This is a genomic window from Naasia sp. SYSU D00057, assembly GCF_017916505.1.
Lineage (GTDB): Bacteria > Actinomycetota > Actinomycetes > Actinomycetales > Microbacteriaceae > Naasia.
In genome coordinates, this window is record NZ_JAFMSZ010000001.1 from 902,304 (window position 1) to 959,181 (window position 56,878).

Annotated in this window: 52 protein-coding genes (2 of these 52 only partly in view); 14 read left to right on the plus strand and 38 right to left on the minus strand. The window is 72.0% G+C overall.

Annotated elements, in window-relative coordinates; all coding sequences use genetic code 11:
• From J3P36_RS04255 to J3P36_RS04315, 14 genes are all read right to left on the minus strand, one after another.
• Positions 1 to 22, minus strand: partial view of a D-isomer specific 2-hydroxyacid dehydrogenase family protein gene (locus J3P36_RS04255; RefSeq protein WP_246854134.1) — the 5' portion only. 977 nt of this gene lie to the left of the window's left edge; 22 of the gene's 999 nt are visible here — the first part of the coding sequence; it begins with the start codon at positions 20 to 22; its stop codon lies beyond the left edge, outside the window.
• Complete coding sequence (locus J3P36_RS04260) at positions 19 to 876, minus strand: ATP-binding cassette domain-containing protein (RefSeq protein WP_210505992.1); 858 nt, start codon at positions 874 to 876, stop codon at positions 19 to 21. The genes J3P36_RS04255 and J3P36_RS04260 overlap by 4 nt, the downstream gene beginning before the upstream one ends.
• A 33-nt stretch (positions 877 to 909) precedes the next feature.
• Entirely contained in the window at positions 910 to 2,589 is a 1,680-nt protein-coding gene (locus tag J3P36_RS04265) for an ABC transporter ATP-binding protein (RefSeq protein WP_210505993.1), read from the minus strand.
• Positions 2,586 to 3,617 (minus strand): ABC transporter permease, encoded by a 1,032-nt coding sequence (locus J3P36_RS04270; protein ID WP_210505994.1) that lies wholly within the window; start codon positions 3,615 to 3,617, stop codon positions 2,586 to 2,588. Before J3P36_RS04270 ends, J3P36_RS04265 begins: the two co-directional genes overlap by 4 nt.
• Entirely contained in the window at positions 3,617 to 4,717 is a 1,101-nt protein-coding gene (locus J3P36_RS04275) for an ABC transporter permease (RefSeq protein ID WP_210505995.1), read from the minus strand. Before J3P36_RS04275 ends, J3P36_RS04270 begins: the two co-directional genes overlap by 1 nt.
• Before the next feature lie 73 nt (positions 4,718 to 4,790).
• A complete protein-coding gene (locus tag J3P36_RS04280; RefSeq protein WP_210505996.1) occupies positions 4,791 to 6,437 on the minus strand; it encodes an ABC transporter substrate-binding protein in 1,647 nt (548 codons plus the stop codon).
• A 188-nt stretch (positions 6,438 to 6,625) separates the two neighbouring features.
• Positions 6,626 to 8,653 carry a DNA primase gene (dnaG, locus tag J3P36_RS04285; RefSeq protein ID WP_210505997.1) on the minus strand — a complete coding sequence of 676 codons (2,028 nt, stop codon included), beginning with the start codon at positions 8,651 to 8,653 and terminating at the stop codon, positions 6,626 to 6,628.
• Positions 8,654 to 8,663: 10 nt separating this feature from the next.
• Positions 8,664 to 9,488: an oxygenase MpaB family protein gene (locus J3P36_RS04290; protein ID WP_210505998.1), complete on the minus strand. Its 825-nt coding sequence runs from the start codon at positions 9,486 to 9,488 to the stop codon at positions 8,664 to 8,666.
• Positions 9,464 to 10,720 carry a deoxyguanosinetriphosphate triphosphohydrolase gene (locus tag J3P36_RS04295; RefSeq protein WP_307806944.1) on the minus strand — a complete coding sequence of 419 codons (1,257 nt, stop codon included), beginning with the start codon at positions 10,718 to 10,720 and terminating at the stop codon, positions 9,464 to 9,466. Before J3P36_RS04295 ends, J3P36_RS04290 begins: the two co-directional genes overlap by 25 nt.
• Complete coding sequence (gene dusB, locus J3P36_RS16215) at positions 10,710 to 11,864, minus strand: tRNA dihydrouridine synthase DusB (protein ID WP_246854135.1); 1,155 nt, start codon at positions 11,862 to 11,864, stop codon at positions 10,710 to 10,712. Before dusB ends, J3P36_RS04295 begins: the two co-directional genes overlap by 11 nt.
• 120 nt (positions 11,865 to 11,984) lie before the next feature.
• Positions 11,985 to 13,433, minus strand: a complete 1,449-nt coding sequence (locus tag J3P36_RS04300; protein ID WP_246854136.1) for a UDP-glucose/GDP-mannose dehydrogenase family protein — start codon at positions 13,431 to 13,433, stop codon at positions 11,985 to 11,987.
• 46 nt (positions 13,434 to 13,479) lie between these two features.
• A complete protein-coding gene (locus tag J3P36_RS04305; protein ID WP_210506000.1) occupies positions 13,480 to 14,526 on the minus strand; it encodes a right-handed parallel beta-helix repeat-containing protein in 1,047 nt (348 codons plus the stop codon).
• Positions 14,523 to 16,349: a right-handed parallel beta-helix repeat-containing protein gene (locus J3P36_RS04310; RefSeq protein ID WP_210506001.1), complete on the minus strand. Its 1,827-nt coding sequence runs from the start codon at positions 16,347 to 16,349 to the stop codon at positions 14,523 to 14,525. Before J3P36_RS04310 ends, J3P36_RS04305 begins: the two co-directional genes overlap by 4 nt.
• Complete coding sequence (locus J3P36_RS04315; protein ID WP_210506002.1) at positions 16,346 to 17,644, minus strand: glycosyltransferase; 1,299 nt, start codon at positions 17,642 to 17,644, stop codon at positions 16,346 to 16,348. The genes J3P36_RS04310 and J3P36_RS04315 overlap by 4 nt, the downstream gene beginning before the upstream one ends.
• A 374-nt stretch (positions 17,645 to 18,018) precedes the next feature.
• On the opposite strand from J3P36_RS04315, the gene J3P36_RS04320 reads away from it, so the two are divergent.
• Positions 18,019 to 18,483 (plus strand): aminoacyl-tRNA deacylase, encoded by a 465-nt coding sequence (locus J3P36_RS04320; protein ID WP_210506003.1) that lies wholly within the window; start codon positions 18,019 to 18,021, stop codon positions 18,481 to 18,483.
• A 112-nt stretch (positions 18,484 to 18,595) separates the two neighbouring features.
• Positions 18,596 to 20,641, plus strand: coding sequence for a PhoX family phosphatase (locus J3P36_RS04325; protein ID WP_210506004.1), 2,046 nt, complete (start codon positions 18,596 to 18,598; stop codon positions 20,639 to 20,641).
• Between the two features lie 86 nt (positions 20,642 to 20,727).
• Here the strand turns inward: J3P36_RS04325 and J3P36_RS04330 are convergent, their stop codons facing one another.
• The 5 genes from J3P36_RS04330 to J3P36_RS04350 form a co-directional block, all read right to left on the minus strand.
• Entirely contained in the window at positions 20,728 to 21,807 is a 1,080-nt protein-coding gene (locus J3P36_RS04330) for a hypothetical protein (RefSeq protein ID WP_210506005.1), read from the minus strand.
• Positions 21,808 to 21,869: 62 nt separating this feature from the next.
• Entirely contained in the window at positions 21,870 to 22,043 is a 174-nt protein-coding gene (locus J3P36_RS04335; RefSeq protein ID WP_210506006.1) for a hypothetical protein, read from the minus strand.
• The gene (locus J3P36_RS04340; protein ID WP_210506007.1) at positions 22,040 to 22,690 is read right to left on the minus strand and encodes a DsbA family protein; all 651 of its coding nucleotides are present in this window, start codon (positions 22,688 to 22,690) and stop codon (positions 22,040 to 22,042) included. The genes J3P36_RS04335 and J3P36_RS04340 overlap by 4 nt, the downstream gene beginning before the upstream one ends.
• 206 nt (positions 22,691 to 22,896) lie before the next feature.
• Positions 22,897 to 24,279, minus strand: a complete 1,383-nt coding sequence (locus J3P36_RS04345; protein WP_210506008.1) for a glycine--tRNA ligase — start codon at positions 24,277 to 24,279, stop codon at positions 22,897 to 22,899.
• Between the two features lie 176 nt (positions 24,280 to 24,455).
• A complete protein-coding gene (locus tag J3P36_RS04350; RefSeq protein ID WP_210506009.1) occupies positions 24,456 to 25,055 on the minus strand; it encodes a YdeI family protein in 600 nt (199 codons plus the stop codon).
• 85 nt (positions 25,056 to 25,140) lie between these two features.
• On the opposite strand from J3P36_RS04350, the gene J3P36_RS04355 reads away from it, so the two are divergent.
• A complete protein-coding gene (locus tag J3P36_RS04355; protein ID WP_210506010.1) occupies positions 25,141 to 25,707 on the plus strand; it encodes an AAA family ATPase in 567 nt (188 codons plus the stop codon).
• 82 nt (positions 25,708 to 25,789) lie between these two features.
• On the opposite strand, the gene J3P36_RS04360 is transcribed toward J3P36_RS04355, so the two are convergent.
• From J3P36_RS04360 to J3P36_RS04370, 3 genes are all read right to left on the minus strand, one after another.
• Positions 25,790 to 26,596 carry an isoprenyl transferase gene (locus J3P36_RS04360; RefSeq protein ID WP_210506608.1) on the minus strand — a complete coding sequence of 269 codons (807 nt, stop codon included), beginning with the start codon at positions 26,594 to 26,596 and terminating at the stop codon, positions 25,790 to 25,792.
• Positions 26,593 to 27,339 (minus strand): DNA repair protein RecO, encoded by a 747-nt coding sequence (gene recO / locus J3P36_RS04365; protein WP_210506011.1) that lies wholly within the window; start codon positions 27,337 to 27,339, stop codon positions 26,593 to 26,595. Before recO ends, J3P36_RS04360 begins: the two co-directional genes overlap by 4 nt.
• Positions 27,340 to 27,428: 89 nt before the next feature.
• Complete coding sequence (locus J3P36_RS04370) at positions 27,429 to 27,797, minus strand: nuclear transport factor 2 family protein (protein WP_210506012.1); 369 nt, start codon at positions 27,795 to 27,797, stop codon at positions 27,429 to 27,431.
• Between the two features lie 116 nt (positions 27,798 to 27,913).
• Here J3P36_RS04370 and J3P36_RS04375 point away from each other — a divergent pair, with 116 nt between their 5' ends.
• Complete coding sequence (locus tag J3P36_RS04375; RefSeq protein WP_210506013.1) at positions 27,914 to 28,561, plus strand: trimeric intracellular cation channel family protein; 648 nt, start codon at positions 27,914 to 27,916, stop codon at positions 28,559 to 28,561.
• Positions 28,562 to 28,667: 106 nt separating this feature from the next.
• Here the strand turns inward: J3P36_RS04375 and leuA are convergent, their stop codons facing one another.
• Complete coding sequence (gene leuA, locus J3P36_RS04380; RefSeq protein ID WP_210506014.1) at positions 28,668 to 30,431, minus strand: 2-isopropylmalate synthase; 1,764 nt, start codon at positions 30,429 to 30,431, stop codon at positions 28,668 to 28,670.
• Between the two features lie 245 nt (positions 30,432 to 30,676).
• On the opposite strand from leuA, the gene J3P36_RS04385 reads away from it, so the two are divergent.
• The 6 genes from J3P36_RS04385 (at position 30,677) to J3P36_RS04410 (ending at position 39,244) form a co-directional block, all read left to right on the plus strand.
• Positions 30,677 to 31,669, plus strand: a complete 993-nt coding sequence (locus tag J3P36_RS04385; RefSeq protein WP_210506015.1) for a LacI family DNA-binding transcriptional regulator — start codon at positions 30,677 to 30,679, stop codon at positions 31,667 to 31,669.
• 94 nt (positions 31,670 to 31,763) lie between these two features.
• Positions 31,764 to 33,905 carry a beta-galactosidase gene (locus J3P36_RS04390; RefSeq protein ID WP_246854137.1) on the plus strand — a complete coding sequence of 714 codons (2,142 nt, stop codon included), beginning with the start codon at positions 31,764 to 31,766 and terminating at the stop codon, positions 33,903 to 33,905.
• Complete coding sequence (locus tag J3P36_RS04395; protein WP_210506016.1) at positions 33,902 to 35,254, plus strand: ABC transporter substrate-binding protein; 1,353 nt, start codon at positions 33,902 to 33,904, stop codon at positions 35,252 to 35,254. The genes J3P36_RS04390 and J3P36_RS04395 overlap by 4 nt, the downstream gene beginning before the upstream one ends.
• 122 nt (positions 35,255 to 35,376) lie before the next feature.
• A complete protein-coding gene (locus J3P36_RS04400; protein WP_307806945.1) occupies positions 35,377 to 36,333 on the plus strand; it encodes a sugar ABC transporter permease in 957 nt (318 codons plus the stop codon).
• Positions 36,330 to 37,256 carry a carbohydrate ABC transporter permease gene (locus tag J3P36_RS04405; protein WP_210506017.1) on the plus strand — a complete coding sequence of 309 codons (927 nt, stop codon included), beginning with the start codon at positions 36,330 to 36,332 and terminating at the stop codon, positions 37,254 to 37,256. The genes J3P36_RS04400 and J3P36_RS04405 overlap by 4 nt, the downstream gene beginning before the upstream one ends.
• Positions 37,257 to 37,294: 38 nt before the next feature.
• The gene (locus tag J3P36_RS04410) at positions 37,295 to 39,244 is read left to right on the plus strand and encodes a beta-galactosidase (protein WP_210506018.1); all 1,950 of its coding nucleotides are present in this window, start codon (positions 37,295 to 37,297) and stop codon (positions 39,242 to 39,244) included.
• Positions 39,245 to 39,318: 74 nt separating this feature from the next.
• Here the strand turns inward: J3P36_RS04410 and J3P36_RS04415 are convergent, their stop codons facing one another.
• From J3P36_RS04415 to hrcA, 13 genes are all read right to left on the minus strand, one after another.
• Positions 39,319 to 41,820, minus strand: a complete 2,502-nt coding sequence (locus J3P36_RS04415; RefSeq protein ID WP_210506019.1) for a bifunctional lysylphosphatidylglycerol flippase/synthetase MprF — start codon at positions 41,818 to 41,820, stop codon at positions 39,319 to 39,321.
• Positions 41,817 to 43,118, minus strand: a complete 1,302-nt coding sequence (locus J3P36_RS04420; RefSeq protein WP_210506020.1) for an esterase family protein — start codon at positions 43,116 to 43,118, stop codon at positions 41,817 to 41,819. Before J3P36_RS04420 ends, J3P36_RS04415 begins: the two co-directional genes overlap by 4 nt.
• A 67-nt stretch (positions 43,119 to 43,185) precedes the next feature.
• Positions 43,186 to 43,851, minus strand: a complete 666-nt coding sequence (locus J3P36_RS04425; protein WP_210506021.1) for a response regulator transcription factor — start codon at positions 43,849 to 43,851, stop codon at positions 43,186 to 43,188.
• On the minus strand, positions 43,848 to 43,970 hold the full coding sequence (locus tag J3P36_RS16525) for a hypothetical protein (protein WP_282595080.1): 123 nt from the start codon (positions 43,968 to 43,970) through the stop codon (positions 43,848 to 43,850). The genes J3P36_RS04425 and J3P36_RS16525 overlap by 4 nt, the downstream gene beginning before the upstream one ends.
• Positions 43,967 to 45,181: a sensor histidine kinase gene (locus J3P36_RS04430; protein WP_210506022.1), complete on the minus strand. Its 1,215-nt coding sequence runs from the start codon at positions 45,179 to 45,181 to the stop codon at positions 43,967 to 43,969. Before J3P36_RS04430 ends, J3P36_RS16525 begins: the two co-directional genes overlap by 4 nt.
• Positions 45,182 to 45,292: 111 nt before the next feature.
• Positions 45,293 to 46,180, minus strand: coding sequence for a GTPase Era (gene era / locus J3P36_RS04435; RefSeq protein WP_210506023.1), 888 nt, complete (start codon positions 46,178 to 46,180; stop codon positions 45,293 to 45,295).
• Positions 46,177 to 47,508, minus strand: coding sequence for a hemolysin family protein (locus J3P36_RS04440; RefSeq protein ID WP_210506024.1), 1,332 nt, complete (start codon positions 47,506 to 47,508; stop codon positions 46,177 to 46,179). The genes era and J3P36_RS04440 overlap by 4 nt, the downstream gene beginning before the upstream one ends.
• Entirely contained in the window at positions 47,505 to 47,981 is a 477-nt protein-coding gene (ybeY, locus tag J3P36_RS04445; RefSeq protein WP_210506025.1) for an rRNA maturation RNase YbeY, read from the minus strand. Before ybeY ends, J3P36_RS04440 begins: the two co-directional genes overlap by 4 nt.
• Positions 47,978 to 49,039 carry a PhoH family protein gene (locus J3P36_RS04450; protein WP_210506614.1) on the minus strand — a complete coding sequence of 354 codons (1,062 nt, stop codon included), beginning with the start codon at positions 49,037 to 49,039 and terminating at the stop codon, positions 47,978 to 47,980. The genes ybeY and J3P36_RS04450 overlap by 4 nt, the downstream gene beginning before the upstream one ends.
• Positions 49,040 to 49,106: 67 nt before the next feature.
• Positions 49,107 to 49,445 carry an HIT domain-containing protein gene (locus tag J3P36_RS04455; protein ID WP_210506026.1) on the minus strand — a complete coding sequence of 113 codons (339 nt, stop codon included), beginning with the start codon at positions 49,443 to 49,445 and terminating at the stop codon, positions 49,107 to 49,109.
• Positions 49,446 to 49,520: 75 nt separating this feature from the next.
• Positions 49,521 to 50,258, minus strand: coding sequence for a 16S rRNA (uracil(1498)-N(3))-methyltransferase (locus tag J3P36_RS04460; protein WP_210506027.1), 738 nt, complete (start codon positions 50,256 to 50,258; stop codon positions 49,521 to 49,523).
• A 4-nt stretch (positions 50,259 to 50,262) separates the two neighbouring features.
• Positions 50,263 to 51,372, minus strand: a complete 1,110-nt coding sequence (gene dnaJ / locus J3P36_RS04465; protein WP_210506028.1) for a molecular chaperone DnaJ — start codon at positions 51,370 to 51,372, stop codon at positions 50,263 to 50,265.
• A gap of 57 nt (positions 51,373 to 51,429) precedes the next feature.
• On the minus strand, positions 51,430 to 52,452 hold the full coding sequence (gene hrcA / locus J3P36_RS04470) for a heat-inducible transcriptional repressor HrcA (protein ID WP_210506029.1): 1,023 nt from the start codon (positions 52,450 to 52,452) through the stop codon (positions 51,430 to 51,432).
• Between the two features lie 188 nt (positions 52,453 to 52,640).
• Here hrcA and J3P36_RS04475 point away from each other — a divergent pair, with 188 nt between their 5' ends.
• Positions 52,641 to 53,075, plus strand: a complete 435-nt coding sequence (locus tag J3P36_RS04475; protein WP_246854138.1) for a DUF4870 domain-containing protein — start codon at positions 52,641 to 52,643, stop codon at positions 53,073 to 53,075.
• A 117-nt stretch (positions 53,076 to 53,192) separates the two neighbouring features.
• A complete protein-coding gene (locus J3P36_RS04480; protein WP_246854139.1) occupies positions 53,193 to 53,585 on the plus strand; it encodes a DUF4870 domain-containing protein in 393 nt (130 codons plus the stop codon).
• A gap of 103 nt (positions 53,586 to 53,688) precedes the next feature.
• Here J3P36_RS04480 and hemW read toward each other — a convergent pair whose 3' ends face one another.
• The gene (gene hemW, locus J3P36_RS04485; protein WP_210506031.1) at positions 53,689 to 54,930 is read right to left on the minus strand and encodes a radical SAM family heme chaperone HemW; all 1,242 of its coding nucleotides are present in this window, start codon (positions 54,928 to 54,930) and stop codon (positions 53,689 to 53,691) included.
• A 48-nt stretch (positions 54,931 to 54,978) separates the two neighbouring features.
• Positions 54,979 to 55,920, minus strand: a complete 942-nt coding sequence (locus J3P36_RS04490; RefSeq protein ID WP_210506032.1) for a nucleoside hydrolase — start codon at positions 55,918 to 55,920, stop codon at positions 54,979 to 54,981.
• Positions 55,921 to 56,136: 216 nt separating this feature from the next.
• Between J3P36_RS04490 and J3P36_RS04495 the strand changes: the two genes are divergently transcribed.
• Together J3P36_RS04495 and J3P36_RS04500 are read left to right on the plus strand one after the other, a co-directional pair.
• On the plus strand, positions 56,137 to 56,829 hold the full coding sequence (locus J3P36_RS04495; protein WP_307806946.1) for an HAD family hydrolase: 693 nt from the start codon (positions 56,137 to 56,139) through the stop codon (positions 56,827 to 56,829).
• Positions 56,826 to 56,878 carry the beginning of a pentapeptide repeat-containing protein gene (locus J3P36_RS04500; protein ID WP_210506033.1) on the plus strand. 781 nt of this gene lie beyond the right edge of the window, so 53 of the gene's 834 nt are visible here — the first part of the coding sequence; its start codon is at positions 56,826 to 56,828; its stop codon lies beyond the right edge, outside the window. Before J3P36_RS04495 ends, J3P36_RS04500 begins: the two co-directional genes overlap by 4 nt.

A 56,878-nucleotide genomic window follows, 5' to 3' on the forward strand; every position in this document is an offset into this window, starting at 1 on the left:
CGCGGTGGGTGAAGCGGCTCAACGATCGTCCTCCAGGTCCAGGTCGGGCAGCTCGATCGGCCCGGTCGCGATGCGGTACTCCTCGGCGAGGCCGCGCACGTAGGGGTGGCCCGGCTGCTCGAGCACCTCGTCGAGACGGCCGAGGCCGACCAGGTGTCCGCCCTGCAGCACGGCGACCCGGTCGGTGACACGCGCCGTGACGGCCGCCTCGTGACTGATGAGGAGAGCCGAGAAGTCGTGCTCGCTCTGCAGCTCGAGGATCGTGTCGAGGACCGGCCCGCGCGCGGTGACGTCGACCCCGGCGGTCGGCTCGTCGGCGACCCAGAGCAGCGGACGCAGGATGAGGGACCGCGCGATGGCGACCCGCTGCCGCTGCCCGCTCGAGATCTCGTGCGGGAACAGCCCCATCACCTTGAGGGGCAGCTGCACGGCGTCGAGCAGCTCCGCGACGCGGGCGCCCAGCTCCCGGCGGTCGTACTTCGAGTCGCGGGCCAGCACCGGGTCCCCCACATTCTCGGCGATCGTGTGGCCGGGCCGCAGGAGCCGCCCGGCGTGCTGCGGCAGGTAGCCCACCTCGTCGGTGAGCTTGGTGCGGGCGCGGGAGCCGAGCCGGCGCAGCTCCTGGCCCAGCACCTTGACGGACCCGCCCGTGATCCGCGGGACGTCGTCACCGAGGCCGCGACCGACCTCACCCGCGAGAATCCGGGCGAGCGTGCTCTTGCCGGATCCGGTCTCGCCGACGAGCCCCATGAGCTCGCCCCGACCGATCGTGAAGCTCACGCCGTCGAGCGCGCGGTGCGCCGAGTGCCCGCGCACTGCGGGGTACTCGACGGTGGCATCGCTGACGGAGACGACGACGTCACCGGCGAAAGGCATGCCTCTCATTCTGCCGGGTCGCGCCCCGCCCGCTCACCGCTCACGGTCGCGCAGCGCGCGCAGCTCCTCCCGCCGCTTCGCCTGGGCCACCGGGTCCGGGACGGGGAGGGAGGCGAGGAGCCGCTGCGTGTAGGGGTGCTTCGGCGAGCCGAGCACCTCCGCTCCGGTGCCCTCCTCGACCAGGTCCCCGCGGTACAGCACCGCGATCCGGTCGGCGAGGAGGTCGACGACGGCGAGGTCGTGGCTGATGAACAGGCACGCGAAGCCGAACTCGTCCTGCAGCTCGGCGAACAGCTCCAGCACGCGGGCCTGCACCGAGACGTCGAGCGCGGAGGTCGGCTCGTCGGCGATCAGCAGCTTCGGCGACAGCGCGATGGCCCGCGCGAGGCTGGCCCGCTGGCGCTGGCCGCCGCTCAGCTCGTGCGGGTACCGGTCGCCGTACGCACGCGGCAGCTGCACCGCCTCGAGCAGCTCGTCCACCTTGGGGCGCGCTTCAGCGGCGTTTCCGGCCCGGCCGTGCACGACGAGCGGCTCGGCGACCGCCTGCGCGATCGTCAGCAGCGGGTTGAAGCTCGAGGCGGGGTCCTGGAAGACGAAGCCGATGTCGACGCGGTGCGGCTTGAACGCCCGCTCCTTGACGCCGTTCATCTCCGTGCCGAGGACCTCGAGGGAGCCGCCGGACACCTTCGTGAGCCCGGCGATCGCGCGGCCGATCGTCGTCTTGCCCGAGCCGCTCTCACCCACGAGGCCGAGGACCTCGCCGGCGCGGATGTCGAAGCTGACGCCGTTCACGGCGCGGAAGGCGCCGCGGCCGAGGCGTCCCGGGAACTCGATGACGAGATCGCGCGCGCTCACGAGCGGGGCCGCCTCCGGGGCGGCGCTGCGCGCGGCGGCCCGCGCCGCCGTCTTCGCGCTGCCCTGGCCGACGTACGGGACGGCAGCGAGCAGGTCCTTCGTGTATTGCTGCGTGGGCGCGGAGAAGAGGGTGCGCGTGTCCGCCTGCTCCACGAGCTTGCCCTGGTACATCACCGCGACGCGGTCGGCGAGGTCGGCGACGACGCCCATGTTGTGGGTGATGAGCACGATGGCGGCCCCGAACTCGTCGCGGCAGCGGCGCAGCAGGTCGAGGATCTCGGCCTGCACCGTGACGTCGAGGGCGGTGGTCGGCTCGTCCGCGACGATGAGGCCCGGATTCAGGAGGAGCGCCATCGCGATGACGACGCGCTGCTTCTGTCCGCCCGAGAACTGGTGCGGGTAGTAGTCGACCCGCTTCTCCGGCTCCGGGATGCCCACCCGGCGCAGGATGTCGATGGCCTGCTCGCGGGCGTCCTTCCGGCTGACCCGACCGTGCGCCCGGATGCCCTCGGCGATCTGCCAGCCGACGGTGTAGACGGGGTTGAGGGCGGTCGAAGGCTCCTGGAAGACCATCGCGACCTCGCGCCCGCGGATCTCCCGCAGCTTGGCGCGGGACAGGGCCACCACGTTGGTGGCGCCGCCCTCCCCGGAGAGCACGACCGCGCCGGTCGCGGTGGCCGTCTCCGGCAGCAGCCCGAGGATCGTCTTCGCGGTGACGGTCTTGCCGCTGCCGCTCTCCCCCACGATCGCGAGGACCTCCCCGCGCTCGACCTGCAGGCTGACCCCGTCGACGGCCTTCACCGCGCCGGCGTCGGAGGCGAACGAGACCTCGAGGTCCCTGATGTCGACGACGCTCATCGCGCCCCCCCTTCGAGTCCGTCGATGCCGCCTGGCGCGTCGAGCACGCCGCCCGGCACGACGGAGGTCTCCGCCACGTCACCGGCGCCCACGGCAGCGGCCCGACGCTGGCGGAGGCGGGGGTCGGCGAGGTCGTTGAGGCTCTCGCCGACAAGCGTGATGCCGAGCACGGCGAACACGATCGCGAGCCCCGGGAACAGCCCGGTCCACCAGATGCCGCTCGTGACGTCCGCGATCGCCTTGTTGAGGTCGTAGCCCCATTCGGCGGCGGCGGTCGGCTCGATGCCGAAGCCGAGGAAGCCGAGGCCGGCGAGGGTGAGGATCGCCTCCGACGAGTTGAGCGTGAAGATGAGCGGCAGCGTGCGCGTCGCGTTGCGGAGCACGTGCCGGAACATGATCCGCGTGGTCGGCGCGCCGATGACGCGGGCCGACTCGACGAACGCCTCCGCCTTGATGCGGACCGTCTCGGCGCGGATCACCCGGAAGTACTGCGGGATGAACACCACCGTGATCGAGATCGCCGCGGCCATCACGCCGCCGAGGAGACTCGACTGGCCTCCGGAGATGACGATGGCGACGACGATCGCGAGCAGCAGCGACGGGAACGCGTAGACCGCGTCCGCCACCACGACGAGGACCCGGTCGACCCAGCCGCCGAGGTAGCCCGAGACGAGTCCCAGCAGGACGCCGATGAAGATCGACAGGACGACGGCGACGATGATCACGAGGAGCGCGGTCTGCGTCCCCCAGATCACGCGCGAGAACACGTCGAACCCGCCGACGGTCGTCCCCCACAGGTGCTCCGCGCTCGGGGGCTGACGGGAGCCGAAGGCGCCCGCCTCGCCGCGCAGCTGGTTGTAGCCGTAGGGCGCGAGCAGCGGGGCGGAGATCGCGACCAGCACGAACACCCCGGTCAGCACCAGGCCGACGACGAGCATGAACCGCTGCAGGCCGACGCTCTGGCGGACCTGATGGACGACGGGCAGCCGGTCGACGAGGCGCCGGCGGGGCGCGGTGGCGGCGGTCATCAGTACCTCACCCTCGGGTCGATCAGGGCCGCGATGATGTCGACGAGGAAGTTCGTCACAGCGACGATCACGGCGAGGAGGGCCACGATGCCCTGCACGGCGACGAAGTCGCGCGCCTGCAGGTACTCGACCAGCTGGAAGCCGAGGCCCTTCCACTCGAACGTCGTCTCGGTGAGCACGGCGCCGCCGAGCAGCATCGCGATCTGCAGGCCGATGACCGTGATGATCGGGATGAGCGCCGGCTTGTAGGCGTGCTTGCGGACCAGCCGGAACTCGCTGACGCCGCGTGAGCGCGCGGCGTCGACGTAGTCGCGGCCCAGGGTGCCGATCACGTTCGTGCGGACGAGCCGGAGGAAGATGCCGCCCGTGAGCAGGCCCAGCGCGATCGCGGGGAGGACCGCGTGCAGCAGGACGTCCTGGATGATGTCCGAGTTGCCCGTCCGGATCGCGTCGATCAGGTAGATGCCCGTCGCGTTGTCGAGGAGGGTGAGGTCGAGCTCCGAGCGCGTGGAGGCGCGTCCCGCGACCGGGAGCCAGCCGAGCTGGACCGAGAAGATCAGCTTGAGCAGCAGGCCGGCGAAGAAGACGGGCGTCGCGTAGCAGAAGATCGCGAAGATGCGCAGGACGGCGTCGCCCCAGCGGTCGCGGAAGTATGCGGCGACCATTCCGAGCGGGATGCCGACGAGAAAGGCGACGATCAGCGAGTAGAAGGCGAGCTCGAGGGTCGCGCCGCCGTAGGTGAAGAGCACCTCGATGACGGGGCGGTTGTCGCTGATCGTCGTGCCGAAGTTGCCGGTGAAGACCTGGCCCAGGTACTCGAGGTACTGGACGAGGAGTGGCCGGTCGTAGCCGGCCTCGCGGATGCGCTCTGCGAGCTGGTCCGGAGGGAGCCGCCCGCCGAGCGCCGCCGTGATCGGGTCACCGGTCGTCCGCATGAGCAGGAAGACCAGGGTGACCAGGATGAACACGGTCGGGAAGATCAGCAGGAAGCGGATGAGGATGTAGCGGCCGAGGCCGCCTCCCCCGCCGCGCGTCTTCGCGGCGGGCGCTGCCGGTGCCGTTCCCGGCGGGGTCTCGACCGGCACTCCGGTTGTCGTCATCGTGTCCTTCGAATGAGGTGGACAGAGATCGAGGGGCGACCCGCTCGCGCGGATCGCCCCTCGATGGAGGAGATCAGCCCTTGGTCAGCGGAGCGAAGCGGAACTTGAACGACCCGTCAAGGGTAACGCCGTCCACGTCCGCGCCCGAGACCGCGACCTGAGCGCCCTGGAGGTACGGCACCGTCGACAGGTCCTGCGCGACCTGCGTCTGGATGTCCTCGATGAGCTGCGTGCGGGCGCCGGCGTCGGCCGTCGTCAGCTGCTGCGCGATCATCGAGTCGACCTCGGGGTTGTCGTAGTGGTTGCTGAGGAAGTTCTCCGTGCGGAAGAACGGGGTCAGGTAGTTGTCGGCGTCCGAGTAGTCCGGGAACCAGCCGAGCTGGTAGGCCGGGTACACGTCGGCGACGCGGTCCTTCGAGTACTGGACCCACTCCGTCGTCTGCAGGTTGACGGTGAAGAGGCCGCTCGACTCGAGCTGGTCCTTGATGAGCGCATACTCGTCACCCGACGACGGGCCGTAGTGGTCGTTGCTGTACTGGAGGTTCAGCGTGACCGGCGTGGTGACACCCGCGTCCGAGAGTCGCTGCGCGGCCTTGTCGGCGTCCGGGGCGCCCTGACCGTCGCCGTAGAGCTCCTTGAGCGGCTCGATGGCGCCGGTGAGGCCCTCCGGGACGAAGGAGTACAGCGGAGTGTAGGTGTCCTGGTAGACCTGGCTCGCGATCTCCTCGCGGTCGATCAGGTCGGCGACCGCCTGGCGCACCGCGAGGGCCTTCGCCGGGTCGGCCTCGGCCGTGGTCGCGCCGAACGGCTGGGTGTTGAAGTTGAAGACGATGTAGCGGATCTCGCCGCCCGGTCCGTCCCACACCTTCACGCTGTCGTCACCGCGGAGGTCGTCGATGTCGGTCGCGGAGAGGCTGCGCGCCGCGACGTCGATGTTGCCCTCCTGCAGGTCGAGCCGCATGTTCGACGAGTCGGCGTAGTACTTGAGGTTGACCGCCTCGTTCTCGGCCGGGCCGAGGAGGCCCTGGTAGTCGTCGTTGCGCACGAACGCGACCAGGTTGTTGAAGTCGTAGCTCTTGATCGTGTACTGGCCCGCGAACGCGTTCGCGTCCACGATCTCCTGGTCGGGGGTCAGCGCGTCGGCGGCGAAGACCTCCTCGTCCACGATGGCGCCCGGGAAGCTCGAGAGCACCTGCGCGAACGTCTGGTCGTTCTCCGCCTTCAGGTTGAACACGACCGTGGTGTCGTCGGGCGCGTCGACGCTCTCGAGGTTGCTCAGCAGCGAGGCCGGGCCGTTCGGGTCGTTGATCGCGAGCTGGCGGTCGAAGGTGAACTTCACGTCCGAGGAGGTGAGCTCGTTGCCGTTCGCCCAGGTGAGCCCCGAGGGCAGCGTCACCGTGAACTGGGTGGGAGCGGTGAACTCCGCCGACTCGGCGAGGTCGGGCTCGACGTCCGCGCTGCCGTAGGGCGAGTTCATGAGGTAGGGGAAGACCTGGGTCTGCACCGCGAGGGAGCCGTTGTCGTAGGAGCCCGCGGGGTCGAGGGTCGTCACCTTGTCGGTGGTGCCCACGATGATCGAGCCGCCCGAGCCGGAGCCGCCGCCCGAGTTGCCGCCGCCGCCGCCGGAGCCGGAGCAGCCGGCGAGGGCGATGGCCGCCGCCGAGACACCGGCGGTCGCGACGAGCACGCGACGGAACCGGCGGGAGAATGCGGATGTCATATCCGTCTTACCTCTTTCGTAGAAGTTCCCCTGCGAATGGCAGGGGGCACGCGGCATGACCCGCGCGAGCTGTGACACTCCGGTCTAGCACACCTTGGGATCGCTCCCGGGCCGGTGCGCACTTCGTTATGCCGCCGCAACCTGCCCCGAACGGCGTCGCAGACCGGGCACGCGTTTTCCGCCGCTGATCAGCCGTCGCGCAGGGAGCGCCGCTCCGCCTCCAGAGTGACGAGGTCGCGCTGGAGCCCGCGGTAGCGATCGGGATCCTCCCCGGCGGGCGTGCGCTGCAGCTGGCGGAGGAGCTCGCTCTTCCGGCGCTGCAGGTCGCGGTCCACGAGCCGGGTCGCGACGTCCCGCACGTAGATCGTGAGAGCCTCCTCGCCGCGCTGCTGCGGCAGCGGCGCGATGGCGAGCTGCTGGACGAGCGGGGCGAGCGGCTCCGGTGCGGCGCCGACCACCGTCTCCAGCCAGGCCGGCGACTCGGCGGCGTCCGTCGAGGCGCGCACCGCATCGCGCACGGCGGCGAGGGCCCGGTTGGCGAAGCCCGAGGCCATCGCACGATCGAGCAGTGCCCGGCCGACGAGCTGCGGGAACTGCAGGATCGCCATCAGCGCGTCCCGCTCGAGACGGGTCGCCGGGTCGGACGGAAGCTGCGCGAGGGTCGGGCCGCGGAGCGGGGCCGGCTCGTCGTACTCGTCGGGCGGCGGGGCGTCCCGCTCGTCCGGCGGAGCGTCGCGATCATCGGGAGGCGGCCCGCCGTGCGCATCGCCCGCCGCGTACCGGTCGCCGGGTCCCCGGCGCGCCGGACCGGTCGACGCCGGGCCGCGCTGCGGCCGCCCGGCCGCGGGGCGCTGATCAGGCCGGCCGCGGGCGTCCGCGCGATCGGCGCTCGCCGTGCGCCCGCCCGAGGACGCGACGGCACGGGTGACATCCTCGATGTCCATGCCGAGCCAGCGGGCGAGCTCGCGGGCGTAGCCGGGGCGCAGCGAGGGGTCGCGGATACCGGCGATGATCGGCGCCGCCGCCCGCAGAGCGGCCACGCGTCCCTCGACGGTGTCGAGGTCGTGGGAGCGCAGCTGCTGGCGGATGATGAACTCGAACATCGGCTTCTTGGCGTCGATCATGCCGCGCACCGCCTCGTCGCCGCGGGCGAGGCGCAGGTCGCACGGGTCGAGCCCCTCCGGCCCGGTCGCGACGTACGTCTGCGCGGCGAAGCGCTGCTCCTCGCCGAACGCGCGGACGGCCGCCTTCTGGCCGGCGGCGTCCGGGTCGAAGGTGAAGATCACCTCGCCGCTCGCGGAGTCGTCGCCGAGCACGCGGCGCAGGACCTTGATGTGGTCGACGCCGAAGGCGGTGCCCGACGTCGCCACCGCGGTGGTGATGCCCGCTAGATGGCAGGCCATGACGTCCGTGTAGCCCTCGACGACCACGACCTGCTTGCTGCGGCCGATCTCCCGCTTGGCGAGGTCGAGCCCGTACATCACCTGGGCCTTGTGGTAGATCGGCGTCTCGGGGGTGTTGAGGTACTTGGGGCCCTTGTCGTCGTCGAACAGGCGCCGGGCGCCGAAGCCGACCGTCTCGCTCGACAGGTCGCGGATCGGCCACACCACGCGGCCGCGGAACCGGTCGTACACGCCGCGGTCGCCGCTCGACACGAGGCCGGCGGCGAGGAGCTCCTGGTCGGTGAAGCCGCGGCCGCGGAGGTGCTTGGTCAGCTCGTCCCAGCTCTTCGGGGCGTAGCCGACGCCGAAGTGGGCGGCCGCGGCGCGGTCGAAGCCGCGCTCCCCCAGGAACCGGCGTCCGGCGTCGGCGCCGGGGGTCGCGAGCTTCTCGACGAAGAACTCGGCCGCCGCGCGGTTCGCGGCGAACAGGCGGGCGCGGTTGCCCGCCTCCTGAGCGGGGGCGGAGCCGTCCTCGTAGCGGAGCGTGATGCCGACGCGGGCGGCCATCCGCTCGACCGCCTCCGCGAAGGTGACGTGGTCCATCTTCTGCAGGAACGTGTACACGTCCCCGCCCTCGCCGCAGCCGAAGCAGTGGTAGAGGCCGACCTGCGGGCGGACGTGGAAGCTGGGACTGCGCTCGTCGTGGAAGGGGCAGAGCCCCTTGAGGGAGCCGACCCCGGCGGACTTCAGCGCGACATAGTCGCCAACCACGTCGGCGAGGTTCACGCGGGTGCGCACCTCGTCGATGTCCGCCTTGAGAATGCGCCCCGCCATGAGGTCGATTCTAGGTTCGGCGCCCGACCCGCCCGGCCGCCGCTCCCCCGGTCCGTGCGCGGAAGCGGCGCAGCAGGAGGTGGGAGGGAGCGCGGCGGACCGGGCCCGGAAGCACGCGGTAGACCGCGAGCACCGCGCGGAAGGTGCGCGTGAACCGGCGCTCGAGCTCGGGCGTCCAGCGGACGCCGTAGCCGGAGCGGATCGGCTCCGGCAGCAGGCCCGCCGTGAGCAGGCGGGCGAGCGGCATGAGCGCGCGCATCCAGAGCGGCCCGGATTCGGGCCGCAGCAGAGCGGTGGCCAGGCCTCGGGCGACCGGGGTCACCTCGAGGAGGGCGAGCTGCTCGCGCCAGTAGACCGCGAAGGCCGCCCGGTCGGCGGGCCAGAGCTCGGCGGGCATGCCGAGCGCGGTGCCGATGCGCGCGTCCTCGCGGTACAGCTCGTCGGCGAGCGCGTCGGGCAGTGGACCGTGCACCGCCTCGGCTACCTGCACGGTCGTGTCGTAAAGGGTGGCCGCGACCCACAGCTGCAGGTCCGGGTCGCGTGCGTCGTAGCCGTCGCCGCGGACGCCCCGGTGCGCGCCGCCGACGTACCGGGCGACGAGGCGCGTCTCCTCCTCGCTCCCGAACGCCAGTACATAGAGGTACTCGAGCGTGCCCCAGAGCCGCTTCAGCGGATCCTCGGCGAAGCGGCTGTGCTCGGCGACGCCTCGGGCGACCGACGGATGCGCGAGCTGCAGCAGCAGCGCACGGCCGCCGCCGGCGAGGAGGGCGCCCTCGGCCGAGAGCTCCGCGTAGCTGCGCGGGCGGCGGATCAGTGCACCAGGCGCTCGTGCCATGCCATGGCCGACTGATCGGTGAGGCTCGCGACCTGGTCGACGATCGCCCGCCGCCGGGCGGCGTCGTCCGCGGCGTCGCGGTGGTCGGCGGCGAAGGCGGGATCGAGGGCCTCTGGCCGCTCGACGAGGACGTCGGCCAGCTCCTGCAGCAGGTCGCGCTGCTGCTGGTACACCGGGGTCCTGGTGGTGTTCGTCATGACGAACGCGGCGACGATGCCCTTCATCACGGCGATCTCGGCGCCGATCTCGGCGGGGACCACCACGTGCGCCGAGAAGCGGCTCAGCTTCTCCTGCGGGAACGCGGCCCGGGTGGCACGCGTCGCGGCGCCCGCGAAGCGGCCGATCAGCTGGCTCGTCAGGTTCTTGAGGTGGCCCTGGTCCCGGCGCGAGCCGTCCCAGCCGGACAGCCAGAACGGCAGTGCCTGCAGCCGCTCGAACGCGGCGATCAGCTCGGCGTGGTTGTACTCCCCGCCGATCCAGGAGTGCATCGCCGTGACGAGGTCGTCGTCCTCCTCGCGGCGGGCGAGGGCTGCGACGTCGATGTACCCGCCGGTCACCGCGTCCTCGAAGTCGTGCACCGAGTAGGCGATGTCGTCGCTGAGGTCCATGACCTCCGCCTCGATGCAGCGGACGTCGGCGGGAGCCCCCTGGCGCATCCACTCGAAGGCGTCGGCGTCGTCGGCGTAGTAGCCGAACTTGGCGCGTCCGCTCGGGTCGTCGACAGCGCCCGCCATCGACCACGGGTACTTGCAGCTCGCGTCGAGGCTCGCGCGGGTCAGGTTGACGCCGAAGGGCGCGCCCGCCGTGCCGAACACCTTCGGCTCGAGGCGGGTGAGCAGCCGGAAGGACTGGGCGTTGCCCTCGAAGCCGCCGATGTCGGCCGCCCACTCGGCGAGCGCCTTCTCGCCGTTGTGGCCGAACGGCGGATGCCCGATGTCGTGCGCGAGGCACGCGGTGTCGACTATGTCCGGGTCGAGACTGAGGGCGAGACCGATCTCGCGGCCCACCTGGGCGACCTCGAGGGAGTGCGTGAGGCGGTTCCGGGCGAAGTCGAGGCCCGCGGTGGGGCTGAGCACCTGCGTCTTGGCGGCGAGCCGGCGGAGCGCGCTCGAGTGCAGCAGGCGGGCGCGGTCGCGCGCGAAGTCGCTGCGGCGGTTCGAGTGCTGCTCCGGGAGGCGGCGGTCCCGGTCACGCGGCTCGTACCCCGCCGTGGGGCGCGCGTCAGCCGCCACTGTTGTGCAGCTCCGCGCCCGCGACCTCGCAGCGCTCGTCGACGCCGATGGTGCGGCTCGCGAGCCAGTTCTCCGGCAGCACGGGGCGCTTCGGGCTGCCGGCGCGGCCGCGCTGGCCCTCGGCGGCCTCGCCCGGGTAGGGCGCGGTCGCGTCCATCGTGCCGAGCAGGTCGTCGATCTCCTGCAGGCTCGACGCGGTGGCGAGGCTCGCGCGGAGCTCGCCGCCGACCGGGTAGCCCTTGAAGTACCAGGCGACGTGCTTGCGGATGTCGCGGCAGCCGCGCTCCTCGCTGTCGAAGAACTCGACGAGCAGCTCGGCGTGCCGGCGGAAGGTCGCCGCGACGACACCGAGGCTCGGCATCGCGACGCGGTCCTCCCCCGCGAAGGCGGCGGCGAGGTCGCCGAAGAGCCAGGGCCGGCCGAGGCAGCCGCGACCGACGACGACGCCGTCGCAGCCCGTCTCCGCGACCATCCGGAGCGCGTCCGCGCCGGACCAGATGTCGCCGTTGCCGAGCACGGGCACGCTCGTGACCGTCTCCTTGAGCTTCGCGATCGCCGACCAGTCGGCGTTGCCCGAGTAGAACTCGGCGGCGGTGCGGGCGTGCAGCGCGATGCTGGCGACTCCGGCGCCCTCCGCGATGCGGCCTGCCTCGAGGTAGGTGAGGTGGTCGGAGTCGATGCCCTTGCGCATCTTGACCGTCAGCGGCACGTCCCCCGCGGCGCGCACGGCGCCCTCGACGATGTCCCGGAACAGGTCGACCTTCCACGGCAGGGCCGCGCCGCCGCCCTTGCGGGTGACCTTCGGGACGGGGCAGCCGAAGTTGAGGTCGATGTGGTCGGCGCGGTCCTCCTCGACGAGGATGCGCACCGCCTCCGCGGTGGTCTTCGGGTCGACGCCGTACAGCTGGATCGAGCGAGGCGTCTCCGACTCGTGGTGCGTGATCAGCCGCATCGTCTCCGGCGTCCGCTCGACGAGGGCGCGCGTCGTGATCATCTCACTGACGTAGAGGCCGGCGCCGAACTCGCGGCAGAGCCGGCGGAACGCGGTGTTCGTGATGCCCGCCATCGGCGCCAGGACGACGGGTGCGTCGAGGCGCAGCGGACCGATCCGCAGCGCGGGGGCCGGAGGGGTGATAACGGACATCCCGTCGATTCTCCCAGATGCGGGCCGTGCTCCCGCCCGGAGCGCATGACGTGCGCTCCGGGCGGGAGTACGATGCCCGGACCCGCTCCCGGCGAACAGGGAGCGAGTCCTTCGGCGGAATCAGGCGGACTGCAGCTGCAGCTCGTCCGAGACGTCCGAGGCGAGTGTCACCGTTCGAGAGTGCGCGGGCCGTCCCAGGGCCCGGTACTCCCAGCCCTTGGCGCGGTAGTCGTCCGCGTCAAGGGCATGGCGGCCGTCCACCATCCGCTTGTCGGCGACGAGGGCGCCGAGCAGGTCGGGGTCGGCCTTGCGGAACTTCTCCCACTCGGTGAGCAGGACGACGACGTTGGCGCCGCGGAGCGCAGTGCCCATGCTGTCCTCGAAGGTCAGCTGCGGGTAGGCCTTCCGGGCGTTGTCGAGCGCCTCGGGGTCGTACACGACGACCTCGGCTCCCTCCTCGTGCATCATCTGCGCCACGTCGAGCGCCGGGGCGTCGCGGATGTCATCGGAGTTCGGCTTGAAGGCCGCGCCGAGCGCCGCGACGCGGACACCCTGCAGCGAGCCGCCGGCCATCTCGCGGACGAGGTCGACCGTGCGACGGCGGCGGCGGTTGTTGATCGCGTCCACCTCCCGGAGGAACGCGACCGCCTGGCCGACCCCGAGCTCCTCGGCCCGGTAGGTGAAGGCGCGGATGTCCTTCGGCAGGCAGCCGCCGCCGAAGCCGAGGCCCGGCTTGAGGAAGCGGCCGCCGATGCGGGTGTCGTAGGACAGCGCCGATGCGAGCAGGTTGACGTCTGCGCCGGTCGCCTCGCAGACCTCCGCCATCGCGTTGATGTAGGAGATCTTGGTCGCGAGGAACGAGTTCGCGGCGACCTTCACGAGCTCGGCCGTCTTGAGGTCCGCGACGATGAGCGGCGTGCCCGCGTCGAGGATGGGCCGGAAGGCGGCGGTCAGCTGCTGCCGTGCCCACTCGCTCGGCACGCCGAACACGAGGCGGTCCGGGTGCAGCGTGTCCTGCACCGCGTAGCCCTCGCGGAGGAACTCGGGGTTCCACGCGACCTCGATCTCGACGCCCGGCTGCGCGACGTCGCGGACGAGCTGCGTGAGCCGCTCCGCGGTGCCGATCGGCACGGTCGACTTGCCGACGATCAGAGCCTTCCGCGTCATGCGGCTCGCCAGCTCGGCGAACGCGAGGTCGACGTAGGTGAGGTCGGCGGCGCCGGACTCCTTCGACTGCGGGGTGCCCACGCAGATGAAGTGGACGTCGCCGAAGTCGGCGGCCTCCTGGAAGTCCTGCGTGAAGCGGAGGCGGCCGGACGCGAGCGCCTCGTCCAGCTTCTCCTTCAGGCCGGGCTCGAAGAAGGGCACGTCGCCGTTCGTCAGCGCCTCGATCTTGCGTGCGTCGACGTCAACGCCGAGCACCTCGAAGCCGAGGACGGCCATGCAGATGGCGTGGGTGGCGCCGAGGTAGCCGGTGCCGATCACGGTCATGCGCGGCGTCTCGACGACGTCGGGTCCGGACGAGAGTGCTCTGCTGAGCGGGGAATGGTCGTGGGGCTGGACGGTCAATGGTCCTCCATCATCGGGTTTTCGGGTACCTCGGTGCGGTCTCCCGCTAGGTGCATGAGACGTTGCTCAGCCCCTCACCCGCCTCGACCGCCGCGTTGCTGCATTCCACAACGTTGTCCCGCGACGGTTTCAGCGAATATCCGAGCCCTGGTCCGTTCACAACCGCTTCGTTGTTCCGGAAGATGTTGTCCGTGCCCCACCCGTCGACCACCTCGTGGGTCTGGAAGCCGTCGAGCGGGGAGTTCTGACCGGTGTTCGAGTCGACGAGCCACCCGTTGCCCTTGACGTCGACCCACGAGTCGGCGCCCGTGATGGACGAGCCGTCGAACCGGTTCCCCTGCAGGATCCCGCCCGACGTGCCCTCCTTGATGTCGACGCACTCGGCGGTCGTTCCCGCGATGTCGTTGTCGATGACCGCGTTGCGGTCGCTCGTGTCGGGCTCGCAGCCGGTGAGGTCGCACCAGTTGCTCTCGGCTGTGCCGATGTAGATGCCCTCGCCGAACTTCTCCTTGCGGAGCCCGGTGTTGCGGATCGTGTTGCCCGTCACGAGATTGTCGGTGCTGAACCGGCGCAGGTGGATGCCCTCGTCGCCGATGTCGGTGACGGTGAGCCCGGAGATGACGGAGCCGACGGTGCCGTCCGCCATCACGCCCTTCTGGCCATTGCGCACTGTGAAGCCGACGAGGCGCCAGTACTGTGCGCCGTCGAGGTGGAGGACGTAGCCGCCCTCGATGTCACCGCCGTCGAGCACGGCGTCCGCCCCGCCGCAGAGCAGGATCGGCTGCTCGGCCGTGCCGGAGGTGGTGGCGACGAACTCGCCGACGTAGGTCCCGGGGAGCAGCCCGATCGTCTGGCCCGGCTGCGCCTGGTCGAGCGCGAGCTGCAGCTCGGTCGCGTCGGCGACCGTGACGGTCGGCTCGCCGCACGACACGTCCTCGCCCCCGGCCGGCGCGGATGGCACGGCCTGGGGCGTGCTCGTCGCGCTCGGCTCCGGCGCCGGCGACGACGGCGCGTTCTGCTGCGGCTCGGAGGTGCAGGCGGTCAGCCCGACGAGGAGGACGGCGGCGAGCGCCGCTGCTGCACGCATCTTCATCCGGACTCCTTTCCGTTGCGCTCGACCGGCGGAACCGGGAGCCCGAGGGTGCGGGGGTCGACGAGCCCGCCGGTGAGGACGGCGAGCGGGGTGCGGTCCCCGTAGGGGTGGCCGACGGTCCGGCGCCGGTGCCGCATGCCGGCCAGCGCCGTCACGAGCACGATCGCGCCGAGCCCGACCCAGAGGAGCGTGAGCGGCTTGGTGGTGCTCGCGACCAGGGCGTCGATCGGGCGGCGGCTCGTCCAGTCGCTCGCGTCGTTCGCGGCGCGGGCGGCGCCCGAGGCCCGGGTGGTGTCGATGGCTCGGGAGCCGGCTCCGGCGAGGATGTTGCTCCGCACCGTCGTCCCGGTCGTCTCCCCCACCACCGTGATCCCGTGCCGTGTGGCGCCGGTCACGAAGTTCGCCTCGATCTGCGCGACCGAGTCGCGGACGTAGACGCCGGTCGCGCTGCCGCCGACCGTGTTGCGGGCGACGCGGGCGGCGCTCACGCCGTCGCGGAGGGCGATCCCCTGCTGGGTGGCGCCCGTCACCTCGTTGTCGACGACGAGCAGGTCGCTCGCAGCACCGGATACGACGATGCCCATCCGCCCGTCCTCGACGGTGTTCCCGGAAAGGCGGATCTTGTCGCCGCCGACCACCTCGATGCCGTATCGGGCGTTGCCGCTTGCGGTGCTCAGCTCCACGACGTCGTTGCCGTAGGCGGTGGTGGGGGTGCCCGTCGCGCTCGGCCCGTCGCTGAGCGGCGACGCGTCCACGGTGATGCCGTTGCGCCCGTTGTCCTCCGCGGTCACGTCCTGGACCCGGATGCCGGCGCTGCCCGGCGCGAGCACGAGGCCGTCCACGCCGTTGCCCGCGGTCACCGTGTCGGAGACCACGCTGCGCGTGACGCCGCGGTGCAGCACGATCCCGTCGACGAGGCTGTCACGCACGTCGAGGCGCTCGAGTCGGACGCCGTCGGCGTTCTTCACGAAGAGGCCGAAGGTGTTGCCCGTGAAGGCCGAGTCGACGACCTCGGCGGTGAGGGGAGCGCCCTGCGGCAGGCCGCTGCCCGACGGCAGGGCGGCGTCGGGCGTCGAACCGCCCGACACGTCGACGGTCGGCACGGGGTCGCCGGTGGCGGGGGCGATCGACGCGGCCTCGGTGTCCGGTCCGGTGATGCTGACGCCGCCCGTGTTGCCGCTCCAGAACCCGAGGGACTCGAAGCGGGCGTGGGCGATCGAGACGTGGCCGCCCATCAGCCGCAGGTAGGCCCGTCCGTCCGCCGTCTCGGCGTCGACACGGCCCATCGTCGCGTCCCACGCGTCGATCGTGACCGGGGCGTCCTCCGCGCCCGCGATCTCGACCGAGCCGTCGAGGCTGACGATCGAGGCGAAGCCGGACGGCCCGCTCGCGAGGTGGAGGACGAGCCCCGGCGCGTCGGCGAGGCGCAGCGTCGCACCCGAAGCGACGACCACGTTCTCGGAGAGGAGCCAGGACCCGTCCTCCAGCTGCAGCAGTCCCTCGGGCGACAGCGCCTGGAGGTCTGCGAGCACATAGGGCTCGGACCGAGCGGTGAGCACCAGGGTGCTCGCCTCCCCGGTGAGGACCCGGTACGGCGGGAGCACCGAGCTGCCCCGCACCCGTGCAGCGCTCGCCGCCGCGGTGATGGCCGCGAGGCGGTCGCCCTCGATCTCGACCAGCCCGGCCTCCGCGTCCGGATCCCCGGGATACGGCGCACCGACGATCTCGGCGTCGCCGACCGCCGCCTGGCTGGGGTTCGGGACCGCGAGCGACATCAGCACGCCCGCCGCGACCGCGACGAGGGTGGTGCCCCGGCGCCTCACGAGGCCACCGCCTCGGGGACGAGCGTCTTCGCGGACTGCCCGTCGCCGCCGATCGTGTCGGCGTGCCGGGTGAGCCAGCCCTGCTTGTTCATCGTGAAGAGCGCGTACACCTTCACCGGGAGCGCGATGAACACGACGACGAGGGCGATGATCGGCAGGATGAAGATGTCCGACGGGTTCCGCTTCAGGTTCGAGATGCTGCGGATGCCGCGGCCGAGCAGGAGCCAGCCGGCGACGGCGAGCCCGCCGAAAACGGACACCTCGAATCGGGCGGTCGCCAGGTAGAAGATCGTGAGCCCCATCGTCACCGGGGTGAGGAGGATCTGGAGCACGGTGATCTTCGTCACGAACGGCACGCGCCAGAGCCAGCCCTTCGCGATCGCGGTGAGGTAGGTGCGGTAGGAGTTGCGGCTCCAGCGGACCCGCTGCTTGACGAAGGCCCGGAAGCTCGACGGGAACATGGAGAGCGCCTTCGCGGAGCGCTGATGCACCGTCTTGTAGCCGGAGGCGAGCACCAGCCAGGTGAGCCGGCCGTCGTCGCCCGAGATGCAGCGGCGGCCGAGGAAGAACTCGTTCTCGAGGTTGTCGAGCACGGGCAGCACCGCCGCCCGCCGGTACACCGCGGTGCGACCGCTGATGCAGGGCACGGCGCCCTTCGCTCCCATGCCGGGCACGTAGTTGTAGTAGCGGAGGTTGACGAGCCAGTCGGCGACGCGGCGCCACAGGCTCGAGTTGCGCTGGTAGACGTTCTGCTGCGTGCTCACGCCGCCCACCTGCGGGTCGGCGAAGGGCATCTGCACCGCCTCGAGGAGCCCCGGCTGCCAGGAGGTGTCCGAGTCGGTGAGGACGAGGATCTCCCCCTTCGCCTCCCGGATGCCGACCCCGAGGGCGGAGCGCTTGCCGGCGTGCCGGAAGAGGACGGGCCGGACCGTCGGATCGCCGATCGCGAGCACCCGCTGGTAGGCCTCGAGGTCGGCGACGTCGAGCACGATGATGATCTCGTCGGGGCCCTGCTCGCGCCAGCTCTCGAGGCAGCGCAGCAGGATGTCGGGGTCCTCGTGGTACGACGGCACGATCACGGACGTCGTCGTGCGGAAGTCGGTGACGATCGGCTTGGCCCGGGCGGACAGCACCACCCGGTAGAGCCAGAGGCTCCAGACGATGATGCCGGCGACGGCGAGCGGGAAGTAGTCCCAGGAGCGGGCGAGGAACTCGCCGAGCGCTCCGAGGTCCATCTCGGGAAGCGCCGGCTGAGCGGCTGCGGGCAGGGTCGGGTAAGGGAGGGCGGAATGCATCGCGGGTGTCCTTCGGGTCGGGCTTTGCGATTGCCACCGGCGGGCTGCTGACCCGAATCGCCCTTGATTCCGTCCCCCGAGCCGGCCCCTAGGGGAGGTCGGTCGTTCGGGGGACCGCCGATGACTGGGCCAACGTAGACCGGCCCTCCGACCCCGGCAAGTGCCCTTGATCCCGCTCCGCCCTTGCCGTAGAACGCGCGCGCCGCGCGCACGGCGGCGACCCCGGCAGGCCCCGCAAACGGGTCGCGATCAGGGGTTCTGCATACTGGGCGCAAGGGTGGCAGGGGTCCGCGCACCCTCCGCGGGTAAGGTCCCCGTAACCAGGCTTTTACAGACCGGCAACACGCCGGGAGCGCTGAACCGGAGGAAATGTCATGAAACGGGGGCGCGATCGCGTGCGATCCGCTGCGCAATCGGCGGGGGTTGACATCGAGTTCGTCGAGCGGCAAGGAGCCCGCTCCCTCGAGGAGGCGGCGGGCCTTCTCGGCATCCCGCCGGCCGACATCGTGAAGACCCTCGTCGTGAAGCGGAAGGACGGCACGTTCCTCTTCGCGCTCGTGCCGGGCGACCGGCAGATCGCCTGGTCGAAGCTGCGCGGCGTGGTCGGCGTCAACAAGCTGCAGCTGCCGGACGCGGACCAGGCACTCGACGCGACGGGCTACGAGCGCGGCACCATCACGCCGCTCGGCAGCAGCACGGCCTGGCCCGTCTACGCCGACGAGCGCATCGCCGGCCGGCGGATCGCCATGGGCGCCGGCGAGCACGGCGTGAGCGCCTTCGTCGACGCCGACGCCCTGGTGGCCGGTCTCGGCGCGACCCTCGCCGACATCAGCGACTAGCCGGCCGGCCACACCCGGCCGCGGGCCGGTTCACCCCTCGTTCACCCTGCGGTCACCGCCCCCTTCCCGACCTGGGCGAGGGTGGTCGGGAATCACCGAGGGGGACGATCCGATGACACTCACGCCCGACCGCGTACGCCTGCTGCCGATGGCCGACCACGCCCGGGGGAAGCGCTCCCCCGTCACCTGCCGCCTGAAGTGCGGCGACGCCTGTCTCGGCCCGGAGTGCAACACGTCCGCCAACCCGACGTTCCGCTCGATCGCGAGCACCGCGTTCAGCCGGCGCGCGCTGCTCGGGATGGCGGCCGCCGGCGCGGTCGTGCTCGCGGCCGACCCGCTCACCGGGTCCTCCCCCGCGGCGGCGTCGCCGCGCGGTGGGCTGCCGTTCTCTCCGATCGCGCCCGTGCCGAGCACCGTGGACGCCTTCACCGTGCCCGCCGGCTACCAGTGGCGGCCCGTCATCCGCTGGGGCGACCCGCTGTTCGCCTCGGCGCCCGCCTTCGACTTCACGCAGCAGACGCCGGGCTCCCAGGCGGCGCAGTTCGGCTACAACAACGACTACCTCGCGATCCTCCCCGACCGCACCGGCGGCGAGCGGACCGGAGTGCTCGTCTGCAACCACGAGTACTCGAATCCCGCCATCATGTTCCCCGCCTCGACGGACCCCGCAGAGCTGCGGCGCCGATCCGAGATCTTCAAGATGGCGCAGGGCATGAGCGTGGTGGAGCTCACCCGCCGCAAGAAGGGCGAGCCCTGGCAGTACCGCGTCGACGGCGCGCGCAACCGCCGCATCACGGTCGAGAGCACCTTCGAGCTGACGGGCCCCGCCGCCGGATCCGCGCTGCTGCAGACCACGGCCGACCGCACCGGCCGGCGCGTGCTCGGCACTCTGGGCAACTGCGCCGGCGGCCTCACCCCGTGGGGCACGATCCTCTCCGGCGAGGAGAACTTCAACAGCTACTTCTCGGCGGCCGACACGACCGCCGAGCGCCGCCGCTACGGCTTCAAGAAGCAGGCGACGGAGACGGGCTGGGAGACGTGGGACCCGCGGTTCGACGCCGACACGCCCGGCTACGAGAACGAGCCCAACCGCTTCGGCTGGATCGTCGAGCTCGACCCGCAGGACCCGTCCTCGACGCCGCGGAAGCACACGGCGATGGGGCGCCTCAAGCACGAGGGCGCGAACGTCATCGTGGCGGAGGACGGCCGCGTCGTCGCCTACATGGGCGACGACGAGCGCGGCGACTACCTCTACAAGTTCGTCTCGAAGGGCCGGTTCCAGAAGGGCGCCTCCGCGGCCGCCCGGCGCAACAACCTCTCGCTGCTCACCGAGGGCGACCTCTTCGTGGCCCGCTTCTCCGGCGACTCCCCCGCCGCCGAGATCGACGGCACCGGGACCCTGCCGGCGGACGGCGCCTTCGACGGCAGCGGCGAGTGGATCCCGCTCACCCGCTCCGGAGCGAGCGCGGTGCCCGGCATGACGATCGCGCAGGTGCTCGTCCACACCCGCCTGGCTGCCGACGCCGTCGGGGCGACCAAGATGGACCGCCCGGAGGACGTCGAGCCGAGCCCGCGGACGGGCAAGGTCTACGTCGCCCTCACGAACAACACCGACCGGGGCAAGCCGGGCCGCTACGGCGCGGAGGAGGCGAATCCCCGCAACAACAACCGCGACGGGCACGTCCTCGAGCTGACCGAGACGGCCGGACAGGCCGGCACGCGCTTCGGCTGGTCGGTGCTGCTGCTGTGCGGCGATCCCGCGCTGACCCCGAGCGCCTACCTCGCCGGCTTCCCCCGGACGCAGGTCTCGCCGATCTCCTGCCCCGACAACCTCGCGTTCGACAGCGAGGGCACCCTCTGGATCTCGACAGACGGCCAGCCGGGCGCCATCGGGCGCAACGACGGCCTCTTCAAGGTCCCGCTCGAGGGAGCGGAGCGGGGGCACGTTCAGCAGTTCCTCGCGGTGCCGCGCGAGGCGGAGACGTGCGGCCCCGTGATCGACGACCAGGACGGCCTCGTCTACGTCGCGGTGCAGCACCCGGGCGAGAACGGCACCTACGCCGCACCCACGTCGCTGTTCCCGGACTACGCGGCGGCCAGCGCACCCGGAGTGGCGCATGCGCCCCGGCCGAGCGTCGTGCAGGTCTGGCGGGCCTGACCGCCGCCCCGGTGACCCGCCGGCGTGCTCCTCGCCCTCCCCGATCCGGGACGGCGGGGAGCACGCGCGGGGCCGGCGCCGACCGCCTAGGTGCAGAGCATGTTGCTTCTGCCCGCGGCGGCCCTCGAGGCCTCGTTGCTGCACTCGAACACGTTGCCCTGGCGCGTCCGGATCGAGTATCCGCGCCCGGGCCCGTTGACGTCGGCGACGTTGTCACGGAAGGTGTTGCGTCCGCCCCAGCCCTCCACGGCCTCGTGCGTCTCGAAGCCGTCCCCCGGCGAGTTCACGCCCGCGTTCTCCTCGATCAGCCAGCCGTTGCCCTTGATGTCGACCCACGAGTCGGCCGCCGACATCCCCGTCCCGTCGAACCGGTTGCCGCGGAGGATCCCGTCAGAGGTGCCCTCGCGCACGTCGACGCTCTCCGCCGTCGTCCCCGCGATGTCGTTCCCCACGATCGCGTTGCGATCGCTCGCGTCCGGGGCGCACGCGGTGACCTCGCACCACCGGGCCGCCGGCGTTCCGACGTAGATGCCCTCGCCGGACGCCGGCCGCCGCAGCCCGGTGCCCCGGATCGTGAGACCCGTGACGAGATTGTCGGTGCTGGCCCGCCGGAGGATCACCGCCTGATCCCCGACGCCGGAGACCGCGAGTCCGCTGAACACCGACCCGACCGTCCCCTCGGCGAGGATCCCCTTCCGGCCGTTGCGGACGCCGAAGCCGACCAGACGCCAGTGCTGGGCGCCGTCGAGACGGAGCACCTCCCCGTCCTGCACGGTGCCGCCGTCGAGGACGGCGTCGGCACTGCCGCACACGTGAATGGGCCGGTCGGCGGTCCCCGACGCGGTGACGAGGAAGTTGCCCGAGTAGATGCCGGGCTCCAACGCGATGACGTCCCCGGCCCGTGCATGCCGCAGGGCGCTCTGCAGGGCCGGGGCCCCCGCGACGAGGACCGTGGCGGCAGGGCATCCGGCGACTGAGGGGCCGCTCGGCGGAGGAGGCGGCACCGCCGGCGAGGGCTCGCCCGGGCTCGCCGGCGGCGCGGTCGGGAGGCCATCGGCGGGCTGGACCGAGGTCGGGGCGGGCGACTGGGCGCCGCATCCCGCCGTGAGGAGCGCCGCGGCGACCAGCACGGCGCCGGACGCGCGAACCCGCCGACGGTGATCCACGGCGGGTCACGGTAGGACCTGATGCCCCGCGGGACAAGAGGCGACCGGCGGCCGGAGCGGACTCAGCCCGCGGGCACCTCGCATACCCCGTCGACGCAGACGCCGGCGCACGCGTCCCCGACGGCGAGGAGCCGGAGCCCGCTCGGGGCCTGCGGCAGCGGCAGTAGTGCCGGGAGCGCAGCGACGGGCACCGTCTCGCCGGCGTCCGTCGCGGGCGACTCGGCGGAGGTGCTCACGCCGTCGCCTTCTCGTTCGCGACCTGCGCCAGCGCCTCGGCGAACACCGCGGCGTCCTGGGCCCCCGAGACGCCGTACTTGCCCTCGAAGACGAAGAACGGGACGCCGTTGATGCCGTAGGCGGCCGCCTGGGCCTGGTCGCCCCGGACCGCGCCGAGGTGCTCGTCGGCCTCGAGCGAGCGCACTACGTCCGCCCGGTCGAAGCCGAGCTCGTCGGCGAGGTCGGCGAGATCCTCGACCCGGCCGACGTGGCGGCCCTCGATGAAGTAGGCGCGGAGGAGGCGCTCCTTCATCTCCGCCTGGCGGCCGCGCTCCTTCGCGTAGTGCAGGAGCTGGTGCGCCTTCACCGTGTTCGTGTGCTGCAGCGCCTCGTAGTCGTAGTCGAGCCCGACGGAGCCGGCGATGCCGATCACTCGGTCGATCATCTGCTCCACCTGCGCCTTCGGCAGGCCCTTGTGGCCGGCGAGGAAGTCGGCGGCGCTGCCCTCGAAGTCGACCGGGGTGTCGGGCGACAGCTCGAACGAGTGGTACTCCACCTCGACGTCGCCGCCGAACCGGCGGACCCCCTCCTCGAACTTGCGCTTGCCGATGTAGCACCACGGGCACGCGATGTCGGACCAGATGTCGACCTTCACAGAACTGCTCACAGCGAAGCCAACCGGGTCCGGCGCCGACGCATTCCCGGCAGGGAATCAGTAGTCGAGGGAGCCCTCGTCGAGCGCCCGGCTGACCAGGACGGCCGCCGGCAGCGGCTGGGGAGCGGACGGCTCGTTCATGGACCTCGGCTTCCTCGGACGCGATGGGGTCACGCTAGCGCCGCCCGGCGCCGCGGCCGGACGACACGCGTGCACGGTCAGGCCCCGATGAGCCGCTCGGCGAGGTAGCCGTGCAGTCGGTCGATCGAGACGCGATCCTGCGACATGGAGTCGCGCTCGCGGATCGTGACCGCCTTGTCCTCGAGCGAGTCGAAGTCGACGGTGATGCAGAACGGGGTGCCGATCTCGTCCTGGCGGCGGTAGCGGCGGCCGATCGCGCCGGCGTCGTCGAACTCGACGTTCCAGTCCTGGCGGAGGGTCGCGGCGATGCCCTTGGCGACGGGCGAGAGCTGCTCGTTGCGGGACAGCGGCAGCACGGCCGCCTTCACCGGCGAGAGCCTCGGGTCGAGGCGCAGCACGGTGCGCTTGTCGACGCCGCCCTTCGTGTTGGGCGCCTCGTCCTCGGAGTACGCGTCGACGAGGAACGCCATCAGCGAGCGGGTGAGGCCGGCAGCGGGCTCGATCACGTACGGCGTCCACCGCTCGTTGCGGGTCTGGTCGAAGTAGGTGAGATCGGCGCCCGAGTGCTTCGAGTGGGTGCTGAGGTCGAAGTCGGTGCGGTTCGCGATGCCCTCGAGCTCGCCGAACTCGCCGCCCTGGAAGCCGAAGCGGTACTCGATGTCGACGGTGCGCTTCGAGTAGTGGCTGAGCTTCTCCTTGGCGTGCTCGTACAGCCGCAGGTTGTCGGGGTTGATGCCGAGGTCGGTGTACCAGCGGAAGCGCTCGTCGATCCAGTACTGGTGCCACTCCTCGTCGGTGCCCGGCTCGACGAAGAACTCCATCTCCATCTGCTCGAACTCGCGGGTGCGGAAGATGAAGTTGCCCGGCGTGATCTCGTTGCGGAAGCTCTTGCCGATCTGGCCGATGCCGAAGGGCGGCTTCATGCGCGCCGAGTTGAGCACGTTCGCGAAGTTGACGAAGATGCCCTGCGCCGTCTCGGGACGGAGGTAGTGCATGCCGCTCTCGTCATCGACCGGCCCGAGGAACGTCTTCAGCAGGCCCGAGAAGGCGCGCGGCTCCGTCCAGGCACCCGGCTGGCCGGTCTCGGGGTCGCGGATGTCGGCGAGGCCGTTCTCCGGCGGGTGGCCGTGCTTCGCCTCGTACGCCTCGAGCAGGTGGTCGGCGCGGTAGCGCTTATGGGTGTGCAGCGACTCGACCAGCGGGTCGGTGAACACCTCGACGTGACCGGACGCCTCCCACACCTGGCGGGGCAGGATGACGCTCGAGTCGAGCCCGACGACGTCCTCGCGGCTGCGCACGACGGCGCGCCACCACTGCCGCTTGATGTTCTCCTTCAGCTCGACACCGAGGGGCCCGTAGTCCCAGGACGACCGGGTTCCGCCGTAGATCTCCCCCGCCTGGAAGACGAACCCCCGCCGCTTGGCGAGGGCGATGACGGAATCGAGACGGGACGCGGCCACAGGAGCTCCAGGTTCTGGCCGAGCTGGGTGCGCGGCCGGTCGAATGCGGCCACGAGTCTACCGGGGGCCGGGAGGGTGCCCCCGCCCCCGCCGCCCGGGCCGGGGTTCCGCGGGTCGTGCGGACAACTTGCGACGGTCTACCGGCGCGAGTCGTCCGCAGCACCCGCGGGATCCGCTCAGACCCGCCCTTCGGGCGGCCACGAGTTGGCGCGCTTGCCCTCGGCGGCGAGGCGCGCGGTCTCCTCGACACGGCGCGCCCGCGTGTCGGGCCGCTTGGCCTGGACGATCCACTCGAGGATCGCACGCCGGGCGGAGCGCGGGAACGCGTCCCACTGCTCCCGCGAGCCGGGGTGGTCGTCGAAGGCGGCGGCGAGGTCGTCCGGCACGATGGAATTCTCGACGTCGTCGAGGCCGGTCCAGGTGCCGCGGCTCTTCGCCTCCTCGATCGCGCGCTCCCCCGCTGCCGTCATCAGGCCCTCGCGGTGCAGTCGCTCGACGCGCTCCTTGTTGGGCCGCGACCACATGCTGCCCGGCTTACGGCGGGCGAAGTACAGCATCGTGCGCTCGTCGTCGACGCGCTTCTGCGTGCTGTCCACCCAGCCGACGGAGAGCGCGTGCAGCACCGCGTCCTCGTACCGGATGGCGGGACGCCCGGTCGAGCTGCGCCAGGACACGAGCCAGACGGACGACTCCGACTCGGCGTGCTCGAGCAGCCACGCCCGCCACTGGTCCGGGCTCTCGAAGTGCACGCGGGGCGCTTCGTCGGGTCTCGCCATCGGGGCCTCCTCGTCGCCGATTCTGCCGGGCACCCCGGAGGGGCTCAACTCCCGGCGGCGGGACCGGCGCCGCTAGCCTGACGGGATGCTCGGCGCCGCGGACCCTCTGCCGCATCGGCCGCGCCGCATCCTCGTCGCCGGCGTGACCGGCGCGGGCAAGACGACGCTCGCCGTGCGGATCGCCGACCTCACCGGCTCCCCGCACACCGAGATCGACGCGCTCTACCACGGCCCGGCGTGGACCTACCGCGAGAGCTTCCTCGACGACGTCGAGGCACTGACGAGCGGCCCGGCCTGGGTGACGGAGTGGCAGTACCAGTCCGCGCGCCCGACCCTCGCCGCGCGCGCCGACCTGCTCGTCTGGCTCGACCTGCCCGCCCGCGTCGCGCTGACCCGCCTGATCCGCCGCACGGTGCGCCGCCGGCTGCGCCGCGAGGTGCTCTGGAACGGGAACGTGGAGGGCCCCCTCTGGGGCTTCTTCACCGGGCGCGACCACATCATCCGCTGGGCGCTGCGCACGCAGCGGAAGTACAAGCGGACGGTCCCCGCGCTCGAGGCGGAGGCCCCGCACCTCGTGATCGTGCGCCTCGCCTCGGCCGCCGACGTCGAGCGCTGGGTCGCCGGCCCGCTCACCGCCGCCGTCGGGCCTTAGCCGTCCCCGCTCGGGGCGGGAGAAACGTCCTCCCGGCAGGCGAAAGAACACCCGCGGCGACGACGTTTCCCCCGCGGCGAGGTCAGGATGCGGTGGGCGCGTCGACGGCGCCGCCGAAGCGGCGGTCCCGATCGGCGTACTGCGAGATCGCGCGCCAGAGGTCCTGCCGGCCGAAGTCCGGCCAGAGGGTGTCGAGGAACACCATCTCGGCGTAGGCGGCCTGCCAGAGGAGGAAGTTGCTGGTCCGCTGCTCGCCCGAGCTGCGCACGAGGAGGTCGACCTCGGGCATCTCGGGAACGTAGAGCCGTTTCGCGATGAGCTTCTCGGTCACGGCGGAGGGGCGGAGGCGCCCGGCGGCGACGTCGTCGGCGATGCCGCGCACCGCGTCCGCGATCTCGTTCCGGCCGCCGTAGTTGACGCACATCGTGAGGGTGAGGCCGTCGTTGCCGGCGGTGAGCCGCTCGGCGTACTGCAGCTCGCTGATCACCGAGCCCCAGAGCCGGGGGCGGCGCCCCGCCCAGCGGATCCGGACGTTCCACTCGTTGAGCTGGTCGCGTCGGCGGTGCAGCACGTCCCGGTTGAAGCCCATCAGGAAGCGCACCTCGTCGGGCGAGCGCTTCCAGTTCTCGGTGGAGAAGGCGTAGACGCTGAGGTGCTCGACGCCGATCTGGATGGCGCCCGCCACCACGTCGAGCAGGGCCGCCTCGCCCGCCTTGTGGCCCTCGATGCGGGACAGCCCGCGGGCGTTCGCCCAGCGGCCGTTGCCGTCCATGATGACGGCCACGTGCGCGGGCACGGCGGCGGGCGGCAGCTCCGGCGGGTACTGCCCCGTCCAGTCGATCGGCCGGTACGGAACCGCGTCCGGATGCGTCGTCGGCTTCGCCATCAGGCTCCCGCCGCCGCGCTGCCGGTGCGGTCGACGTGCTGCAGCGACCGGAGGCCGCGCTCGAGGTGCCACTGCGCGTAGGCGGCGACGACCCCGCTCGCCTGAGACCGGCTGCGGTCGTCGGCGGCCTCGACGACGGCCCACTCCCCCGCGAGCAGCGCCCCGAGGAGGGCGATGACGGCCGGCGCGAGCCGCGGCGATCCGGGCGGCGCCACCTCGTCGGCGACGACGCCGCCGAGCTGCACGACGAACGCGCTGTGCGGTCCGGGGACGCCGGTGACGGCGCAGTCGGTGAAGGTGGGCGCCCAGCCGGCGATCGAGAGGGCGCGCAGCAGGTAGGAGTCGAGGATGAGGCCCGGCGAGTGCTCGCCGCGCGACAGGGCGCGGAGGGCGCCGAGGAGCAGCAGGTACTGCTGCAGCGACCGCTCGCCCTCGGTGAGCTTGTCGGCGGTCTCGACGATCGCGTTCGCCGCCGTGTAGGACCCGTAGTCGCTCGCGATCGAGGCGCCGTAGGAGGCGAGGGACTCGGCCTGCGTGATCACGTCGAGGCTGCGTCCCTCGTAAAGCTGCACGTCCACGACCATGAACGGCTCGAGGCGCGCCCCGAACTTGGACGAGGTGCGGCGCACCCCGCGGGCGACGGCCCGGATCTTGCCGTGCTGTCGCGAGAGCATCGTGACGATGCGGTCGGCCTCCCCCAGCTTGTGGGTGCGGAGCACGACGGCTTCATCGCGATAGACCGGCACCCCTCCAGTATCCCGCCCCGAGGGGTGGGCGTGCGCCGGGAGGCGCGGTCGGTCGCGCGGCGCCGGGGCTGCGGCGGCGCCGGGACCAATCAGGCGGCGACCGGGTGGGCGCGCGCCTCCTCGAGGGAGCCGTACGGGTAGACGCCCGAGATGGATCCGTCGCGCAGGCCGAACGCCGTGTAGAGGCGGGTGGGCTGCATGTCCGAGCGCGCGGGCCAGGTGGCCTCCTGGGCGACGACGATGCCGCCGGGCACGTCGTAGGCCTCCTTCGGCATCAGCTTGATGCCGGACGAGCGGACCCAGTCGCTCATCTCGTCCCGGCCGCGCAGCGGCCCCTGGCTGCTCGTCATCTCGACGTCCTCGGTGCAGGCGGCGGCCGCGGCTTCCGCATCGCCCGCGTTGACCGCGACGTGCCAGACGACGATGACCGAATCCAGGGTGGAGGTGACGAGTGCCATTCGCTAAGACTGCCCGACCGGTCGAGGGCACGCCAACAGCGGCACCGAGTGTTCACCATGAGCGATCGGGGTAGCGGACGGCCCGGCGGCTGTGCGACGACCGGCAGAATTGAGGGGTGCCCGCGCCGTTCTCGATCCCCCTCTGGGCGGATCTGGCGGCGGTCGCGATCGGCAGCCTGCAGGGCGCGATGTTCGCCGCCGGGTTCCGGGATCGGCGGCTCGACCTGCTCGGCGTCGCGATCATCGGCTTCGCCACCGGGCTCGGGGGCGGACTGCTCCGCGACGTCGTCCTCGTCACCACGCCGGTGGCGCTCGGCACCAACTGGTACCTGCCGACGGCGGTCGCGGCGGCGCTCCTCGGGATGCTCCTGCAGCAGCTGTTCTCGCGGCTCGCGGTGCCCATCGCGATCCTCGACGCCCTGACCATCGGCCTGTTCGGCGCGATCGGCACGTCGAAGGCGCTGGCGTTCGGCCTGCCGGAGGTGCCGGCCGTGTTCGTCGGCGTGCTGGCCGCGGTCGGCGGCTCCGTGATGCGCGACCTGCTGCTCAACCTGCCGATCGCGCTCATGCACGTCGGCTCGCTCTATGCGGTCGCCGCGGGCGTCGGCACGGCCCTGCTCGTCGCCGCGCTGCTGCTGGGCGCGCCGATCGAGGCAGCCGCCACCGTCTGCGTGATCACGACGACGGTGATCCGCCTCCTGGCGGTCCGCTTCGGCTGGTCGCTGCCCGAGCAGCGCCCCTTCCGCCGCCGCCCCATCTCCTAGCCGACCGCCCTCGGCTCGCCGCGGCAGAAACGCCCTCGCCGCGGGTGGAACGACACCCGCGGGGACGACGTTTCACCCGCGGCGAGCGCGAGATGCAGAAGGAGGGTCAGACGAGGGCGAGGTCGACCTGGTCCGCGATCTCCGCGCGGATCGAGCGGTTGACGCTCGAGACGATCGCCTTGAGGGACGCGGTCGAGCTGTCGGCGTCGATGCCGACGCCCCACAGGCGGCGGCCGTTCACCTCGAGCTCGACGTAGGCGGCCGCGAGCGCGTCGCCGGAGGCGGAGAGGGCGTGCTCGACGTAGTCGTAGAGCTTCACCTCGACGCCCTGGTCGGAGAGCACGTCGAGGAACGCCGCGATCGGGCCGTTGCCGGTCCCCTCGACGTCCTCCACCGCGTCGCCGACCCGCAGCCGCGCGGCGAGGGTGACCGTGCCGGTCATCTCGCTCGTGATGCGGGTGCTCTTCAGCTCGAAGCGGCCCCACTTGTCGGCGTCGTCACGCGCGGGCAGGTACTCGTCCTGGAAGATCGCCCAGATCTCGTCGCTCGTGACCTCGCCGCCCTCGGCGTCGGTCTTCGCCTGCACGACGCCGGAGAACTCGATCTGCAGCCGGCGGGGCAGGTCGATCGCGTGGTCGGCCTTCAGCAGGTAGGCGACGCCGCCCTTGCCGGACTGCGAGTTGACGCGGATGACGGCCTCGTACGACCGGCCCAGGTCCTTCGGGTCGACGGGCAGGTACGGGACCGCCCATTCGAGCTCGTCGACGGGCTTGCCCTGCGCCTTCGCCTCGACGGCCATCGCCTCGAAGCCCTTCTTGATGGCGTCCTGGTGGCTGCCGCTGAAGGCCGTGTAGACGAGGTCGCCGGCCCAGGGGCTGCGCTCATGCACGCGGAGCTGGTTGCAGTGCTCGGCGGTGCGGCGGATGCCGTCCAGGTCGGAGAAGTCGATCTGCGGGTCGATGCCCTGGGTGAACAGGTTGATGCCGAGTGCGACGAGGTCGACGTTGCCGGTCCGCTCGCCGTTGCCGAAGAGGCACCCCTCGATGCGGTCCGCGCCGGCCAGGTAGCCGAGCTCAGCGGCCGCGATGGCGGTGCCGCGGTCGTTGTGCGGGTGCAGCGACAGGATGACGTTCTCGCGGTGGTCGAGGTGCCGGTTCATCCACTCGATGGAGTCGGCGTAGACGTTGGGCGTCGCCATCTCGACGGTCGCCGGCAGGTTGATGATGACCTTGCGCTCGGGCGTCGGCTCGAAGACCTCGAGCACCCGGTTGCAGACCTCGACCGCGAACTCGAGCTCGGTGCCCGTGTAGCTCTCCGGCGAGTACTCGTAGTAGATGTCGGTGCCCGGCACGGTGGACTCCATCTGGCGGCACAGGCGGGCGCCCTCGAGGGCGATGTCGATGATGCCCTGCTTGCCGGTGCGGAACACGACGTCCCGCTGCAGCACGCTCGTCGAGTTGTAGAGGTGCACGATCGCCTGCTTCGCGCCGACCAGCGACTCGTAGGTGCGGCGGATGAGGTGCTCACGGGACTGCGTCAGCACCTGGATGGTGACGTCGTCCGGAATCGCGCCCTCCTCGATCAGCTGCCGGACGAAGTCGAAGTCCGTCTGGCTGGCCGAGGGGAAGCCGACCTCGATCTCCTTGTAGCCCATCCGGACCAGCAGGTCGAACATGATCCGCTTGCGCTCGGGGCTCATCGGGTCGATGAGGGCCTGGTTGCCGTCCCGCAGGTCGACGGCGCACCAGCGGGGCGCCTCGGTGATGCGCTTGCCCGGCCACGTGCGATCGGGCAGGTCGACGCGGAACTGCTCCTGGTAAGGGCGGTAGCGATGCACGGGCATCGTCGAGGGCTTCTGGTTGTTCTTCACGGATCCTTCTCCTTGCGCGGAATGGGTTCAGGCGCTCGTGAACTCCGCGACGGGGAAGGCCTGGGAACTAGGACCCGTCGCGGCGGCTAAGAAGGAGCGCGCCGTGAGGAAGCACGCGGTCAGGGTAGCACGGGCCCTCCCCCGGCTCCCAGGCGGCGCCCCTCTCCCGGCGCCCGGGGGCGCTGCTGGGGCGTCCCTCGAACCGGGAGATTCGCAGCGGGGCCGGTGAGCGCTAGAAATGAGCCGTGAAGGCGCCGACCATCTACGACGTCGCGCGCAGGGCGGGCGTCTCGCACCAGACGGTGAGCCGGTACCTCCACGGCTTCGCGGGCATCCGGCCGGAGACCCGCGAGCGCGTGCAGAGCGCCCTCGACGAGCTGGAGTACCGGCCGAACTCCGCTGCCCGGCTGCTGCGGTCGCGGCGCGTGAACCGCATCGGCGTGCTGGCGCACCGGCTCGACCACGCCGGCCCGTCGCGCATCATCGCCGGAGCCACAGCGGCGGCACGGCGACTCGGGTTCGTGCTCGACATCGCGGCGGTGTCCGGCGACGACCCCGAGGCCGTCGACGAGGCGCTCGCGATCCTCCTCGAACACCAGGTGGCGGGCGTCATCGCCACCGCGCAGACGGAAGCGGTCATCGCCTCCCTCTCCTCCCGCGCGCTCGCCCTCCCCCTGCTCATCGACAACCGGATGGTCGGCGCCGGCGACACCGTCTCGGTCAACGAGCGGGCGGGGCGGCTTGCGGCCCGCCATCTCCTCGGCCTCGGCCACCGCCGGGTCGGCTACCTCAGCGGCCCGGCCTCCTGGATGGCGAGTCAGGACCGCCGCGACGGCTTCGCCCGCGAGATCGCCGAGGGCGGCGGAGAGGTCACCTGGATCCGGGAGGGCGACTGGTCGGCGGCGTCCGGGAGCGCCGCCTGGGCCGGGCTCGGCAGCGGCGAGCGCAGCGTCTCCGCGATCGCCACGGCGAACGACAGCATGGCGATCGGGCTGATCTCGGCACTGGAGGAGGCGGGCCGCCGCGTGCCGGACGACATGAGCGTGATCGGCACCGATGACATGCCGGAGGCGCGGTATCTTCTCCCCTCGCTCTCGACGGTGGCCATCGACTTCGAGGGCGAGGGCACCTTCATCGTGGAGGCTCTCGCGGGCCGGATCGGCGGGGCCGCCACGGGGGCTCCGCCGGCCCTCGCCCTGCCCGAGCTGCGCGCGCGCCGGTCCACCGCGGGCGTCTGACCCCTCGCCGCTCCGGCCATTGCGCTCGGCGCGGAACCGCCGTTAGTCTCCGACGGCGGGATGTTTTCGACAACATCCCGGGGGAAGCGAGTCGATGGTGACGGGCAATCCGGGGTTCTCGGGCATCCTCTTCGGCGCCGCGTACTACGCGGAGTATCAGCCGGAGGGCACTCTCGACCGCGACCTCGACCTCATGCGGGACGCCGGCTTCTCCGTGATCCGAGTCGGCGAGTCGGTCTGGTCCACCTGGGAGCCCCGGAACGGCGAGTTCCACCTCGACTGGCTGCAGCCGGTGCTCGACGGAGCGCACGCCCGCGGCATCTCGGTCATCCTCGGCACCCCGACCTACGCCGTGCCGCCGTGGCTGCAGCGCCTCCATCCGGAGATCGCGGTGCGCAAGGCCGACGGCTCCGTGCTCCAGTGGGGTGCGCGCCAGGAGATGGACCAGAGCCACCCCGCCTACCGGTTCTACGCCGAGCGGGTCGCCCGCAAGGTGGTGGCCCGCTACGCCGACCATCCCGCGGTCATCGGCTTCCAGGTCGACAACGAGCCCGGCAACACCCTTCCGGACAACGAGCCGACGTTCCGTCGGTTCGTCGAGTGGCTCCGCGACCGCTACGGCACGGTCGAGCGGCTCAACGAGGAGTGGGGCCTCGTGTACTGGTCCCACCGCCTCTCCGACTGGTCCGAGCTGTGGCGGCCGGGCGGCAACGCGCAGCCGCAGTACCAGCTCGAGTGGCGGCGGTTCCAGAGCACCCTGCCGACGGAGCTGATGTCCTGGCAGGCGGCGATCGTGCGCGAATACGCCCGCCCCGACCAGTTCGTGACCACCTGCATCTCCTACTCCCGGCCGCAGATCGACGACGAGGACCTGGTGCGGCCGCTCGACGTGGTGGCCGGCAACCCGTACTACAAGATGCAGGACGGCCTGACCGCCGACGCCGAGGTGCCGCGCGAGCAGCCCTGGTGGCACACCGGGGTGTGGGCGCTGTTCCAGTGGGGCGACCGGGCCTGGTCGTCCGCGCAGTCGCAGTTCCTCGTGACCGAGACGAACGCGCAGTCGATCGGCGGCGCCTGGCAGAATCATCCGCCCTACCCGGGCCAGCTGCGCCAGGCCGCGTTCGCGCTCCTCGCCCGCGGCGCCCGCATGGTCGAGTACTGGCACTGGCACACCCTGCACTTCGGCACCGAGACCTACTGGGGCGGGGTCCTCCCCCACAGCCAGCGGCCCGGCCGCATCTACCGGGAGGCCGCCGAGCTCGGCGGCGCCCTGTCCGCGATCGGCGACGCGCTCGACGACTACGAGCCGGATGCCGACGTGCTCCTGCTCTACTCCGCCGACACGAAGTGGTCGTTCGAGTTCTACCCGCCGCTCGCGACGCCGGGCGGAGACCCTGATCCGCACGCCTACCTGAAGATCCTCGACGCCTACTACCGGGGCCTCTTCGAGGCGGGGGCTCAGGTGCGCGTCCAGCACGTGCGGCAGTTCCTCGACGCGGATCCGGCGGAGCTCGCCCGGCGCTTCCCTGTGCTCGTCGCCCCGGCCCTGTACGTCGTCGAGGACGCGGTCCTCGACGCCCTCCGCGCCTACGCGGAGGCGGGCGGTCACCTCGTCGTGGGCATCCGCACGGGATACGGCGACCAGCTCGCGCGAGCGCGACTCGCGGTAGCGCCCGACCGGCTCGCCGAGGCCGCCGGCGTCACCTACGACGAGTACAGCAACCTGTCGGAGCCGCTGGTCGTGCACTCCGCCGCCGAGAGCGGAGTGGAGCTCGAGGTGGGGGCCGCGGGGACGGACTGGGTCGACGTGCTCCAGGTCGACGGCGCCGACGTGCTCGTGGAGTACGGCCCGACCGAGCTCGGCGCCCGTGCCGCGCTGACGACGAAGGCGGCCGGAGCCGGCCGCGTCAGCTACCTCGGAACCGTCCCCAATGCCGCGTTCGGCCGCAGCCTCGGCCGCTGGCTGGTGCCGCGGACGGCCGCGGCGGAGTGGTCCGCGCCGTCGACCGTCACGATCGCCACGGGGCGCGGCTCCCGCGGCCCCGTGGCGTTCGTCGCGAACTGGTCGCCCGACCCCGCCACCGTCGTCCCGCCACGCGCGGTCGTGGATCTCGTCACCGGCGCCCGGCACGACGGCGGCGCCCCCATGCTCCTCGAACCGCGGGCGTCGCTCGTGCTCGGGGTACCGGAGGACCCGACCGAGTCCTCCGTCCCTTCCACCGAAGGATCACGATGAAAATCACACGCACAGCAACGAAGCTGGGCGCGCTCGCCGTCGTGGCGGCGTTCGCGCTCGCGGGATGCTCGGGACCGAGCGCCGACGGAGGCGGCGGCGAGACCGGGCCGGTGTCGCAGGACGAGATCGACGAGGCACTCGACACCCCGACCGAGCTCACCTTCTGGACCTGGGTGCCGGACATCCAGAACGAGGTCGACCTCTTCGAGGAGAAGTACCCGAACATCAAGGTCACGGTCGAGAACGTCGGCCAGGGGCTGCCGCACTACCAGAAGCTCCGCAGCGCCATCGAGGCAGGCGAGGGAGCTCCCGACGTCGCCCAGATCGAGTACCAGTACATCGCGTCGTTCGTCCTCAACAACTCGCTGCTCGACCTGCGCCCCTACGGCGCGGACGAGCTCGCCGGCGACTACGTCGACTGGGCCTGGAAGCAGGTCGCGCCCGACGAGGCGGTCTGGGGCATTCCCCAGGACGTCGGGCCGATGGGCAACCTCTACCGCGAGGACATCCTCAGCCAGGCCGGCATCACGGAGCCGCCCGGCACCTGGGAGGAGTACGCGGCCGCCGCGCAGTCGGTGAAGGACGCGACCGGGTCGTACATCTCGAACGTCGGCGCCACGCAGGCGGGGCAGATGATCGGCTTCTTCTGGCAGGCCGGCGCGAAGCCCTTCGCGTACGACGGCAAGGAGACGGTCGGCATCAACGTGAACAGCGACGAGGCCAAGGCCGTCGCCGACTACTGGACCGACCTGATCTCGCGCGACCTGATCTCCACGGACGTCGACTTCAACGACCAGTGGTACCAGGGGCTCGCGAACGGCAAGTACGCCGGCTGGCTCACGGCCGCCTGGGGTCCCGTCTTCCTGCAGGGCACGGCGGAGGGCACCTCCGGCCTCTGGCGGGCGGCTCCCCTGCCGCAGTGGGAGGAGGGCGAGAACGTCTCCGGCAACTGGGGCGGGTCCTCGGACGCCGTCCTCGCGTCGAGCGAGAACCCGATCGCCGCGGCCGAGCTCGCGAAGTTCATCAACCACGACGAGGAGTCGGCGCTGATGCTCGCGACGGAGCAGTTCCTCTACCCGCCGCAGCAGTCGGTGCTGGACGACCCCGCGTTCCTCGAGCAGGAGTCGGAGTTCTACGGCGGACAGCAGGTGAACAAGCTGTTCGCGGAGATCTCGGAGACCGTCGACACCGACTTCCAGTGGCTGCCGTTCATGGACTACGTGTACTCCAGCTACGAGGAGACGATGGGCTCCGTCATCGCCGACAAGGGCGACATCTCCGCCGCCCTCGACACCTGGCAGGACCAGCTCGTCAGCTACGCCGAGGATCAGGGCTTCACGGTCGAGTGACGCCCGGGGTGCCCGCCGCCCGGCGGGCACCCCACCTTCCCCGTCCGCATCCGGCCCGTCGCGTCCGCCCTTCCAGGCGTGCGCCGACCCGTCACCCTCCGTCCGCGAAGTCAGGAACCGCTGTGACCTCTGCACCCGCGCTCACCGCCGAGCGCGCCACAGTCCCTCCCCCGAAGCACCACACGAGCACGGCGCGCCGCCGCCAGAACCGTGCGGCCTACCTGTTCATCCTCCCGTTCTTCGTCGTGTTCATCGCGATGCTCGTCGTGCCGCTCGCCTACTCCGGGTACCTGAGCCTCTTCGAGAGCCGGCTCATCGGCGGCCAGGTCTTCGCCGGCCTCGCCAACTACGCCCGGGCCCTCACCGACCCGGCCTTCCTCGGCAGCCTCGGCCGCGCGGGCCTCTTCTTCGTGATCCAGGTGCCGATCATGCTCGGCCTCTCGCTGCTCTTCGCCCTCGCGCTCGACAGCAACCGCGCCCGCGGATCGAAGGCGATCCGGCTGCTCATCTTCATGCCGTACGCGGTGCCGGCGGTCGTCGCGACCCTGATGTGGGGCTACCTCTACGGCCCGGACTTCGGCCCGATCGCCCAGGTGGTCCGAGCGCTGGGCGGGGCGACCCCCGAGTTCCTCACGCGGGAGTCGATCCTCGGCGCGATGATGAACATCGTCACGTGGGAGTTCGTCGGCTACAACATGATCATCATGTACGCCGCCCTGCGGTCGATCCCCGCTGAGCTGTACGAGGCGGCGGAGATCGACGGCGCCGGCCAGTTCCGCGTGGCGTGGAGCGTGAAGATCCCGTCCATCCGGCCGGCGATCCTGCTGACCGTGATCTTCTCGATCATCGGCACGTTCCAGCTCTTCGCCGAGCCGAGCCTGCTGAACACCATCGCGGGCGACGCCGTGTCGAACTCGATCCTGCCCAACTACTACGCGTACAACGTCGCGTTCCTCAACCAGGAGCTGAACTACGCGGCCGCGCTCGCCTTCCTCCTCGGGATCGTGATCGCCGTGACCTCGTACGTCGTGCAGCTCAGCACCGAGCGCCGCGAGCGGAAGGAGAGGGCCGACTCATGACGTCCATCGACGCCCGGGCGGCCGTGCCCGTCGAGGAGGTGGCGGCGCCGGGCCGCCGCCCCCGTGCCTACGACCCGCAGCGCCGGCGCAGCGTGCTGCTCACCGTGCTGCTGTGGATCTGCGTGCTCTACTTCGTCCTCCCGCTGTGGTGGCTCGTCGTCTCGACGACGAAGGACAACTCGGGGCTGTTCTCCACCTTCGGCCTCTGGTTCGGCGGCAACTTCGCGCTGATCGAGAACCTGCAGACGCTGTTCACCCTCCGCGACGGGATCTTCCTCCGCTGGATCGCGAACACCATCCTCTACTCGGTCGTCTCCGCCCTCGGCGCGACCGTGCTGTCCGCGATGGCGGGATACGCGTTCGCGAAGTACGACTTCCCCGGCCGGAAGGCGCTCTTCAGCATCACCCTCGGCGCGATCATGATCCCGCTCACGGCGCTTGCGCTGCCGACCTACCTGCTGTTCGCGTCCGCGGGCCTCACCGACACCCCGTGGGCGATCATCATCCCGTCGCTCGTCAATCCGTTCGGCGTCTACCTCATGCGCGTGTACGCGACCGACGCCGTGCCGGACAGCATCATCGAGGCGGCACGCGTGGACGGCGCCGGCGAGAACCGGATCTTCTGGGGCGTCGGGATGCGCCTGCTCGGTCCCGGGCTCGTGACCGTGTTCCTGTTCTCGCTGGTCGGCACCTGGAACAACTACTTCCTGCCGCTGATCATGCTCAACACCTCGGATTTGTACCCGCTCACCGTCGGGCTCGCGCAGATCCAGTCCGCGGCGACGGCGGGCGGCGGATCCCAGGCGCTCTTCTCCACGGTGATCACCGGCTCGTTCGTGTCGATCATCCCGCTGATCGTCGCGTTCCTGTTCCTCCAGCGCTACTGGCAGAGCGGGCTCGCCACCGGCAGCGTGAAAGGCTGACCGGGACACCCCGGTCGATTCGAAGCGGAAGGAAGACCATGCCCCTCTGGTACGGCGGCGATTACAACCCCGAGCAGTGGCCGGAGGAGGTGTGGGAGGAGGACGTCCGGCTCATGCAGCGGGCCGGCGTGAACCTCGCCACCGTCGGCGTGTTCTCCTGGGCGAAGCTCGAGCCGCGGGACGGGGAGTTCGACTTCGGCTGGCTCGACCGGATCCTCGACCAGCTGCACGAGGGAGGTGTGCGCGTCGACCTCGCCACGGCCACCGCGTCGCCGCCCGCCTGGCTCGCGAAGATGCACCCGGAGATGCTGCCCGTCACCGCCGAGGGCACGAAGCTGTGGCCGGGCAGCCGGCAGCACTACTGCCCCAGCTCCCCCGTCTACCGGGAGCACGCGAGGCGCCTCGTGACCGCCATCGCGGAGCGCTACGCGGAGCATCCCGCGCTCGAGCTCTGGCACGTCAACAACGAGTACGGCTGCCACGTCAGCCGCTGCTACTGCGACGCCTCCGCCGCCGCCTTCCGTGGGTGGCTCGAGAACAGGTACAGCACGGTCGAGGCGCTCAACGAGGCGTGGGGCACGGCGTTCTGGTCGCAGCGGTACGACTCCTTCGACGAGGTCCTGCCCCCGCGGGCGGCGCCCACCTTCCAGAACCCGACGCAGCTGCTCGACTTCGACCGCTTCAGCAGCGACGAGCTGCTCGCCTGCTACCGGGCCGAGGTCGAGGTGCTGCGTCGGGTCTCGCCCGATGTGCCGATCACGACCAACTTCATGGGCTTCTTCAAGCCCGTCGACTACTGGGCCTGGGCGAAGGAGGTCGACGTCGTCGCCGACGACTCCTACCCCGACCCCGCCGACCCCGACGCCCCCGCCTACGCCGCCATGCAGCGCGACCTCATGCGCTCGCTGCGCGGCGGGCAGCCCTGGCTGCTCATGGAGCAGGCGCCGAGCGCCGTCAACTGGCGGCAGCGGAACGCGCCGAAGGCGGCAGGCCAGATGCGGGCCTGGTCCTACCAGGCGCTCGCGCGGGGCGCCGACGGCATCCTCTACTTCCAGTGGCGCCAGTCCGCCGCCGGGGCGGAGAAGTTCCACTCCGGGATGGTGCCGCACAGCGGCACCGAGACGCGCGTGTGGCGCGAGATCGAGGAGCTCGGACAGGAGCTGGCGGCGCTGTCCGACTCGCTGGCCGGCACCCGGGTCGGCGGCGACAAGGCCGCCATCGTCCTCGACTGGGACAGCTGGTGGGCCATCGAGCAGCCGGCCTCCCCGACCGCGCTCCCCTACCTCGACGGGATCTTCGCGTGGCACCGGTCGCTGACCGCGCTCGGGCTCACCGTCGACTTCGTGCAGGCGGACGGCCCACTCGCCGACTACCCCGTCGTCGTCGTGCCGAGCCTCTTCGTGGCCTCGGACGCGCAGCTCCAGCACCTGCACGACTACGCGGCGGCCGGCGGGCGCCTCGTCGTGACGCACCACACCGGGATCCTCGACGAGAACCTGCACGTCCGGCTCGGCGGCTACCTCGGCCGCCTGCAGGAGACGCTCGGCGTCTGGATCGAGGAGTTCTCGCCGACCGCCGGCGCCATCGGCGTCTACGAGGGCGCCGTCGTGAAGGCGGAGTCGGCCGAGGTGCCGGCCGCACGGCTGCGCGGCGACGTCCTCGGCGGGTCCGCCGCCGCGTCGTCGTGGGGCGAGGTGCTGCACCCGAGATCGGCGTCGGTGCTCGCCGAGTTCGCGCACGCCGGCCTCGAGGGCTCCCCCGCCGTCACCGTGAACGAGATCGGCGACGGGGCCGCCTGGTACGTCGCCACCCTTCCCGAGCCGAGCGCCCGCGAGGCGCTGCTCTCGGCGATCGTCGAGCAGACCGGGATGACGATCGAGCGCGTCCCCGAGGGCCAGGAGGTCGTCCGCCGCGGCCCGTACACCTTCCGCATCGACCTCGTGCAGAACACCGTCGAGGTCGAGGGCGCCGTCGACAGCGAGGACTGAGATCCGGGCCAGTTCGGCAGATTCGGGCCTCCTCGGCGGCCCGGATCCGCCGATCCGGCCCGTTTCGGCCCTGCCTAGTGGGCCCGGCCCGAGCCGCTGAGAGCGCGGGTGCGCGGGCTCTCGCCGGAGAACACGAGCGAGCGCGTCAGCGTCATCGCCTGCTGCACCGTGAGGGCGGGCAGGTACGCGCGTGCGATCGCCATGCCGACGGCGGGCAGCAGCACCAGGTCGGGGAAGGCGACGTGCAGGGCGCGGAACTCCGGCTGGAACTTCACCTTGAACGCGAGGAGCGACCGGAAGCCGTACAGCGACTCGAGGCGCCGGCCGAGGAACCCGAGCACCTGCGCGGTGAGGTCCGGGTCGCCCGTGCGCTCCGCCACCCGGGAGAGAGGAGCGGCGGAGAGGCTCACGAACTCGAGGCCCCGGTCCTTCGCCCGCTGCATCATGCGGGCGAGGAGGAACTCGACCACGCCGTTCATGCTGTCCGGTCGGCGGCGCATGAAGTCGAGCGTCCAGCCGACCACCTCGCCCTCGCGGTAGGTGGGCAGCCAGCTCGTCACGGCCTCGATGCGGCCGTCCGGATCGACCGCGAGCAGCAGCCGCACCTCGGGATCGTCGAGCTCGTCGACACCGCCGAGGGTGAAGCCCATCTCGGGGAGGTTGCGGGAGGCGACCCAGTCCTCGCTGATCGCCTCGATCTGGCTGCGAGCGGTGAGGCCGAGCTGCTCCCAGGTGGTCCACTCGTCGGTGACGCCCAGCTTGCGCGCACGGTTGAGGGACGTCCGCACGTCCTGCCAGCGCTTGCCGGTCATGGTGAAGCCCTCGGGGCGCAGCACGGCGTCGTCGCCGATCGCCGTGGTCTGCCAGCCGTGCTCGGCGAGCTCGTCGCGGAGGTCGTCGTCGATGCCGTAGAACGCCGGGATCCAGCCGTTGTCGCCGCAGAACGCGGCGAAGGCGAGCGCCGCGGCGCCCCGGTTGCAGCCGGACCCGATCGGCGGCCCGCAGGTCAGCGCGACGTCGCCCTCCAGCCGGTACGCGACGGCGGCGTCGTCCTCGGGGGTGAACCAGTAGTCGTTCCCCTCCCACGTCGCCATGTGCGAGAGGCTGCCCGGGCCCTCCTGGCGCAGCAGCGCGCGCACACGGCCGAGGTCGCTCGCCTTCTCGCGCCCGGCCGCGTCGTACACGACGACCGCCGTCGCGATGAGGAGGACCGCCCAGAACGCGGGACCGATGCCCGCGTAGAGCAGCTCGGCGCCGGGCCCGGACGGCAGGAACTGGAGGCCGCGCAGGGAGAGGTAGCCGACCGGGAGGAACCGCTCGGGCAGGTCGACCAGGAGGCCCACCAGCATCACGGGCGGCTCGAACTGATCGCGCACGAGCCAGCCCCCGCCGACGTAGAGCACGGCCGTGGCGGCAGCGGTGACGCCGACCGTGGTGACGTAGCGCCGCAGCGCGGGGCGCCCGGGGCGCACGGGGAACTGAGGCAGCGCCGTCGCGATCCGCACCGCGAGGGCGAGCGGCAGGATCACGCAGAGCGCGATCGACACTCCCGCCCCCGTGCCCTCGGGAACGGGCAGCTGGTCGGCATCCGGCAGCGCGGGCAGCAGCACGTAGTAGTGGAGCGCGAGGCCGGAAAGGAGCAGGTTGAGGACGATCGCGGTCCACGCCGCGATCCGCCTGCCGCGGAGCATGCCGTACGCGGCGAGGGCGAGCACGAGGAGCGGAAGCACCGACAGCAGCACGGGACCCGGTCCACCGAGCCGCGCGAGGGCCAGGTCGGCGGCGCAGCCGGCGGCGGCCGCCGTCGACGCGCACAGCTCCGAGTCGGCGACGGGGCGGAGGAGCAGCCCGAGCGGATGCAGAGGACCCCACGGCTGGCCGCTCGCGATCGAGACGAAGGGCGCCACCGCGCCGGCGAGGGTCAGCGCCGCGAGGAGCGAGCGCGACTCGTGGCGCGAGCTGCGCGCCCACCGTGCCGTCTTGCGCGACTTCGGCACCAGGAGGAGGCCGAGCGCCACTCCCGCGAGGCCGGTGAAGAGGCGGAACAGGTCGACGCTCGTGCCCGAGTAGAGCACCATCAGGGCGAGCACCGCGACGCCGAGCAGCCGGATCCGCCGGCGCCACAGGCGGTCGGCGAAGGCGCTGCCCGCGAGGAGCGCGCCGGCGGCCGGCGCGAGCGGGTCGATGACCGGGAGCCCGTCGTTCCAGGCCGCGAGGCCGAGGACGTCGAGGCCCTCGAGCAGCATCCCGACCGCAGCCCCGAGCGCGGGCGTCAAGAGGAACGCCATCGTGGTCCGCCAGCCGCCCATCAGGCGCTCGGCGGGCGCGACGAGCACCGCGAGTGCGAGCAGAGCTGTCGCGAGCTCGAGCGGGTGGTCGGCGAAGAGGCCGTAGGTGAACGGCGACCACCCGGCGGACCCGCCGGACAGCGGCCCGAGTCCGGTGCCGATCGCGCGGCGGAACGGCTCCTCGGCGAGGATCCGCAGCGGCGCGGTCGCGACCGCGAGCAGCGTGAGGACGCCGGCGAGGGCGAGGGTCGCGGGATGCCGCTGCAGCACCCGCCGCACTCGCCTCATCCGTCGATCCCCCACCGTGGCAGCAGCTGCGCGAAGCCCTCCCGCAGGCCGTACCGGGCGGTGTTCCAGTCGTGGGCCGTTCCCGGCGAGACCAGGACGGTCACCGCCATGCCGGCTTCGGCGGCCAGCGCGGACACCGTCCGCATGGATGCAGAGTACTTCCTGTCGCGCTCCCCCGCGGCGAAGAGGGCGACGCTGTCCTCGTAGGGGGCGTTGGCCTGGAGGATCGCGGCGGGCGTCGCGGCGCGGTACGCATCCTCGTCGCCGCCGAAGCCCCGCTCGATCGTCTCCTCCACCGAGCCGAGGCTGGGCGCCTCCTCGCCCGCGATGTCGAGCAGGGCGCCGAAGAGCTCCGGATGCGCGGCCGCCAGCTGGAGCGAGCACGTGCCGCCCTGCGAGAACCCGGTCACGGTCCAGTCGGCGGGGTCGTCCGAGACGTTGAGGGACGAGCGGATCCAGTCGGGCACGTCGACGGTGAGGTACGTCTCGCTGTCCCCGTACGGACCGTCGAGGCACATGGGGTTCACGGTCGGGTCGCCGAGCTGGTCGGGCACCACGACGATGGGCGCGAGCCCGTCGTGATCGGCAGCGACCGCGTCGAGGATGCGGTCCACCTGCCCGGCGCGGAAGATGTCGGCCGGCTCGCCCGGCTGGCCCGCCATGGCGACGACGACCGGGAGAGCGGGCGGCTCCGCCGCGTAGGCTGCGGGCGGCAGGTAGACGTACGCCCCGCGCGCGGGGAAGCCCGACTCGGTCGCGGGGATGTCGACCTTCCCCACCGAGCCGCGCTCGGGGAGGTCCTCCGGTGCGGTCCACTCCTCGACGGGGACGGGGTCGGCGACGCGACGGGGCAGCTCGGCGTCCTCGCTGTAGGTCGTGGCGAGCGCGTCGCCGAGCCGCGGGTACTGGGCGAAGTCGACGTTGAAGACGAGGGAGAGCGACAGGGCGAGCAGCCCACTCGTGAGGAAGGCGGCCGCCTTGCGCTGCCAGCGCGTGCCCCAGAAGTTGGCGACGGCGATGCCGAGGCCGGCGAAGGCGAGAGCATCGGCGATGCGGATCGTCCAGCTCAGTGAGACGCCGAACGCGTCGACGACGTCGCTCACGAGCCAGACCGCGAGCGCTCCCCCGATCCCCCCGACCAGACCGGCGACGGCCGTCGTGGTGAGCTGCGCGCGAGCGGAGCGGCGGACACCGGGTCCCGGAAGGAACAGGAACACGACCAGCGCGATCGTCGCCGCGAACGGCGCGATGAACGCCGGGCCGTCGACGATGCTGATCTCCTCGATCCAGCTCGGCATGCTCCCCCTTCCTGCCCAGGCTAGAGGTGGGCGGGGGCGCCGGGCGGGAGCCCGGGCCGCGACCCGGTCAGGAGACGAGCCGGCGCTCGTGCGCGAACACGACGAGTTGCACGCGGTCGCGGAGGCCGAGCTTGCCGAGGATGCGGGAGATGTGGGTCTTCACCGTCGCCTCGCTGACGTACTCGGCGGAGGCGATCTCGGCGTTGCTGAGGCCCCGCGCGGCGAGCAGGAAGATCTCCCGCTCCCTCTCGCTCAGCGTGCCGAGGTGCTGCTCGGCGGAGCCGGCCGCGGCTCGGCCGCCGAAGTGCTCGAACAGCTCGCGGGTGGCCGACGGCGCGAGCACCGCCGTGCCGGCGTGCACCGTGCGGATCGCGGCGAGGAGGAACTCGGGCTCCGCGTCCTTCAGCACGAAGCCGCTCGCCCCGGCGCGGATGGCGCGGGCGGCGCCCTCGTCGAGGTCGAACGTGGTGAGGACGAGCACCCGCGGCGGCTGACGCCCGGCGTCGTCGGCCGCCGCCATGATCCGCTCCGTGCCGGCGATGCCGTCGACCCCCGGCATCCGGATGTCCATGAGCACCACGTCGGGCCGCTCCCGCGCTACGACATCGGCCGCGGCGCCGCCGTCGCCCGCCTCGCCGACCACCTCGAGGTCGTCCTGCGAGTCGATGAGCATCCGCAGGCCGGAGCGGAACAGGGGCTGGTCGTCGACGAGGACGACGCGGATCGCGCTCACCACGACGTCCCGAGCGTGGGGACGGCCCGGAGCATCGGGACGGCGCTGATGAGCGGGACGGACACGGCGGGGACGAGCACGACGTCGATGATGTCAGGCTCCGGAGTGCTGGCGGTCACGGGACGACCGTCCGCGCCATCGGCTGCGTCCGCGCATTGCCGCGGTCGACCGGCAGCACCGCCCGCACCCGGAAGCGGCCGTTGTTGCCGTCCCCCGTGCTGAACGATCCGCCGACGAGCGTGGCGCGCTCGCGCATGCCGGGGATGCCGTGCCCGCTCGGGTTGCCCGCGCGCTCGGTGTCGTCGACGTCGTTGGTGACCGTGATGGTGAGCGTCGTCTCGCTCCAGTCGAACTCGAGCGCCACCGGCGAGCTGCGCGACCCGTGGCGCAGGGCGTTCGTCAGCGACTCCTGCAGGATCCGGTAGACCGAGAGCCCGGTCGCCTCGCTCACCGGCTGCGCGGTTCCGTAGGAGGACCACTCGATGTCGAGCCCCGACTCCCGGAACCCGCGGAGGAGCGAGTCGAGCTCGTCCATCCCCGGCTGCGGCCCCGCCTCCTGGCTGTGCCGGAGCTGGCTGAGCAGCGAGCGGACGTCGGCGAGCGAGGCGCGCGCCGTCGCCGAGATCGCCTCCAGCGCCTCGTCGACCGCGCCCGGGTTCTTCTTGACCGCGTAGCGGGCCCCGTCCGCCTGCGCGATGACGACCGCGAGCGAGTGGGCGACGATGTCGTGCACGTCGCGGGCGACCCGGTTCCGCTCCTGCTCGAGCGCGACCGACACCTCCAGCTGGTCCCGCTCCGCGGTCGCGACGACCGCGGTCGTCTGGGCGCTGCGCCGCTGCCGGTTGACGCGGACCAGGGTGCCGCCGATCCAGGGCAGCAGGAACATCGCCATCACGGCGACGAAGTAGAGGACGAATCCCGCTCCCGCGTACTCCAGAAGAGAGGCGCTGCTCAGGGTCACGAAGAAGCCGCCGAGGATGGCGACCGGGAGCGCCAGCCATCTGGTGACGTCCCTACCGTAGGCCGCGGCACCGAACAGGGTGAGGAGCACGGGAACCCAGAGTGTGAAGGTCGGCGTGGCCCCGGAGTAGCCGGAGATGACGAGGAGGGCGGGGAGCACGGCGACGATGCCGAGCGCGACCGCGGGACGGATGCGGTGCAGCGCGATCGTCGCGGCCAGCACGAGGACGGCGAAGAGGCCGAAGGCCCCGGCCACCACGCCCTCGACCGCGGCGAGCAGCAGGTAGAGCACGGCGGCGGCGACCTCGAAGCGGAACCGGTGCCGGACCACGTTCTCCCGGGTAACCCAGTCGGTGAGCTTCTCGAACATGGCTCCACGGTAGGGCGCTGCGCGCCCCCTCAGCGCGGATCCGGAGCCCGGTCATCCCGCGGGAAGGGCGGAATCATCCTCGAGGCGTACGACCAGCACCCACGCCGCCGGTCAGAAGCCCAGGCGGCCCAGCTGCTTCGGGTCGCGCTGCCACTCCTTCGCCACCTTCACGCGGAGGGAGAGGTAGACGGGCTTGCCGACGAGCGGCTCGATGCCGGCGCGGGCGCGGGCGCCGATCCCGGACAGGCGGCTGCCGCCCTTGCCGATGATGATGCCCTTCTGGCTGTCGCGCTCGACGAAGACGCTCGCGTAGATCTCGAGGAGGTCCTTGTCCTCGCGCTCGACGAGGTCGTCGACGGTGACCGCGATCGAGTGCGGCAGCTCGTCGGTGACGCCGTCGAGCGCGGCCTCGCGGACGAGCTCGGCGATGCGGTCGGTGCTGCTCTCCTCGGTGACCGTCTCCTCGCCGTACAGCGGCGGCGACTCCGGCATGAGCGCCAGCAGCTCGCGGACGAGGACGTCGAGCTGGATGCCGTCCGTCGCGGAGACGGGGATGAGGCTCTCCCACTCGCGCAGCTGGGAGACGGCGAGCAGCTGGTCCCCCACCCGCTCCCGGCTCGTCACGTCCACCTTGGTGACGACGGCGACCTTCTTGGCCCGGGGGTAGTCGTCGAGCGAGGCGTTGATGAACTTGTCGCCGGGCCCGATCGGCTCGTCCGCCGGGAAGCACATCGCGATGACGTCGACGTCGCCGAGGGTCGCGGCGACGAGGTCGTTCAGCCGCTCGCCGAGCAGGGTCCGCGGCCGGTGCACGCCCGGGGTGTCGACGACGACGAGCTGCCCCTCGGGCGAGTGCACGATGCCGCGGATGGCGCGGCGCGTGGTCTGCGGCTTCGGCGACGTGATGGCCACCTTCTCGCCCACGAGCGCGTTCATCAGCGTCGATTTGCCGACGTTCGGGCGCCCCACGAACGACACGAACCCTGCACGATGCGTCATCGGACGGCCTCCGTCTCGCGGGTCTCGGCGCCCGGGAATTCGGGCCCCTCCGGCTCCTCCTCGGGGCGGGCGGCCTCGGGGTCGCGCTCGACCCGCACGGCGCTGAGGCGGCGGCGGCGGCCGTCGGTGCGCTCGGCGGTGAGCAGCAGGCCGGCCGCGCGAGCGGTCGAGCCCATGACGGGCAGCCGGCCGAGCGCCTTCGTCAGCAGGCCGCCGACGGAGTCGACGTCGTCGTCCTCCAGCTCGAGGTCGAACAGGTCGCCGAGCTCGTCGATCGGCAGGCGCGGGTCGACGCGGTAGACGCCCTCGGCGACCTGCTCGACCTCCTCGCTGCTGCGGTCGTACTCGTCGGCGATGTCGCCGACCAGCTCCTCGATGAGGTCCTCGAGCGTGACGAGGCCGGCGACGCCGCCGTACTCGTCGATGACCATCGCGATGTGGTTCGACTCGAGCTGCATCTGCCGCAGCATGGCGTCCGCCTTCTTCGACTCGGGCACGAACAGCGCCGGCCGGGTGTGCCGGCCGATCGGCTCGCGCTCGGCGGCGGCGCCGCGCTCGTGCAGCATCCGCGCGAGGTCGCGCAGGTAGAGGATGCCGACGATGTCGTCCGGGTCGTTCTCCTCGGTCACCGGCAGGCGCGAGTAGCCGCGGGACAGGAACAGGGTCATCGCCTCGCCGACGGTCGCGGTGCGGTCGATGGTCGCCATGTCGGTGCGCGGGATCATCACCTCGCGGATGACGGTCTCGTTGAACTCGAAGATCGAGTGGATGAGCTCGCGGTCGTCCTCCTCGAGCACCTCGAGCTCGGTGGCCTCGTCCACCATGCTGAGCAGCTGCTCCTCGGAGGTGAACGTCGCGGTGCGCGGCCGGCCCGGCGTCACCCAGTTGCCGAGGGCGACGAGCGCGTCCGCGATCGGGCCGAGCAGCACGCGGACTCCGCGCACGACGGGCGCCGCGAAGCGCAAGACCGAGCTCGCGTGGGCGCGGCCGACGCTGCGCGGGCTGGAGCCGACGAGCACGAAGGATGCGGCGGTCATGATGAGCGCGGAGAGGAGCAGGGCGAGCCACAGCTGGTCGATCGCATTCGCGAGCGCGAACGTGACGAGCACGGCGGCGGTGGTCTCGCTCGTGACGCGGAGGAAGCTGACGGCGTTGACGTGCGCGCCGCCCTCCTCGGCGATCGCGACGAGCGACCGCTTCGCGCGGGCGCGGGTCGCGAGGTCGAGGATGTCCGCGCGGGACAGCTCCCCGATGGCGGAGTCGGCCGCGGCGAGCAGCCCAGCGAAGGCGACGAGCAGCAGCGCGACGAGGATCAGCCAGAGGGTCATCGTCGCTTCGAGCCGCGCTTTTTCTCATCGGCGGCGAAGCCGGTGAGGATGTCGCGCTGCAGGCCGAACATCTCGCGCTCCTCCTCGGGCTCCGCGTGGTCGAAGCCGAGCAGGTGCAGCAGGCCGTGCGCGGTGAGCAGCTGGATCTCGTCGAGGAGGCTGTGCCCGGCCTGCTCGGCCTGCAGCTGGGCGACCTGCGGGCAGACGACGATGTCGCCGAGCAGCCCGGCCGGGGTCTCGTGGTCCTCGGTGCCGGGACGCAGCTCGTCCATCGGGAAGCTGAGCACGTCGGTGGGGCCGGGCTCGTCCATCCACTGGACGTGCAGCTGCTCCATGGCGGCCTCGTCGACGAAGACGACGGCGACCTCCGCGTCCGGGTGGACGTGCAGGGAGTCGAGGGCGAACGTGATCAGCCGCTGGATGGCGGACTCGTCGACCTCGATGGCGGACTCGTTGTTGACCTCGACGCTCACGGGTTCCTCCGGCTTCCTCCGAAGCCCTCCTGGGCGCGGCGCTCCGCGCGGTTCTGGGGCGGGCGGAAGTCGCCCGGCGGGCGGGCTCCCTCCGGCTCGTGGCTGCGCTCGGTGCGCTCGGGGCGCCGGTCGAACTGCCGCGCGATGCGCTCCTGGTCGTACGCGGTGTACGCGTCGACGATGCGCCCGACGAGGGTGTGCCGCACGACGTCGTCGCTCGTCAGCCGCGAGAAGTGGATGTCGGGGATGTCCTTCAGCACCTTCGTCACGAGCTGCAGGCCGCTGGCGCCGGCGGGCAGGTCGACCTGGGTGATGTCGCCGGTGACGACCATCTTCGAGCCGAAGCCGAGGCGGGTGAGGAACATCTTCATCTGCTCGGGCGTCGTGTTCTGCGCCTCGTCCAGCACCACGAACGAGTCGTTGAGGGTGCGGCCGCGCATGTAGGCGAGGGGCGCGACCTCGATCGTCGACGTCGCCATGAGCTTCGGGACGATCTCCGGGTCCATCATCTCGTTGAGCGCGTCGTAGAGGGGCCGGAGGTACGGGTCGATCTTGTCGGTCAGTGTCCCGGGAAGGTAGCCGAGCCGCTCCCCCGCCTCCACCGCTGGCCGCGTGAGGATGATGCGGCTGACCTCCTTGCGCTGCAGCGCCTGCACGGCCTTCGCCATCGCGAGGTAGGTCTTGCCGGTTCCGGCGGGGCCGATGCCGAACACGATCGTGTTGTGATCGATGGAGTCGACGTACTCGCGCTGGCCGAGCGTCTTCGGCCGGATCGCCTTGCCGCGCGCGGTGAGGATCGCCTGGCCGAGCAGCTCCGACGGGCTGGAGTTGGGGTCGCTCTCGAGGATCCGGGCGGAGCTGCCGACGTCGACGGGTCCGAGGTCCTGGCCGTTGCGCACCATCTGGAGCAGCTCCTCGATGAGCCGGCGGGCGGCCTCCACCTCCGAGCGCTCCCCGGACAGGGTGAGCTCGTTGCCGCGCGCGAGGACGGACAGCCTCGGGAAGCGCGACTCGATCTGCTTGAGGAACCGGTCCTGGGGACCGAGCAGCCGCACCATGGCGACGCCGTCCACCGCGACGCGGACCTCCGTGTCCGACTCCTGCCGTCCGTTGTGCGGAGTCAGGTCAGCGTTCGCCAAGGGATCCTTCCGGTAGTTCGCCCGCGAGGACGTGGGCGTGGACGTGGAACACGGTCTGACCGGCTCCCTCGCCCGTGTTGAAGATGAGGCGGAAATCGCCGGGCACGAGCTCGCGGGCGGTCGCCACCATCTCGGCGAGCAGCCCGGGGTCTCCGGCGGCCAGCTCGACGACGTTCGCGTACTGGTCCGTCTTGGGGATCACGAGCAGGTGCACCGGCGCCTGCGGGGCGATGTCGTTGAGCACGAAGACGCGGTCGGTCTGGTGCACGATCTCGCCGGGGATGTCCCCCGTGAGGATGCGCGAGAAGATCGAGGACTGCGTCACACCCCCGATTCTACGGTCGGCGCCCCCGGACGTGCCGGGACTCCCCTTCAGGCGAACAGAGTGCTAGCGGGCCGGCTATGCCCAGCGGCCGGTGAGCGCGGCGAGAGCCGCGAGGGCGGCCGGCCCCGCGGTGGACGTGCGCAGCACCTCCGGTCCCAGCCGGACGGCGACGGCACCGGCCGCGGTGAGCGCCTCGAGCTCGGGCCCCGACACTCCGCCCTCGGGACCGACGACGAGCGCGAGGTCGCGTCCGCCGGCCGCCCGGACCGCGTCGGCGAACGGGGTGCCGCCGGTCGGCTCGAGGACGAGCACCGCGTGCGTCGCGGCGAGGGCCGCCACCTCGCCGCGGCCCGCGAGCGGCGCGACCTCCGGCAGCCACGGCCGCATCGACTGCTTGACCGCCTCCCGGACGATGGTGCCCCAGCGCTCTCGGCCGCGCTCGGCCTTGGGGCCGCTCCAGCGGGACACGCTGCGCTCCGCCTGCCAGGGCACGATGCGGTCGACGCCCAGCTCCGTCGCCGCCTGAACCGCGAGCTCGTCGCGGTCGCCCTTCGCGAGCGCCTGCACGAGCACCACCTCACGGTCGGGCGCCGAGATCCGCTCGACCCGCTCGGCGCGCACGTCGACGGCGGACGGCGCCGCCGCCTCGACCGCTCCGGTCACGACCGTGCCGCGGCCGTCGCCGACCGTCAGCGTCTCGCCCGTCCGGATGCGGCTCACCGTGGCGGCGTGCCGCGCCTCCTGCCCCTCGAGCCGCACGAGGCCGCCGGGCTCGGCACCCTCGAGGGAGTCGACGAGGTAGAAGTGCGCCATCCGATCAGATGCCGAGGAACCGGTCGCGGAGCTTGCCGAACAGGCCCTGCTGGAACTGGCCGAGCTGCGGCTTCTGCTTCTTGTACCGCGCCGCGAACTTCTCGATGAGGTCGCGCTCGTGGCGGTCGAGCTTCGTGGGCGTCACGACCTGCACGCCCACCTTGAGGTCGCCGCGGCCCTGGCCGCGCAGCCGCGTGATGCCGCGGCCCTTCACGGTGAGCACGTCACCGCTCTGGGTGCCGGGCTTCAGCTCGAGCTCGACGTCGCCGTCGAGCGCGGCGATCGTGGTGGCCGTGCCGAGGATCGCGTCCGCCATCGGCACCTCGAGGGTCGCGAGCAGGTCGTCGCCGTTGCGGCTGAACGTCTCGTGGTGGCGCACCTTGACCTCGAGGTAGAGGTCGCCGTTGGGTCCACCGGCGGGGCCGACCTCGCCCTGGCCGGGCAGCTGCAGGCGGAGGCCCGTCTCGACGCCGGCCGGGATGTCCACGGGGATGGTGCGGCGGGCGCGGACGCGTCCCTGCCCGGCACAGGTCGGGCAGGGGTTCGGGATGACGGTGCCGTACCCGCGGCAGACGCCGCAGGGGCTCGCGGTCATCACGTTGCCGAGCAGGGAGCGGACGGTGCGCTGGATCTGCCCGCTGCCGCCGCAGATGTCGCACGTGACGGGCGTGGTGCCCGGCTGGCAGCAGGTGCCGTTGCAGGTCTCGCAAAGGACGGCGGTGTCGACGTCGACGTCACGGTGGGTGCCGAAGACGACGTCGTCGAGGTCGACCTCGACGCGGAGGAGGGCGTCGCCGCCGCGCTCCCGGCGCGACCGGGGTCCGCCGGCACGCTGGGCGCCGCCGAAGAACGTCTCGAAGATGTCGCCGAACCCGCTGAAGCCCTCGGCCCCGCCCATGCCGCCCATCCGGCCGCCCAGGTCGTACTGCTGCCGCTGTCGCGGGTCGCTCAGCACGTCGTACGCGTGCGTGACGAGCTTGAACCGCTCGGACGCCTCCGCGCCCGGGTTCACGTCCGGGTGCAGCTCCCGCGCCAGCCGGCGGTAGGCCTTCTTGATGTCTTCGGAGCTGGCGTCGCGGGCGACGCCCAGCACCTCGTAGTGGTCAGCAGCCACGGCTCACCGAGAACCTTTCGCAACGCGCGGGCACGCGCCTGTCGCTAAGCGGAACCCTCATCCCTCGCCGAGCAGACGGGAGAGGTAGCGGGCGACGGCACGGACGGCCGCCATGTTGTTCGAGTAGTCCATTCTCGTCGGACCGAGCACGCCGAGGCGCGCGAGTTCGCCGGAGGGGGAACTGTAGCCGCTCGAGAGCACCGAGGCCTCGCTGAGGCCGAAGGCGGCGTTCTCGCGGCCGATGCTGACAGCGATGCCGTTGGCGTCGAGCACCATCTCGCTGAACAGCTTGAGCAGCACGACCTGCTCCTCGATGGCGTCGAGGACGGGGTGGATGCTGCCCGGGAAGTCCTTCTCGGTGCGGGCGAGGTTGCCCGCACCCGCCATGAGGATGCGGTCCTGCCGGCCCGCCATCACCTGCTCGCCGAGGGCCCGCGCGACAGGCTCGACCAGCGCGGCCTGAGCGGGCGGGAAGGTGCCGGCGAGAGTCGCGAGCTTCGCCGGGGCGTCGGCCAGAGCCGAGCCGCCGAGGACCCGGTTGAGGCGGTCGCGCAGCTCGTCGAGGAAGCCCTCGTCCACCTCGCCGGGCAGGTCGACCACGCGCTGCTCGACCCGGCCGCCGTCGGTGATGAGCACCGTCAGCAGGCGCGCCGGCGAGAGCAGCACGACCTCGATGTGCCGGATCGTGGACCGGGACAGGGTCGGGTACTGCAGCAGCGCCACCTGGTGCGTCAGCTGCGACAGCAGCCGCACGGTGCGCGCGAGCACGTCGTCGAGGTCGACGGACGAGTCGAGGAACGCCTCGATCGCGTGCTTCTGGGCCGCGCTCAGCGGGCGGAGGTCCGACAGCCGGTCGACGAAGACGCGATACCCCTTGTCGGTGGGCACGCGCCCGGACGAGGTGTGGGGAGCCGCGATGAGCTCCTCCTCCTCGAGCTGCGCCATGTCGTTGCGGATCGTCGCAGCCGAGACGCCGAAGGAGTACCTGTCGACGATGCTCTTGGAGCCGACCGGCTCCCGCGAGGCCACGTAGTCCTGCACGATGACGCGCAGCACCTCGAGTCCCCGCTCCGACACCATGTCGACCCTCCCCTCGCTGTCTCTGGCACTCCACCTACAGGAGTGCCAATTCTACCCGCGAACCGGGCGTTTCCGGGTATTGCAGGGACATTGCACCGCGAGTAGCTTCCGTCCGTGCCGGGGCCACCGCTCGCCAGAATCGAGCCCAGCCAGGCGCGATGCGCACCTCGATCTCGAAAGGCACGACCATGACCGACTCCAATCTCCCGCCGCAGGGCACGGCCTCCGGCCAGCCCCAGCAGCCCTACACGCCGGCGGCTCCGGGCGCTCCGCTCAGCCCCGCCGAGGACAAGCAGTGGGCCTCGTTCGCGCACTTCGGCGGCGTGCTCAGCTTCGTGCCGCCCCTCATCATCTGGCTGATCTTCAAGGACCGCGGCTCCCTGACGAACCAAGAGGGCAAGGAGTCCCTGAACTTCCAGATCACGATCGCCATCGCCCACGTCGCGAACCTGATCCTCGGCTCGATCCTCACCGTGGTGACCTTCGGCCTCTGGGGCTTCGCGCAGGTGCTCATCTCGACCGCCCTCTGGGTCGTCGGCATCGTCCTCGCGATCATCGGCGGCATCAAGGTGAACGGCGGCGGCACCTACCGCTACCCGTTCGCCCTGCGGCTGATCAAGTGAGCGCCGCGCCTTCGACGCAGCGAGCGCATTCCGTCTGAGCGACACGCACGGGCCGAGAACCTCTCAGGTTCCCGGCCCGTGCGCTTTACTGTGAGGCAACCGAGAAGAAGGACCCTCATGAGCACTCCTCCTCCCCCTCCCCCGCCGCCCCCGTCGGGCCCGGGCGGCTACGCCCCGGTGGCGCCGATGTCGCCCCAGGACCAGCGGCTGTGGTCGACCCTGACGCACGTCGGCGGCATCCTGTTCGGCTTCCTCGTGCCGCTCATCACCTACCTGGTGCTGAAGGACCGCGGCCAGTTCGTCGCCGAGCACACGAAGACGGCGCTCAACTTTCAGCTCACGATGCTGATCGGCACGATCGTCGGCGTCTTCCTCAGCGTCATCCTGATCGGAGTGCTGGTGCTCCTCGCGATCTGGGTCGTCATCATCGTCTTCAGCATCATCGCCGCGGTGAAGGCGAACGCGGGCGAGCTGTACCAGTACCCGCTCACCATCCGCTTCATCAAGTAGGCGTTCTCCGGGGTTTCTCTCCTCGCCGAGATGCCACTTACCGCCCTCATTCCGCCGCTTTAGGGGCGGAAAGTGGCATCTCGGCAGCAGCAGCAGGGTGAGCTCAGGTGAGGCGGCGGACCACGTCGTCGGCGAGCAGCCGACCCCGGAGGGTCAGCACGACGCGGCCGCGGAGCGCCGGGCCGGGCTCGACGAGGCCGTCGGCGATCAGCCCCGCCACCGCTGTGCGCGCCTCGGGCGCGAGCGCGGCGGTCGGCATCCCCTCCCGCACGCGAGTCTCGAGAAGCACGCGTTCCAGCTGCCTTGTCGCGGGGGTCAGCACCTCGCGGCCGACGGCGGGCGACTCCCCACGACCGATGCGCTCGGCGTAGGCGGCGGGATGCTTCGCGTTCCACCAGCGGACGCCGCCGACGTGGCTGTGCGCGCCCGGGCCGATGCCCCACCAGTCCTCGCCCGTCCAGTAGGCGGCGTTGTGGCGCGAGCGGTGCCGCGGATCGGGGCCGCCCGTCGCGTCGGCCCGCGCCCAGTTGCTCACCTCGTACCAGGAGTACCCGGCCGACTCGAGGGTGCGGTCGGCGAGCTCGTACATGTCGGCCTGCAGGTCGTCGTCGGGCATCGCGACGGCGCCCGAGCGGATCTGCCGCGCGAGCTTCGTGCCGTCCTCGACGATGAGCGCGTACGCCGACACGTGGTCGGGACGCTGCGCGAGGACGAAGTCGAGGGACCGGCGCCAGTCGTCGAGGCTCTCCCCCGGCGTCCCGTAGATGAGGTCGAGGCTCACCTGGAGGCCGGCGTCACGAGCCCACGCGACGACGAGCGGGATCCGCTCGGGATCGTGGGTGCGCTCGAGGGTGGCGAGCACGTGCGGCACGGCGGACTGCATGCCGAAGGACACGCGCGTCACGCCCGCCGCGGCGAGCGCGGCGAGCGAGCCGGCGTCCACCGAGTCCGGGTTCGCCTCGACGGTCACCTCGGCCCCGGGGACGAGTCCGTGGTGCCGCCGGACGGCGTCGAGCATGAGGGCGAGATCCGCGACGGGCAGCAGCGTGGGAGTGCCGCCGCCGAAGAAGACGGTGCTCGCCGGGCGCGCCGGAACTCCGGAGCGGGCGAGCGCCTCCGCCGCGAACGCGACCTCCGCGACCGCCTGGCCTGCGTAGTCGCTGCGCTTGGCGCCGCGCAGCTCGTCCGAGGTGTAGGTGTTGAAGTCGCAGTAGCCGCAGCGCACGCGGCAGAACGGCACGTGCAGGTACACGCCGAACGCCCGCTCGGTCGCCCCGTCCCCGGCGGCGGCGGGCAGGAGCCCGTCCGCGGGCGCCGGATCGGCGAGGGGCAGGGCGCTGGGCATCCATCTATTGTCCCCCGGCTCCGCTCGGCGCGGACCGGGGCGACCGCGTCAGCCCCTCCGGACCGCCGCGAGGAACTCCTCGGCGAGCGCCGCCGCGTCCGCATCGACGACGACGGATGCGCGCCCGCGCAGTCCGGGACCGCCGTGCTCCTCGTGCTCGCCGTCGAAGCCCCGCCGGTCGGCGATGAGCGCGCCACGGGTGATCCCCGGCGCGAGGGACACCTCGACCGCGAGGTCCTCGGTGCGCAGCAGCTCGGGCCTCAGCAGGGCGCACGCGGCGCCGGCGTCGCCGAGCAGCGCGAAGCCGTCAGCGCCCGGGTCGTGCCTCAGCAGCGCCGCGGCGGTCGTCCCGGCGGGAGAGCCGGTGCGCTCCAGGGACACGATCTCCTCCTCGTGCACCCCGACCCGCGAGAAGAGGTCCAGCGGGTAGAGCGTCACCGGCGCGGGCGACTCGAGCACGATCTGGGCGGCCTCGGGATCCTGCCAGGTGTTGTACTCGGCGACGGCGGTCGCGTTGCCGGGGCCGAGGGCGCCGCCCATGACGAGGATCCCGCCGAGCGAGGCGGCCGCATCGGGGCGCAGCGCCGCCAACAGCGCGAGATTCGTGAGCGGGCCGAGCGCGAGCACGGTGAGGCCCGGATGCCGCTCCGCCGCGTCGGCGAGGGCGACGGCGGCCGGCACCGGCGAGACGGGCCGCGACGACGCCGGCAGGCGCACATCGCCGAGCCCCGACACCCCGTGGTAGCCGGTGGCGCCCCGGTGGGGTCCGAGCAGCGGGGATGCCGCGCCGCGGTGCAGGGGCACCGGCGACGCCCCGCCCGCGTCGAGCACGGCCGCCGTGTTGGCGAGCGCGAGGTCGACGTCGACGTTGCCGGCGACCGCCGAGACCCCGACGAGCTGCACGGCGGGATGCCGCGCGAGGACGAGGAGGGCGAGCGCGTCGTCCACTCCGGTATCCACGTCCACCCAGATCGGCCGCGCCTCAGCCACGGGCGCTCCTCCCCCACCGTGCGCTCCTAGCGCCCCTGATGCCGCCCATGTCTCCCCTTCGTCCTGCCTCGTCGAACTTCCGCACGCTATCGCCCACTCCGGGAATCGAGGAGGCAGCACAGCGGCCGTCTCGAGATCACGCGCCGTCCCTTCGAACTCAGCCACCCGCGCACCCCTCCGCGGAGGCGCCTCGCCGGCGCCCGGTACCGTGGACGGGTGGCGAGATACGTGCTCTGGGACATCGACGGGACCTTGCTGAGGAACGCGAAGTCCGGCGGCGGCCTCTACGACGAGGCGATTCAGCAGGTGACGGGCTTCACTCCCCTCGGCCCGCGTCCGGCGGAGCACGGAAAGGTGGACGGCCAGATCATCGCCGAGCGCCTTGCCGAGTACGGCCTTCCCGCCGTCGCCCAGGATGCGGTCGCCCGCCGGCTCGACGAGCTGGCCCTGGAGCGGCACGCAGGCGGCTCGGACGTCCGCGAGCCGGTTCCGGGAGCGCACGAAGCCCTCGCCGCGGTCGGGGCGGCGGGCTGGACGAACGCCCTGCTCACCGGCAACTCGACGACCCGGGCTCGGGCGAAGCTCGTCGGCGCCGGCCTCGACCCGGACCTCTTCGACTGGGAGCACTCCTTCTTCGGCGGCACGGCGCGCGCCCGCACCGACGTCACCGCCCAGGCTGCCTCCGCCCTGGCCGGCGAGCCGCACGTCATCGTGGGCGACACCCCGACGGACGACGTCGCCGCGGCCGCTGCCGGGATCCCGTTCATCGGCGTCGCGACCGGGATCTTTCCCGTTGAGCGCCTCCGGCAGACCGGCGCCGTCCTCGTCCTGCCGGACCTCGTCGCCGGCCTCGACGACCTGCTCGAGTGGCTCGGCGGCGTGCCCGCGGAGGAGACGCTGACCGCGTGAGCGCGCCGGCGGCCGCCCCGCGCTCCGATCTCACGGCGGACTGCGCGAA

What these genes read in the sequence shown, in the direction of transcription:
- J3P36_RS04370 (WP_210506012.1), bottom strand. Translation starts at nt 27,797, where the DNA reads ATGGCACTCGTCACCTCCACCCTGGATTCGGTCATCGTCGTCTGGCAC.
- J3P36_RS04325 (WP_210506004.1), top strand. Translation starts at nt 18,596, where the DNA reads ATGACACTCACGCCCGACCGCGTACGCCTGCTGCCGATGGCCGACCAC.
- J3P36_RS04440 (WP_210506024.1), bottom strand. Translation starts at nt 47,508, where the DNA reads ATGACCCTCTGGCTGATCCTCGTCGCGCTGCTGCTCGTCGCCTTCGCT.
- J3P36_RS04420 (WP_210506020.1), bottom strand. Translation starts at nt 43,118, where the DNA reads ATGCCGAGCTGGATCGAGGAGATCAGCATCGTCGACGGCCCGGCGTTC.
- era (WP_210506023.1), bottom strand. Translation starts at nt 46,180, where the DNA reads ATGACGCATCGTGCAGGGTTCGTGTCGTTCGTGGGGCGCCCGAACGTC.
- J3P36_RS04265 (WP_210505993.1), bottom strand. Translation starts at nt 2,589, where the DNA reads ATGAGCGTCGTCGACATCAGGGACCTCGAGGTCTCGTTCGCCTCCGAC.
- J3P36_RS04355 (WP_210506010.1), top strand. Translation starts at nt 25,141, where the DNA reads ATGCTCGGCGCCGCGGACCCTCTGCCGCATCGGCCGCGCCGCATCCTC.
- dusB (WP_246854135.1), bottom strand. Translation starts at nt 11,864, where the DNA reads ATGTCCGTTATCACCCCTCCGGCCCCCGCGCTGCGGATCGGTCCGCTG.
- J3P36_RS04350 (WP_210506009.1), bottom strand. Translation starts at nt 25,055, where the DNA reads ATGGCGAGACCCGACGAAGCGCCCCGCGTGCACTTCGAGAGCCCGGAC.
- J3P36_RS04305 (WP_210506000.1), bottom strand. Translation starts at nt 14,526, where the DNA reads ATGAAGATGCGTGCAGCAGCGGCGCTCGCCGCCGTCCTCCTCGTCGGG.
- J3P36_RS04320 (WP_210506003.1), top strand. Translation starts at nt 18,019, where the DNA reads ATGAAACGGGGGCGCGATCGCGTGCGATCCGCTGCGCAATCGGCGGGG.
- J3P36_RS04315 (WP_210506002.1), bottom strand. Translation starts at nt 17,644, where the DNA reads ATGCATTCCGCCCTCCCTTACCCGACCCTGCCCGCAGCCGCTCAGCCG.
- J3P36_RS04390 (WP_246854137.1), top strand. Translation starts at nt 31,764, where the DNA reads ATGGTGACGGGCAATCCGGGGTTCTCGGGCATCCTCTTCGGCGCCGCG.
- J3P36_RS04395 (WP_210506016.1), top strand. Translation starts at nt 33,902, where the DNA reads ATGAAAATCACACGCACAGCAACGAAGCTGGGCGCGCTCGCCGTCGTG.
- J3P36_RS04290 (WP_210505998.1), bottom strand. Translation starts at nt 9,488, where the DNA reads ATGGCACGAGCGCCTGGTGCACTGATCCGCCGCCCGCGCAGCTACGCG.
- J3P36_RS04275 (WP_210505995.1), bottom strand. Translation starts at nt 4,717, where the DNA reads ATGACGACAACCGGAGTGCCGGTCGAGACCCCGCCGGGAACGGCACCG.
- J3P36_RS04280 (WP_210505996.1), bottom strand. Translation starts at nt 6,437, where the DNA reads ATGACATCCGCATTCTCCCGCCGGTTCCGTCGCGTGCTCGTCGCGACC.
- J3P36_RS04405 (WP_210506017.1), top strand. Translation starts at nt 36,330, where the DNA reads ATGACGTCCATCGACGCCCGGGCGGCCGTGCCCGTCGAGGAGGTGGCG.
- J3P36_RS04270 (WP_210505994.1), bottom strand. Translation starts at nt 3,617, where the DNA reads ATGACCGCCGCCACCGCGCCCCGCCGGCGCCTCGTCGACCGGCTGCCC.
- J3P36_RS04450 (WP_210506614.1), bottom strand. Translation starts at nt 49,039, where the DNA reads ATGGTGCGGCTGCTCGGTCCCCAGGACCGGTTCCTCAAGCAGATCGAG.
- J3P36_RS04430 (WP_210506022.1), bottom strand. Translation starts at nt 45,181, where the DNA reads ATGTTCGAGAAGCTCACCGACTGGGTTACCCGGGAGAACGTGGTCCGG.
- J3P36_RS04480 (WP_246854139.1), top strand. Translation starts at nt 53,193, where the DNA reads ATGAGCACTCCTCCTCCCCCTCCCCCGCCGCCCCCGTCGGGCCCGGGC.
- hemW (WP_210506031.1), bottom strand. Translation starts at nt 54,930, where the DNA reads ATGCCCAGCGCCCTGCCCCTCGCCGATCCGGCGCCCGCGGACGGGCTC.
- J3P36_RS04260 (WP_210505992.1), bottom strand. Translation starts at nt 876, where the DNA reads ATGCCTTTCGCCGGTGACGTCGTCGTCTCCGTCAGCGATGCCACCGTC.
- J3P36_RS04415 (WP_210506019.1), bottom strand. Translation starts at nt 41,820, where the DNA reads ATGAGGCGAGTGCGGCGGGTGCTGCAGCGGCATCCCGCGACCCTCGCC.
- J3P36_RS04460 (WP_210506027.1), bottom strand. Translation starts at nt 50,258, where the DNA reads ATGGCGCACTTCTACCTCGTCGACTCCCTCGAGGGTGCCGAGCCCGGC.
- dnaG (WP_210505997.1), bottom strand. Translation starts at nt 8,653, where the DNA reads ATGGCGGGGCGCATTCTCAAGGCGGACATCGACGAGGTGCGCACCCGC.
- hrcA (WP_210506029.1), bottom strand. Translation starts at nt 52,452, where the DNA reads ATGGTGTCGGAGCGGGGACTCGAGGTGCTGCGCGTCATCGTGCAGGAC.
- J3P36_RS04410 (WP_210506018.1), top strand. Translation starts at nt 37,295, where the DNA reads ATGCCCCTCTGGTACGGCGGCGATTACAACCCCGAGCAGTGGCCGGAG.
- J3P36_RS04475 (WP_246854138.1), top strand. Translation starts at nt 52,641, where the DNA reads ATGACCGACTCCAATCTCCCGCCGCAGGGCACGGCCTCCGGCCAGCCC.